Source organism: Streptomyces sp. NPDC040432 (genome assembly GCF_055595445.1).
In genome coordinates this window covers 466,250-523,920 of record NZ_JBVIVP010000003.1, presented here as the reverse complement: position 1 = coordinate 523,920, position 57,671 = coordinate 466,250, and the positions used below count along the sequence as shown (strand labels likewise).

The 57,671-nt window shown below is 72.0% G+C and carries 48 protein-coding genes, 2 tRNA genes and 1 pseudogene (1 of these 51 cut by a window edge); 8 read left to right on the top strand and 43 right to left on the bottom strand.

Going from position 1 to position 57,671, the window contains the following annotated elements; all coding sequences use genetic code 11:
* Positions 1-1,108 carry the 3' portion of an MFS transporter gene (locus tag ACZ58N_RS09465; protein WP_471157321.1) on the top strand. Its footprint begins 182 nt before the window's first position, so 1,108 of the gene's 1,290 nt are visible here — the last part of the coding sequence; its start codon lies beyond the left edge, outside the window; it ends in the stop codon at positions 1,106-1,108.
* A gap of 441 nt (positions 1,109-1,549) precedes the next feature.
* Here ACZ58N_RS09465 and ACZ58N_RS09460 read toward each other — a convergent pair whose 3' ends face one another.
* The 12 genes from ACZ58N_RS09460 to hrcA form a co-directional block, all read right to left on the bottom strand.
* Entirely contained in the window at positions 1,550-1,909 is a 360-nt protein-coding gene (locus ACZ58N_RS09460) for a cytidine deaminase (RefSeq protein WP_471157319.1), read from the bottom strand.
* Positions 1,910-1,969: 60 nt separating this feature from the next.
* Entirely contained in the window at positions 1,970-2,323 is a 354-nt protein-coding gene (locus ACZ58N_RS09455; RefSeq protein WP_471157318.1) for an MmcQ/YjbR family DNA-binding protein, read from the bottom strand.
* Positions 2,320-3,624: a hemolysin family protein gene (locus tag ACZ58N_RS09450; protein ID WP_389711018.1), complete on the bottom strand. Its 1,305-nt coding sequence runs from the start codon at positions 3,622-3,624 to the stop codon at positions 2,320-2,322. The genes ACZ58N_RS09455 and ACZ58N_RS09450 overlap by 4 nt, the downstream gene beginning before the upstream one ends.
* On the bottom strand, positions 3,621-4,118 hold the full coding sequence (ybeY, locus tag ACZ58N_RS09445; protein WP_471157317.1) for an rRNA maturation RNase YbeY: 498 nt from the start codon (positions 4,116-4,118) through the stop codon (positions 3,621-3,623). The genes ACZ58N_RS09450 and ybeY overlap by 4 nt, the downstream gene beginning before the upstream one ends.
* Positions 4,119-4,131: 13 nt before the next feature.
* The gene (locus ACZ58N_RS09440) at positions 4,132-5,169 is read right to left on the bottom strand and encodes a PhoH family protein (protein ID WP_471157316.1); all 1,038 of its coding nucleotides are present in this window, start codon (positions 5,167-5,169) and stop codon (positions 4,132-4,134) included.
* Between the two features lie 139 nt (positions 5,170-5,308).
* Positions 5,309-6,394 carry a carbohydrate kinase family protein gene (locus ACZ58N_RS09435; RefSeq protein ID WP_471157572.1) on the bottom strand — a complete coding sequence of 362 codons (1,086 nt, stop codon included), beginning with the start codon at positions 6,392-6,394 and terminating at the stop codon, positions 5,309-5,311.
* Between the two features lie 273 nt (positions 6,395-6,667).
* Positions 6,668-7,573: a ribonuclease Z gene (locus ACZ58N_RS09430; RefSeq protein WP_471157314.1), complete on the bottom strand. Its 906-nt coding sequence runs from the start codon at positions 7,571-7,573 to the stop codon at positions 6,668-6,670.
* Between the two features lie 3 nt (positions 7,574-7,576).
* Complete coding sequence (locus tag ACZ58N_RS09425; protein WP_471157313.1) at positions 7,577-7,936, bottom strand: histidine triad nucleotide-binding protein; 360 nt, start codon at positions 7,934-7,936, stop codon at positions 7,577-7,579.
* A gap of 132 nt (positions 7,937-8,068) precedes the next feature.
* Complete coding sequence (locus ACZ58N_RS09420; protein ID WP_471157311.1) at positions 8,069-8,812, bottom strand: 16S rRNA (uracil(1498)-N(3))-methyltransferase; 744 nt, start codon at positions 8,810-8,812, stop codon at positions 8,069-8,071.
* Entirely contained in the window at positions 8,809-9,900 is a 1,092-nt protein-coding gene (locus tag ACZ58N_RS09415) for a nitronate monooxygenase (protein WP_471157309.1), read from the bottom strand. The genes ACZ58N_RS09420 and ACZ58N_RS09415 overlap by 4 nt, the downstream gene beginning before the upstream one ends.
* Before the next feature lie 157 nt (positions 9,901-10,057).
* Positions 10,058-11,194 (bottom strand): molecular chaperone DnaJ, encoded by a 1,137-nt coding sequence (gene dnaJ / locus ACZ58N_RS09410; protein WP_471157308.1) that lies wholly within the window; start codon positions 11,192-11,194, stop codon positions 10,058-10,060.
* Positions 11,195-12,211 (bottom strand): heat-inducible transcriptional repressor HrcA, encoded by a 1,017-nt coding sequence (gene hrcA, locus ACZ58N_RS09405; RefSeq protein ID WP_471157307.1) that lies wholly within the window; start codon positions 12,209-12,211, stop codon positions 11,195-11,197.
* Positions 12,212-12,403: 192 nt separating this feature from the next.
* Between hrcA and ACZ58N_RS09400 the strand changes: the two genes are divergently transcribed.
* Both ACZ58N_RS09400 and ACZ58N_RS09395 read left to right on the top strand, forming a co-directional pair.
* Entirely contained in the window at positions 12,404-13,135 is a 732-nt protein-coding gene (locus ACZ58N_RS09400) for an MBL fold metallo-hydrolase (RefSeq protein ID WP_471157306.1), read from the top strand.
* Positions 13,136-13,163: 28 nt separating this feature from the next.
* Positions 13,164-13,964, top strand: coding sequence for a DUF3097 domain-containing protein (locus tag ACZ58N_RS09395; RefSeq protein WP_471157305.1), 801 nt, complete (start codon positions 13,164-13,166; stop codon positions 13,962-13,964).
* Between the two features lie 107 nt (positions 13,965-14,071).
* On the opposite strand, the gene hemW is transcribed toward ACZ58N_RS09395, so the two are convergent.
* The 3 genes from hemW to lepA all read right to left on the bottom strand — a co-directional run bounded on the left by hemW (position 14,072) and on the right by lepA (position 19,470).
* The gene (hemW, locus tag ACZ58N_RS09390) at positions 14,072-15,304 is read right to left on the bottom strand and encodes a radical SAM family heme chaperone HemW (protein ID WP_471157303.1); all 1,233 of its coding nucleotides are present in this window, start codon (positions 15,302-15,304) and stop codon (positions 14,072-14,074) included.
* Between the two features lie 100 nt (positions 15,305-15,404).
* Positions 15,405-17,297, bottom strand: coding sequence for an AMP-dependent synthetase/ligase (locus ACZ58N_RS09385; RefSeq protein ID WP_471157301.1), 1,893 nt, complete (start codon positions 17,295-17,297; stop codon positions 15,405-15,407).
* A 307-nt stretch (positions 17,298-17,604) separates the two neighbouring features.
* A complete protein-coding gene (lepA, locus tag ACZ58N_RS09380) occupies positions 17,605-19,470 on the bottom strand; it encodes a translation elongation factor 4 (RefSeq protein WP_471157299.1) in 1,866 nt (621 codons plus the stop codon).
* A gap of 241 nt (positions 19,471-19,711) precedes the next feature.
* On the opposite strand from lepA, the gene rpsT reads away from it, so the two are divergent.
* On the top strand, positions 19,712-19,978 hold the full coding sequence (rpsT, locus tag ACZ58N_RS09375; protein WP_471157298.1) for a 30S ribosomal protein S20: 267 nt from the start codon (positions 19,712-19,714) through the stop codon (positions 19,976-19,978).
* A 557-nt stretch (positions 19,979-20,535) separates the two neighbouring features.
* On the opposite strand, the gene holA is transcribed toward rpsT, so the two are convergent.
* Positions 20,536-21,528 carry a DNA polymerase III subunit delta gene (gene holA / locus ACZ58N_RS09370; RefSeq protein WP_471157296.1) on the bottom strand — a complete coding sequence of 331 codons (993 nt, stop codon included), beginning with the start codon at positions 21,526-21,528 and terminating at the stop codon, positions 20,536-20,538.
* Between the two features lie 61 nt (positions 21,529-21,589).
* On the opposite strand from holA, the gene ACZ58N_RS09365 reads away from it, so the two are divergent.
* Positions 21,590-21,832: a hypothetical protein gene (locus ACZ58N_RS09365; protein ID WP_389711030.1), complete on the top strand. Its 243-nt coding sequence runs from the start codon at positions 21,590-21,592 to the stop codon at positions 21,830-21,832.
* A 56-nt stretch (positions 21,833-21,888) separates the two neighbouring features.
* On the opposite strand, the gene ACZ58N_RS09360 is transcribed toward ACZ58N_RS09365, so the two are convergent.
* The 14 genes and pseudogenes from ACZ58N_RS09360 to ACZ58N_RS09295 all read right to left on the bottom strand — a co-directional run bounded on the left by ACZ58N_RS09360 (position 21,889) and on the right by ACZ58N_RS09295 (position 36,737).
* On the bottom strand, positions 21,889-22,770 hold the full coding sequence (locus ACZ58N_RS09360; RefSeq protein ID WP_471157294.1) for a YceI family protein: 882 nt from the start codon (positions 22,768-22,770) through the stop codon (positions 21,889-21,891).
* Positions 22,771-22,894: 124 nt separating this feature from the next.
* Positions 22,895-25,318 (bottom strand): annotated as a pseudogene (locus ACZ58N_RS09355) (ComEC/Rec2 family competence protein); the annotation flags it as partial.
* A gap of 197 nt (positions 25,319-25,515) precedes the next feature.
* The gene (locus tag ACZ58N_RS09350) at positions 25,516-26,592 is read right to left on the bottom strand and encodes a ComEA family DNA-binding protein (RefSeq protein WP_471157293.1); all 1,077 of its coding nucleotides are present in this window, start codon (positions 26,590-26,592) and stop codon (positions 25,516-25,518) included.
* Between the two features lie 183 nt (positions 26,593-26,775).
* Positions 26,776-27,621 (bottom strand): DegV family protein, encoded by an 846-nt coding sequence (locus ACZ58N_RS09345; RefSeq protein ID WP_471157291.1) that lies wholly within the window; start codon positions 27,619-27,621, stop codon positions 26,776-26,778.
* 348 nt (positions 27,622-27,969) lie between these two features.
* A complete protein-coding gene (locus ACZ58N_RS09340) occupies positions 27,970-28,752 on the bottom strand; it encodes a hypothetical protein (RefSeq protein ID WP_471157290.1) in 783 nt (260 codons plus the stop codon).
* A 120-nt stretch (positions 28,753-28,872) separates the two neighbouring features.
* A complete protein-coding gene (leuS, locus tag ACZ58N_RS09335; protein ID WP_471157289.1) occupies positions 28,873-31,746 on the bottom strand; it encodes a leucine--tRNA ligase in 2,874 nt (957 codons plus the stop codon).
* A 366-nt stretch (positions 31,747-32,112) separates the two neighbouring features.
* A tRNA-Ala gene (locus ACZ58N_RS09330) sits at positions 32,113-32,185 on the bottom strand.
* Between the two features lie 162 nt (positions 32,186-32,347).
* Positions 32,348-32,581 (bottom strand): hypothetical protein, encoded by a 234-nt coding sequence (locus ACZ58N_RS09325; protein WP_362876780.1) that lies wholly within the window; start codon positions 32,579-32,581, stop codon positions 32,348-32,350.
* 143 nt (positions 32,582-32,724) lie between these two features.
* Positions 32,725-32,797, bottom strand: a tRNA-Ala gene (locus ACZ58N_RS09320).
* Between the two features lie 133 nt (positions 32,798-32,930).
* A complete protein-coding gene (locus ACZ58N_RS09315; RefSeq protein ID WP_471157570.1) occupies positions 32,931-33,587 on the bottom strand; it encodes a histidine phosphatase family protein in 657 nt (218 codons plus the stop codon).
* The gene (gene rsfS, locus ACZ58N_RS09310) at positions 33,584-34,030 is read right to left on the bottom strand and encodes a ribosome silencing factor (protein ID WP_073915048.1); all 447 of its coding nucleotides are present in this window, start codon (positions 34,028-34,030) and stop codon (positions 33,584-33,586) included. Before rsfS ends, ACZ58N_RS09315 begins: the two co-directional genes overlap by 4 nt.
* Before the next feature lie 129 nt (positions 34,031-34,159).
* The gene (locus ACZ58N_RS09305; protein ID WP_471157287.1) at positions 34,160-35,887 is read right to left on the bottom strand and encodes a LytR C-terminal domain-containing protein; all 1,728 of its coding nucleotides are present in this window, start codon (positions 35,885-35,887) and stop codon (positions 34,160-34,162) included.
* Between the two features lie 24 nt (positions 35,888-35,911).
* Complete coding sequence (gene nadD, locus ACZ58N_RS09300; RefSeq protein ID WP_471157286.1) at positions 35,912-36,529, bottom strand: nicotinate-nucleotide adenylyltransferase; 618 nt, start codon at positions 36,527-36,529, stop codon at positions 35,912-35,914.
* A 43-nt stretch (positions 36,530-36,572) separates the two neighbouring features.
* The gene (locus tag ACZ58N_RS09295) at positions 36,573-36,737 is read right to left on the bottom strand and encodes a hypothetical protein (RefSeq protein WP_389711036.1); all 165 of its coding nucleotides are present in this window, start codon (positions 36,735-36,737) and stop codon (positions 36,573-36,575) included.
* 140 nt (positions 36,738-36,877) lie between these two features.
* Between ACZ58N_RS09295 and ACZ58N_RS09290 the strand changes: the two genes are divergently transcribed.
* On the top strand, positions 36,878-37,993 hold the full coding sequence (locus ACZ58N_RS09290; RefSeq protein ID WP_471157284.1) for a M48 family metallopeptidase: 1,116 nt from the start codon (positions 36,878-36,880) through the stop codon (positions 37,991-37,993).
* On the opposite strand, the gene ACZ58N_RS09285 is transcribed toward ACZ58N_RS09290, so the two are convergent.
* The 7 genes from ACZ58N_RS09285 to ACZ58N_RS09255 all read right to left on the bottom strand — a co-directional run bounded on the left by ACZ58N_RS09285 (position 37,965) and on the right by ACZ58N_RS09255 (position 44,553).
* Positions 37,965-39,185 carry an SCO2583 family membrane protein gene (locus ACZ58N_RS09285; protein ID WP_471157282.1) on the bottom strand — a complete coding sequence of 407 codons (1,221 nt, stop codon included), beginning with the start codon at positions 39,183-39,185 and terminating at the stop codon, positions 37,965-37,967. The two genes, ACZ58N_RS09290 and ACZ58N_RS09285, sit on opposite strands and share 29 nt — an antisense overlap.
* A 68-nt stretch (positions 39,186-39,253) precedes the next feature.
* On the bottom strand, positions 39,254-39,808 hold the full coding sequence (locus tag ACZ58N_RS09280; protein WP_471157281.1) for an SCO2584 family spore wall biosynthesis protein: 555 nt from the start codon (positions 39,806-39,808) through the stop codon (positions 39,254-39,256).
* Positions 39,809-39,884: 76 nt separating this feature from the next.
* Positions 39,885-41,168 (bottom strand): glutamate-5-semialdehyde dehydrogenase, encoded by a 1,284-nt coding sequence (locus ACZ58N_RS09275; RefSeq protein ID WP_471157279.1) that lies wholly within the window; start codon positions 41,166-41,168, stop codon positions 39,885-39,887.
* A gap of 242 nt (positions 41,169-41,410) precedes the next feature.
* A complete protein-coding gene (locus tag ACZ58N_RS09270; RefSeq protein WP_471157277.1) occupies positions 41,411-41,845 on the bottom strand; it encodes a hypothetical protein in 435 nt (144 codons plus the stop codon).
* A gap of 84 nt (positions 41,846-41,929) precedes the next feature.
* Positions 41,930-43,057 (bottom strand): glutamate 5-kinase, encoded by a 1,128-nt coding sequence (gene proB, locus ACZ58N_RS09265; RefSeq protein ID WP_471157275.1) that lies wholly within the window; start codon positions 43,055-43,057, stop codon positions 41,930-41,932.
* A 93-nt stretch (positions 43,058-43,150) separates the two neighbouring features.
* On the bottom strand, positions 43,151-43,579 hold the full coding sequence (locus tag ACZ58N_RS09260; RefSeq protein WP_471157273.1) for a GtrA family protein: 429 nt from the start codon (positions 43,577-43,579) through the stop codon (positions 43,151-43,153).
* Positions 43,576-44,553: a glycosyltransferase family 2 protein gene (locus ACZ58N_RS09255; protein ID WP_471157271.1), complete on the bottom strand. Its 978-nt coding sequence runs from the start codon at positions 44,551-44,553 to the stop codon at positions 43,576-43,578. Before ACZ58N_RS09255 ends, ACZ58N_RS09260 begins: the two co-directional genes overlap by 4 nt.
* A 158-nt stretch (positions 44,554-44,711) precedes the next feature.
* On the opposite strand from ACZ58N_RS09255, the gene ACZ58N_RS09250 reads away from it, so the two are divergent.
* On the top strand, positions 44,712-47,582 hold the full coding sequence (locus tag ACZ58N_RS09250) for a bifunctional glycosyltransferase/CDP-glycerol:glycerophosphate glycerophosphotransferase (RefSeq protein WP_471157269.1): 2,871 nt from the start codon (positions 44,712-44,714) through the stop codon (positions 47,580-47,582).
* Positions 47,579-48,760 carry a glycosyltransferase gene (locus ACZ58N_RS09245; RefSeq protein WP_471157267.1) on the top strand — a complete coding sequence of 394 codons (1,182 nt, stop codon included), beginning with the start codon at positions 47,579-47,581 and terminating at the stop codon, positions 48,758-48,760. The genes ACZ58N_RS09250 and ACZ58N_RS09245 overlap by 4 nt, the downstream gene beginning before the upstream one ends.
* A gap of 69 nt (positions 48,761-48,829) precedes the next feature.
* On the opposite strand, the gene galE is transcribed toward ACZ58N_RS09245, so the two are convergent.
* The 6 genes from galE to ACZ58N_RS09215 form a co-directional block, all read right to left on the bottom strand.
* On the bottom strand, positions 48,830-49,846 hold the full coding sequence (gene galE / locus ACZ58N_RS09240) for a UDP-glucose 4-epimerase GalE (protein WP_471157265.1): 1,017 nt from the start codon (positions 49,844-49,846) through the stop codon (positions 48,830-48,832).
* Between the two features lie 16 nt (positions 49,847-49,862).
* A complete protein-coding gene (locus tag ACZ58N_RS09235) occupies positions 49,863-51,500 on the bottom strand; it encodes a glycosyltransferase family 2 protein (protein ID WP_471157263.1) in 1,638 nt (545 codons plus the stop codon).
* 57 nt (positions 51,501-51,557) lie between these two features.
* On the bottom strand, positions 51,558-53,003 hold the full coding sequence (gene obgE, locus ACZ58N_RS09230; RefSeq protein ID WP_471157261.1) for a GTPase ObgE: 1,446 nt from the start codon (positions 53,001-53,003) through the stop codon (positions 51,558-51,560).
* A gap of 168 nt (positions 53,004-53,171) precedes the next feature.
* Positions 53,172-53,426 carry a 50S ribosomal protein L27 gene (gene rpmA / locus ACZ58N_RS09225; RefSeq protein ID WP_362876795.1) on the bottom strand — a complete coding sequence of 85 codons (255 nt, stop codon included), beginning with the start codon at positions 53,424-53,426 and terminating at the stop codon, positions 53,172-53,174.
* A 13-nt stretch (positions 53,427-53,439) separates the two neighbouring features.
* Positions 53,440-53,760, bottom strand: coding sequence for a 50S ribosomal protein L21 (rplU, locus tag ACZ58N_RS09220; RefSeq protein WP_030159347.1), 321 nt, complete (start codon positions 53,758-53,760; stop codon positions 53,440-53,442).
* Between the two features lie 281 nt (positions 53,761-54,041).
* Positions 54,042-57,671, bottom strand: a 3,630-nt coding sequence (locus ACZ58N_RS09215; RefSeq protein ID WP_471157258.1) for an Rne/Rng family ribonuclease, incomplete at its 5' end; no start/stop codon positions are given.

Genomic DNA, 57,671 nt, shown 5'->3' with positions numbered 1-57,671 from the left:
GTCGCGGGGCACCATCGGCTTCGCCGTCTCCGTCAACCTCGCCCTCTACGGGCTCACGGCGCCGTTCGCCGCCGCGCTGATGGATCGTTTCGGCATCCGCAAGGTCGTCGCCCTGGCCCTCACCGTCATCGCCGGCGGCTCGGTGGCCACGGTGTGGATGACACGACCGTGGCAGCTGGTCCTCTACTGGGGCGTCCTCGTCGGCCTCGGCAGCGGCTCGATGGCGCTGGCCTTCGCGGCGACCGTCACCAACCGCTGGTTCACGGCGCGGCGCGGCCTGGTCACCGGGATCCTCACGGCGGCGGGGGCCTCCGGGCAACTGGTGTTCCTGCCGCTGCTGTCATGGATGGTCGAACACCACGGCTGGCGCCCGGCGGCCGTCACCGTCTCCCTCGCGGCGCTGGCCGTCGTGCCGTTCGTATGGCTGCTGCTGCGCGACCACCCCGCCGATGTGGGGCTCGCGCCGTACGGGGGCGACTACGCGGCCAAGCCGGTGCCGGTGCCGGGTGCGGCGCGGCGGGCGGTGACGGTGCTGTTCAAGGCGGCGCGGACGGGGCCGTTCTGGCTGCTTGCCGGCACCTTCGCGATCTGCGGGGCCTCGACGAACGGGCTGGTCAAGACCCATTTCGTGCCGGCCGCGCACGACCACGGCATGCCGGTGACGGCGGCCGCCGGGCTGCTGGCGGTGATCGGCGTGTTCGACGTCGTCGGGACCGTTGCCTCCGGCTGGTTCACGGACCGCTTCGACGCGCGACGGTTGCTGGCGGTGTACTACGCGCTGCGGGGGATCTCGCTGCTCTTCCTCCCGATGCTGCTCGCGCCGTCGGTGCACCCGCCGATGGTGTTCTTCATCGTCTTCTACGGCCTGGACTGGGTCGCCACCGTTCCGCCGACGATCGCCCTGTGCCGGGAGCACTACGGGGAGGACAGTGCGATCGTCTTCGGCTGGGTCCTGGCCTCGCACCAGGTGGGCGCGGCGCTGGTGGCCTTCCTGGGCGGTGTCGCCCGGGACGCCTTCGGCTCGTACGACCTCGTCTGGTACGCGTCCGGGGGGTTGTGCGCGATGGCGGCGCTCATGGCGATGGTGATCCGCCGACGGCAGGCTTGACCTGACCGGTCGGGGCGGGGGTGGGGGCTGCGGGTTCGGGGGCTGCGGGTGGGCCGGTGCCGGGGTGGGGTGTCGTCCGGGACGGGCATGATTTATGGCGCCCTGACAGGGGCTGCGTGGGCGGGGCGGTGGCGTGCGCCAACAAATCACGTTTTAGTCCCGGACGACACCCCACCCCGTCCCCGACCCCGACCAAATCCAGCCCCGCCGGCGATTGAGGCGGACCTTCAGCCCCGCCGGCGCTTGAGGCGAGCCTTTCAGCCTCGCCGGCGTTTGAGGCGCGGGGTCCGGGGCGGAGCCCCGGGAACCTGCACCCAGACCCCGCCGCACCCTCCAGCCCCGCCACAACCCCAGCCCCGCCGGCGTTTGAGGCGCGGGGTACGGGGCGGAGCCCCGGGGGGCCTGCACCGGGACCCCGCCGCACACTCCAGCCCCGCAGGGTCAGGCGGGGCGGGCCGGGGTCGTTGACTTCAGGGTGCCGTCCGGGCCCGCCAGGAGGAGCGGGGTGTCCGGCCCGCCCAGGTCCGCGACGGCCGCGCGATCGGCGTCCGCCGGAGCCCCGGCCTCCGTCACCACGGCCGCCGCCTCCAGGGAGCGCGCCCCGCTCGCCACGGCCATCGCGACCGCCGTCTGCAGCGCGCTCAGCTTCAGGGAGTCCAGCGCCACCGTCCCGGCGACGTACGTCCGGCCGGTCTCGTCGCGCACGGCCGCACCCTCCGGCACCCCGTTGCGGGCGCGGGCGCTGCGGGCCAGCGTGATGATCTTGGTGTCCTCGGGGTCGATGCCCGTGCTCTCCGTCATGGTCGAAAGCATAGGGATGGCGCGGGCGGAGCCGGACGACCGGCCCCGCCCCCGGTCGGCTCAGGGCCGGTCGAGCCGGAGCCGTTCCGCCTTCGGGAGCCCCGCGACGACCAGGTCGTACGAGTCCTCCACCAGCTCGCGCACCAGCGCGTCCGGCAGTCCACCCACGGTCACCGTGTTCCAGTGTCGCTTGTTCATGTGCCGGCCGGGCTCGATCGCCTCGTGTTCCTCGCGTTGGCGCACCGCCAGCTCCGGCTCGCACTTGAGGTTGACCTTCAGCGGTTCCGCGTCCAGGGCGCTGAGCGCGAACACCTTGCCCAGCACCTTGAACACCGAGGTCTCGGGGGTGAACGGGAACTCCTCGACCGCCGCGTTGAAGCCGAGGCAGAACGCGCGCAGTTCGGCGGGGGTCATTCGCCCTCCTCCCCGTCGGCGGCGGCCGGGGGCACCGGCTCGACCAGCACCGTCACGATCTTGTTCCTGCGGCCCGCCGGGGATTCGGCGGTCAGTCGCAGCGGGCGTCCGTCCGGCAGGTCGACCGTGGCCGAGGCGCCGGCGATCGGCACCCGGCCCAGCGCCTTGGCCAGCAGCCCACCGACCGTCTCCACGTCCTCGTCGTCGAAGGCCAGCGCCCCGAACAGCTCGCCGAGGTCGGTGATGTCCAGGCGCGCTGTGACCCGGTAGCGGTCGCCGCCCAGGTCCTCGACGGGCGGCAGCTCGCGGTCGTACTCGTCGGTGATCTCTCCGACGATCTCCTCCAGGATGTCCTCGATGGTGACGATCCCGGCCGTGCCGCCGTACTCGTCGATGACGACGGCCACGTGGTTGCGCACGGACTGCATCTCGCGCAGCAGGTCCCCGGCGTTCTTCGTGTCGGGCACGAACACCGCCTGCCGCATCGCCGTGGAGACCAGGTCGGCCTCCGCCTCCCGACTGATGTGGGTCTTGCGGACGAGGTCCTTCAGGTAGACGATCCCGACGATGTCGTCCTCGTTCTCCCCGGTGACGGGGATCCGCGAGAAGCCGGACCGCAGGGCGAGCGTGGTGGCCTGACGGACCGTCTTGTAGCGCTCTATGCAGACCAGGTCGGTGCGGGGCACCATCACCTCGCGCACGAGGGTGTCACCCAACTCGAAGACCTGGTGCACCATGCGGCGCTCGTCGTCCTCGATCAGCGATTCCTTCTCCGCGAGGTCCACCATCGCGCGCAGCTCCGCCTCGGAGGCGAAGGGCCCCTTGCGGAAGCCCTTGCCGGGCGTGAGCGCGTTGCCGATGAGGATGAGGAGCTGCGGGATCGGCCCCATGATCCGGGCGAGCGGTACGAGGACGTACGCGGCGGCCGTCGCGGTGTTCAGCGGGTGCTGGCGGCCGATGGTGCGCGGGGACACGCCGACCGCGACGTAGGAGACCAGCACCATCACGCCGATGGCGACGAACAGGGCCGTCCAGTTCTCGCCGAACTCGTCGAGGCAGACGTACGTGACGAGCACGCCCGCCGCCATCTCGCAGGTGACGCGCACCAGCAGCGCCACGTTCACGTAGCGGGTGGGATCCCCGGTGACCTGGGCGAGCTTCGCGCTGCCGCGCCGGTTCTCCCGTACGGCCTGCTCGGCGCGGAAGCTGGAGACGCGGGCGATCCCGGACTCGGCGCACGCCGCGAACCAGGCCACCACCACCAGCAGGACCGCTCCCGTGATCAGCTGGGGGGCGTTCACGAGACGGTCGGGGCCGGGGACGGGCCGGTCACGCCGCGTTCACCGCGCCAGCCGTCGACGATGGCCGCCTGGAGGCCGAACATCTCGGCCTTCTCGTCCGGCTCCTCGTGGTCGTAGCCGAGGAGGTGCAGCACCCCGTGGACGGTGAGGAGTTGGAGCTCCTCGTCCATGGAGTGCTGCGTCGGGGCTTCCTCGCCCTGCTTCTTCGCCACCTCGGGGCACAGCACGATGTCGCCGAGGAGCCCCTGCGGGGGCTCCTCGTCGTCCTTCGACGGCGGACGGAGTTCGTCCATCGGGAAGGACATGACGTCGGTCGGGCCGGGCAGATCCATCCACTGGATGTGGAGCTGCTCCATGGCGTCCTCGTCGATGACGATGACGGAGAGCTCGGAGAGCGGGTGGATCCGCATCCGGGTGAGCGCGTAGCGGGCGATGTCGAGGATCGCCTGCTCGTCGACCTCGGTTCCGGACTCGTTGTTGACGTCGATCGACATGGTGCGCTGAGCTCTACTTCCGCTGGTGGCCGTTCGTGGCCTGCTGGCTGTCGTCGTACTTCTCGTACGCGTCGACGATACGGCCGACCAGCTTGTGGCGGACGACATCCTCGGACGTGAGCCGTGAGAAGTGGATGTCGCGCACGCCTTCGAGGATGTCCTGGACCTGTCGCAGACCGCTGCGGGCCCCGCCCGGCAGGTCGACCTGCGTGACGTCACCGGTGATCACGATCTTCGAATCGAAGCCGAGCCGGGTCAGGAACATCTTCATCTGCTCGGTGGTGGTGTTCTGCGCCTCGTCGAGGACGACGAAGGCCTCGTTCAAGGTGCGGCCCCGCATGTACGCCAGGGGTGCCACCTCGATCGTTCCGGCGGCCATCAGGCGGGGGATGGAGTCCGGGTCGATCATGTCGTGCAGGGCGTCGTAGAGCGGCCGCAGGTACGGGTCGATCTTGTCGAACAGGGTGCCCGGGAGGAAGCCGAGGCGCTCGCCGGCCTCGACGGCGGGGCGGGTCAGGATGATCCGGCTGACCTGCTTGGACTGCAGGGCCTGGACCGCCTTCGCCATGGCGAGGTAGGTCTTTCCGGTACCGGCGGGGCCGATGCCGAAGACGATCGTGTTCTTGTCGATCGCGTCGACGTACCGCTTCTGGTTGAGCGTCTTGGGGCGGATCGTGCGGCCGCGGCTGGAGAGGATGTTCTGCGTGAGCACCTCGGCGGGGGTCTCGTCCTCGCCGCCTCCCGAGCCGTTGGCCCGGAGCATGCCGATCGAGCGTTCCACTGCGTCCTCCGTCATCGGCTGCCCGGTGCGGAGCACCAGCATCATCTCGTCGAACAAGCGCTGGATGAGGGCGACTTCCGCCGCTTCACCGACCGCGCTGACCTGATTTCCCCGAACGTGGATGTCGGCCTTCGGGAAAGCCCTCTCGATCACCCGCAACAGGGCGTCGCCGGAGCCGAGCACGGTCACCATGGGGTGGCTGGCCGGAACCGTGAAATGGGCGCGCGCCTGGCCCGGCGCGGGGGTGTGGCCTGTCGGTGTCTGAGTCATGGGCCGGCACTGTGGCCTGCGCATACCTCCCACTGAAGGGTCGCGCGGATCGCCGACCTCCGGAGTACCAAGGGTACGTCCACGACCTCGCTTCCCCGAGGGGTTTTCCGGCTGGGCCGCGCCGGGAACGGGCGTACGGTCACACGGGGTGCTTGAACCCGATCGTCGGGACGGCGCGGCGGCGCGGGGAGGGATCCGCGCCGGGGGGCACCAGGGCGTCGAGGAAGCCGTAGCGGTCCCGCAGCCGGTCCGGGGCCGCGCGCCACCAGTGGGCCACCTCCGGCCAGCCCGGGGCGGACAGGGAGCCGCCGAACTCCTGGACGGAGAGGGCCGCCGTCAGTCCGGCGAAGGCGAGCCGGTCGGCCAGCGGCCAGCCGGCCAGGCTGCCGGTGACGAACCCGGCGACGTACACGTCCCCGGCGCCGGTGGGGTCCAGGGCGTCGACGGTGATCGCGGGCACCTCGGCGGTCTCCCCGGTCCGGGAGTCGACCGCGTACGAGCCCTCGGAACCCATCGTCACCACCGCCACCGGCACTTTCTCCGCGAGCGCCCGGGCGGCCGCGCGCGGACACTCGGTCCGGGTGTAGCGCATCGCCTCGCCCGCGTTGGGGAGGAAGGCCTCGCAGTGCTCCAGGTCGGCGAGGGCGCCCAGGTCCCAGCGCCCCGTCTCGTCCCACCCCACGTCCGCGAAGATCCGCGATCCGCGGCGGGCGGCCTCGGCGATCCATCCCTCGCCGGGCCCGGCGGCCAGCGAGGCCACGGCGGCCCGGGCCTTCGGGGGGCAGCGGGGAACGGCCCCGGGGCCCGCCGGGGGCGGGGCCTCGTGGCCGTGGGAGACCATCGTCCGCTCGCCCTCGTAGGCCATCGAGACGGTGACGGGGCTGTGCCAGCCGGGGATGGTCCGCGACATGGTCAGGTCGATGCCCTCGCCCTGTTCGAGCGCGTCCCAGCAGTACTCGCCGTAGTGGTCGTCGCCGAAGGCGGCGGCGAGGGAGGTCCGCAGGCCGAGCCGGGCCAGGGCGGTGGCCATGTTGGCGACGCCGCCGGGGCTGGAGCCCATGCCGCGCGCCCAGGACTCGGTGCCGCGCACCGGGGCCGAGTCGAGGCCGGTGAAGATGATGTCGAGGAAGACCGTGCCGGTGAGGAAGACGTCGCAGCCCGGTTCGTGGGGATCGCGGAGCGGTTCCAGCGGGTCCAGCTTGTCCAGCTTTTCCTGCGGGCTGATGAGGCTGTCCCGACTGGTCACGGTGTACTCCCCGGTGCGCGAAGGTCTGCGAGGCTGTGTGGAGGTCGATGAAGGTTTGAGAAGGGTCGTTTCTTCCGGTGGGCTCGGAGGTGGAGGACGGCGGCGGACCGCGGATGGCCACGGAGGGCCGTCGGGGCCGGCCCGACCGCCCCGTCCCGCAGAACCGAAACCAGTGTGACCCACCTCACCATTCGATGGCCGCCGTCCGCGGCGCGGGCCCGGAAGGGCGCCGCGGCGGTCCCGGCCGGCCGATCAGGAGCGCTTCGGTACCGCGACCGTGACCAGGTCCGCCGCGATCGTCAGCTCGCCCTCGAACCCCGCCGCCCGTGCCTCCCGCTCGAACGCGGAGGGGTCGGTGTACCGCTGCGAGAAGTGCGTCAGGACCAGGTGCCGGACGCCCGCGTCCCGCGCCACCCGGGCGGCCTGACCGGCGGTGAGGTGTCCGTGGTCGGTGGCGAGCCGCTCGTCGGCCTCCAGGAACGTCGACTCGATCACCAGCATGTCGCAGCCTTCCGCCAGTTCGTCGACCCCGGAGCACAGTCGGGTGTCCATGACGAAGGCGAACCGCTGACCGGCCCGGTGTTCGCTGACGTCGTCGAGACCGACTCCGTCCAGTTGCCCCTCGCGCCGGATGCGCCCGACGTCGGGCCCCTTGATCCCGTGGCGCGCGAGCAGCTCGGGCACCATCCGGCGTCCGTCCGGCTCCGTGATCCGGTAGCCGAAGGACTCCACCGGGTGCGAGAGCAGCCGCGCTTCCAGGACGTACGAGGGCCCCTGCGCGAGCACCCCGTCCCGGGACACCGGCTCCTCGGCGAGCGCCACCGTCTCCCGGTAGGCGGTCGCGTACCGGAGCCGGTCGAAGAACTTCTGCCCGGAGGCCGGGTAGTGCGCGGTGACCGGGTGCGGGACCTGGTCCAGGTTGATGCGCTGGATCACCCCGGCCAGGCCGAGGCTGTGGTCGCCGTGGAAGTGCGTGACGCAGATCCGGTTGATGTCGTGCGCGGCGACCCCGGCCCGCAGCATCTGCCGCTGCGTGCCCTCACCCGGGTCGAAGAGGATGCCCTCGCCGTCCCAGCGCAGCAGGTAGCCGTTGTGGTTGCGGTGGCGGGTGGGAACCTGGCTGGCGGTGCCGAGCACCACGAATTCGCGTACGGACACGATCTATCCCGGGGGCCATTCGAGGCCGCGGCCGCCGAGAACGTGCGCGTGCGCGTGGAAGACGGTCTGGCCGGCGCCGGCGCCCGTGTTGAGGACGATCCGGTAGCCGTGCTCCTCGATCTTCTCGTCGGCGGCGACCCGTCCGGCCTCGGCCAGTACGTCGGCCGCGATGCCCGGCTCGGCTGCCGCGAGGGAGGCCGCGTCGGGGTAGTGCGCCTTGGGGATGACCAGGACGTGGGTCGGCGCCTGCGGGTTGATGTCCCGGAAGGCGATCGTCGTCGCGGTCTCCCGGACGACGGTCGCCGGCACGGCGCCCTCGACGATCTTGCAGAACAGGCAGTCCGCCTGCGGTTCCCCGGCCATTGCTGCGCCTCCCGTGACGTTGATCGGTCCGGGCATCGTAGCCGCCCCGACGACGGAAACGGCCCGGTCCGCCGGAGATCCGCCGGTGCCCGCCCCGGCCCGCGCGGAGCGGGGCCCGCGAGGCCGGGAGGGTCAGGACCAGCGGCCGGTGCGCGCCAGAAGGACCGCGGCCGCGGCCGTGCCGGCGGTGGAGGTGCGCAGGACGCTGCGGCCCAGTCGGTAGGGCCGGGCCCCGGCCTGCGCGAAGGCGGCCAGTTCCTCGGGCGAGACCCCGCCCTCGGGGCCGACGACCAGGACGACGGAGCCGGATGCGGGCAGCGGGGCCGTCGCGAGGGCGTCGGAGGCGGCGTCGCGGTCCTCGTGGAGCACCATGGCCAGGTCGGCCTCGGCGAGCAGCGCGGCGACCTGCTTCGTGGACAGGGCCTCGGCCACCTCGGGGAACCGGACGCGGCGGGACTGCTTGCCGGACTCCCGGGCGGTGGCGCGCCACTTGGCCAGGGACTTGGCGCCGCGGTCGCCGCGCCACTGGGTGATGCAGCGCGAGGCCTGCCAGGGGACGATCGCGTCCACGCCGGTCTCGGTCATCGTCTCGACGGCGACCTCGCCCCGGTCCCCCTTGGGCAGGGCCTGGACCACCGTGATCCGGACGGCCGGTTCGGCCTCCTCGGACACCTCGGCGACGGAGACGACGAGCCGGTCCTTGCCCTCGGCGGACTTCACGACGGCCTCGGCCCAGCGGCCCCGGCCGTCGGTGAGGACGACCTCCTCGCCCGGGTTGAGCCGCTTCACCGACACGGCGTGCCGGCCTTCGGGGCCGTCCAGTACGAACTCGGGCCCCGCGGGGACCTCCTCGACCACGAACACGGGGGCCGTCATGACGCTCTCCTCATCTGCAACACCTTCAACGAGCTCTGTGCCTGGACCAGTTCGGTCGCCAGCACCTCCACCAGGTCCCCGGCCGGCATCACCCGCGCCAGCCGGTGCCCCTGCCCGGCCCACAGCGACATGCCCTGGGGATCGCCCGCGGCGGCGGCGGCCTTGCGCAGCCCCGAGGTCATGTGGTGGATCTGAGGGTAGGCGGCGGGGGCGTACGGTCCGTGCTCGCGCATGAACCGGTTGACGAGGCCCCGGGCCGGGCGGCCCGAGAAGGCCCGGGTGAGTTCCGTGTGGGCGAACAGGGGGTCCGTCAGGGCCTTCTTGTGCAGCGGGTGCGCGCCGGACTCCGGGCAGGCGAGGAAGGCCGTGCCGAGTTGCGCCGCCTCCGCGCCCGCCGCGAGGAGCGCGGCGATCTGCGCGCCGCGCATGAGGCCGCCGGAGGCGATGAGGGGGAGGGTGACCGCCTCGCGCACCTGGGCGACCAGGGCGAGCAGGCCGACGGCGGCGGTGCCGTCGGTCTGCGGGTCGTCGCGGTAGGTGCCCTGGTGGCCGCCGGCCTCGACGCCCTGGACGCAAAGGGCGTCGGCGCCGGCTTCCTGCGCGGCGCGGGCCTCGTCGACGGAGGTGACGGTGACGATGCCGTAGGTGCCGGCCTTGCGCAGCCGGGTGAACACGGCGGGCGCGGGACAGCCGAAGGTGAAGGAGACGACCGCGACGGGGTCGTCGAGGAGGATCGCGAGTTTGGCCTCGTAGCCGTCGTCGCAGGTCCCGATGATGTCCTCCTCGGCGAGGGAGACCTCGTACCAGCTGGCCTCCCCGGCGAGCTGCCCTCGGTACGCCTCGACGGCGGTCGGGTCGACGTAGGCGTTCTGCGGCATGAACAGGTTCACGCCGAAGGGGCGGCGGGTGAGCCCGCGCGTCTGCTTGATCTCCTGGTACATGCCGTCGGCCGTCTTGTAGCCGCCCGCGAGGAAGCCCAGCCCGCCGGCCTCGCACACGGCGGCCGCCAGGGGTGGGCAGGAGGCGCCGCCCGCCATGGGAGCCTGCACGATCGGGTACGGGGAGAGACCGTTCGGTGCGGAGGACATGGACTGCATCGTGCCACGTCCCGACCACCGGGCCGAATCACGGCAATTCGCCTGGCATAGTCCGCTTCCCGGGTGTCCCGAACGGGTCCCCCGGAACGCGCGGGAGCCCGGTCCGGGATGACCCCGGGCCGGGCTCCTGCGTGCTGTCGCGGGCCGCTCAGCGGCCGTTGAACGCGTCCTTCAGACGGCTGAACAGGCCCTGCTGGCCGGGCGCGAACTGCCCCGTGGGCCGCTCCTCGCCGCGGAGCTTCGCCAGCTGGCGCAGCAGTTCCTCCTGCTGCGCGTCGAGCTTGCTCGGGGTGGTCACCTCGACGTGGACGATGAGGTCTCCCCGGCCGCCGCCGCGCAGGTGCGTGACGCCGCGCCCGTGCAGCGGGATCGACTGGCCGGACTGGGTGCCGGGCCGGATGTCGATCTCCTCCATGCCGTCCAGGGTCTCCAGCGGACACTTGGTGCCGAGGGAGGCCGCCGTCATCGGGATCGTGACCGTGCAGTGCAGGTCGTCACCGCGCCGTTGGAAGGTGGCGTGGGGCAGCTCGTGGATCTCCACGTAGAGGTCGCCGGCGGGGCCGCCGCCGGGGCCGACCTCGCCCTCGCCCGCGAGCTGGATCCGGGTGCCGTTCTCGACACCGGCGGGGATCTTCACCGTCAGGTTGCGGCGGGAACGGACCCGGCCGTCGCCCGCGCACTCGGCGCACGGGGTGGGGACCACGGTGCCGAAGCCCTGGCACTGGGGGCAGGGTCGCGAGGTCATGACCTGGCCCAGGAAGGACCGGGTGACCTGCGAGACCTCGCCGCGACCGCGGCACATGTCGCACGTCTGCGCGGAGGTGCCGGGTGCGGCGCCCTCACCGGAGCAGGTGGTGCAGACGATGGCCGTGTCGACCTGGATGGGCTTGGTCGTCCCGAAGGCCGCCTCGTCCAGTTCCAGGTCCAGGCGGATCATGGCGTCCTGGCCCCGGCGGGTCCGCGAGCGCGGTCCGCGCTGCTGGGACTGGCCGAAGAAGGCGTCCATGATGTCGGAGAAGTTGCCGAAGCCACCGGCACCGAAGCCGCCCGCCCCGCCTCCGCCGCCGGCGGAGAGGGGGTCACCGCCCAGGTCGTGGACCTGCTTCTTCTGCGGGTCCGAGAGGACCTCGTAGGCGGCGTTGATCTCCTTGAAGCGCTCTTGCGTCTTGGGATCGGGATTGACATCCGGGTGCAGCTCGCGGGCGAGCCGCCGGAATGCCTTCTTGATCTCGTCCTGGGATGCGTCGCGGCGCACGCCGAGTACGGCGTAGTAGTCCGTGGCCACTTACGACTCCGCCAGGATCTGTCCGACGTAACGTGCCACTGCGCGTACCGCTCCCATCGTTCCGGGGTAGTCCATGCGGGTCGGTCCGACCACGCCGAGTTTGGCGACTGCCTCGCCGCCCGAACCGTAGCCGACGGAGACGACCGACGTGGAGTTGAGCCCCTCGTAGGCGTTCTCGTGACCGATCCGTACCGCCATCCCCGACTCCCCCGCCTCGCCCAGCAGCTTGAGCAGCACGACGTGCTCCTCAAGCGCTTCGAGCACCGGCCTGATCGTCAAGGGAAAATCATGTCCGAAGCGAGTGAGGTTCGCGGTGCCGCCGATCATCAGCCGCTCCTCCGCCTCCTCCTCCAGCGTTTCGAGGAGGGTGTCGAGGACGGCCTTGACCGTCGCCCGGTCCTCGGTCTCGAAGGACTCCGGAAGGTCCTGCACGAGCTGCGGCACGTCGGTGAACCGACGGCCCACGACCCGACTGTTCAGCCGCGCCCGCAGATCGGCCAGGGAGTTCTCCCCGAAGGGCGTCTGGCAGTCCACGAGCCGCTGTTCGACCCGCCCGGTGTCCGTGATCACCACGAGCATCAACCGGGCCGGGGCCAGGGAGAGCAGTTCGACGTGCCGGACGGTGGAACGGGTCAGGGACGGGTACTGGACGACGGCGACCTGGCGGGTGAGCTGCGCGAGGAGGCGCACCGTGCGGCCCACCACGTCGTCGAGGTCGACGGCCCCGTCGAGGAAGTTCTGGATGGCCCGGCGCTCGGGCGTCGACAGCGGCTTGACCCCCGCCAGCTTGTCGACGAAGAGGCGGTAGCCCTTGTCCGTGGGGATCCGGCCGGCGCTGGTGTGGGGCTGGGCGATGTAGCCCTCCTCCTCCAGCACGGCCATGTCGTTGCGCACGGTCGCCGGGGACACACCGAGGCGGTGCCGCTCGGTGAGCGCCTTGGAACCGACCGGTTCCTCCGTCCCGACGTAGTCCTGGACGATGGCGCGCAGCACTTCGAGCCTGCGTTCACTGAGCATCGCGCACACCTCCGGATGCGGTCGTGTCGGTCGGTCCCGGTCGGTCCCGGGTCCGGTTTCGGTCGGTATTCGGTCCGGCCTGGTCGGCCGCTGCCGGCACTCTGCGCGTGCGAGTGCCAGAGATGCCCCGGTCAGTGTACGGCCGGGTGGTACGCGGCGGGCAAGGGCGGCCCGTCAGGGTAGCGTCGCGCCATGGACGTACGTTGGGAAGAGGCGGGCTGGGAACGGCTCACCGGACGGGCCGGCCGGCGCCGCCTTCCGGTGTGGGACTGCACGGTGGGACTGGTGGTGGGGGACGAGTCGGTCCTCCTGATCGACCCGGGTTCCTCCGTGCGGGAGGGCGCCGAGGTGCGCGCCGAGGTGGAGCGCCTGACGGGCCGCCGCGTGACCCATATCGCATTCACGCACGGACATTTCGACCATGTGATGGGCGCACCGGCCTTCCCGGAGGCCGAGGTCTTCGGCGCGGTCGGCCTGGAGCGGTTGCTGGCTCCCGCCAGGGGCCGCGAGGAGCTGCGGGCGAGCGCGGTCCGCAACGGGCTGGCCGAGGCCGATGCCGCCACGGCCGCGGAGCTCCTGCGGGCGCCTCAGCACCTGGTGTCGGGCGAGTGGACGCTGGAGCTGGGCGGGGTGCAGGTGTTGCTGGCCAACCTGGGGCCCGCGCACTCGCAGTACGACCTGACCGTCTTCGTGCCGGGTGAGCGGGAGGTGGTGTTCTGCGGGGACATCGTCGAGGAGTCGGGCGAGCCCCAGGCGGGCCGGGACGCGGTCCCCGGACAGTGGCCCGCCGCCCTGGACCGGCTGCTGTCCCTCGGCGGGGACGACGCCGTGTACGTGCCGGGTCACGGAGCGCTGGTCACGGCCGGCTTCGTACGTGAGCAACGCGCCACACTGGCGGCCCGGTTCGGCGTGTCGGAGGCGTGAGCGGCCGGGCTCTCCTACGCTCGGCCGGATGCGCGAGTACTCCCCCGACCTGACCCCGCAGTGGAAGCGTCCCCGGGCGGTGCCCCAGGTGCCGGCGGACCCCGGCCTCGTGGTCGAGGTGGCGGGCGGTGACTTCTGCGGTGCGGTCGTCGAGTGCGAGGCGGGCACGGTGACCCTGGAGGACCGCTTCGGCAAGCGCCGGGCCTTCCCCCTGGAGCCGGCCGGCTTCCTGCTGGACGGCGCCACCGTGACCCTGGTCCGGGCCTCGCGGGCGCCGGCGGCGCCCGCGCGCACCGCGTCCGGCTCGGTGGCCGTCCCCGGAGCCCGGGCCCGGGTGGCCCGGGCCGGTCGGATCTACGTCGAGGGCCGGCACGACGCGGAGCTCGTGGAGCGGGTCTGGGGCGACGACCTGCGCATCGAGGGCGTGGTCGTGGAGTACCTGGAGGGCGTCGACGACCTGCCCGCCGTGGTGGCGGAGTTCGACCCGGCTCCGGACGCCCGCCTGGGCGTCCTGGTGGACCACCTGGTTCCGGGCTCGAAGGAGTCCCGGATCGCGGCGGCGGTGACCGGCGCGGACGTCCTGGTCGTGGGTCACCCGTACGTGGACGTCTGGCAGGCGGTGAAGCCGTCCGCGCTGGGCATCGCGGCCTGGCCGGTGGTGCCGCGCGGCCAGGACTGGAAGACGGGCGTCTGCCGCGCCCTGGGCTGGCCGGAGAACACCGGGGCGGCCTGGCAGCACATCCTGTCGCGGGTGACCTCGTACCGGGACCTGGAGCCGGCCCTACTGGGACGCGTCGAGGAACTGATCGACTTCGTCACGGCGCCCTGAGGGCCCCGGGCGGGACGGTCGCGTCACACGCCCCGGCCGGCGGCTCCCGGCCGGTCGACCGGGTCGCGACCGGTCGACCGGGTCGCGACCGGTCGACCGGGTCGCGGTTAGTCGACCAGGTCGCGGACCACCGCGTCGGCCAGCAGCCGGCCGCGCAGGGTCAGCACCGCCCGGCCGGCCGCGTACGGGCCCGCCTCCAGCAGGCCGTCCGACAGGGCCCGGCCGGCCGCCGCCAGCCCGGCGGGGGCCAGCAGCGACAGCGGGACGCCGTCCACGAGGCGCAGCTCCAGCAGGATCCGCTCCACCCTGCGGTCCTCCGCCGACAGGAGTTCGCGCCCGGCGCCCGGGGAGCGACCCTCCGCGAGGGCGGCCGCGTAGGCACCGGGGTGCTTGACGTTCCACCAGCGGACCCCGCCGACGTGCGAGTGGGCGCCCGGTCCGGCGCCCCACCAGTCGGCGCCGCGCCAGTACAGCTCGTTGTGCAGGCAGCGGCCCGCGTCCGAGGTGGCCCAGTTCGACACCTCGTACCAGGAGTAGCCCGCGTCGGCCATCACCGAGTCCGCGATCAGGTACCGGTCGGCGTGCACGTCGTCGTCGGTCATGGGGACCTCGCCGCGGCGGATGCGCCGCGCCAGCTGGGTACCCTCCTCGACGATCAGGGCGTAGGCGCTGACGTGGTCGGGTCCGGCGCCCAGCGCGGCCTCCAGGGAGGCCCGCCAGTCGTCGTCGGACTCCCCCGGCGTGCCGTAGATCAGGTCCAGGTTGACGTGCTCGAAGCCGGCTGCGCGGGCTTCCGCCACGCACGCCTCGGGCCGCCCCGGCGTGTGGGTGCGGTCGAGGACCTTCAGGACGTGCTGCTTGGCGCTCTGCATGCCGAAGGAGATCCGGTTGAAGCCGCCGGCCCGCAGTTCGGCGAGGTAGGCGGGGTTCACCGATTCGGGATTGGCCTCGGTGGTGATCTCCGCGTCCTGCGCCAGGCCGAACTCGTCGCGGATCGCCGCGAGCATCCGTACGAGGTCCCCGGCGGGCAGCAGCGTGGGCGTGCCGCCGCCCACGAAGACGGTGCGCACGGCGCGCGGGTCGTCACCGAGCACCTTGCGGGCGAGGCGGACCTCGTCGATCAGGGTGTCCGCGTAGTTCTCCCGGGAGGCGAGCACACCGCCGGTGCCCCGCAGCTCGGTGGCCGTGTAGGTGTTGAAGTCGCAGTACCCGCAGCGGGTGGCGCAGTACGGGACGTGCAGGTAGAACCCGAGCGGCCGGTCCCCGGCACCCGTGAGGGCGTGCGACGGCAGCGAGCCGTCTTCGGGCATGGGTTCACCGTCGGGCAGTGCGGAAGGCATGCCCCCATTGTCCCGCACCCGTGGCCCCGGGCGCCCCGCCCGCGGCGGGACGCCCGGGACCCGGCCGGTCCCGCCCGCGGGCGGGACCGGCCGGGCGGTGTCAGGCTTCGCGCGAGCCCTCGTACATCTCCTCGATGAGGTACTTGAACTCCCGCTCGACCACCGGGCGCTTCAGCTTGAGGCTGGGCGTGAGGTCGCCGTGCTCGACGTCCAGGTCACGGGGCAGCAGCCGGAACTTCTTGACCGTCTGCCACCTCTGGAGGCCCTCGTTCAGGGTCTGGACGTACGTCTCGATGAGGCGGCTGGTCTCCGGCGCGGCCAGGACCTGCCCGTACGACTTACCCTCCAGGCCGTTGTCGGCGGCCCAGGCCAGGATCGAGGGCTCGTCGAGGGCGATCAGCGCGGTGCAGAAGTTCCGGTCGGCGCCGTGCACGACGATGCTGGAGACGTAGGGGCAGATGCCCTTGAACTGGCCCTCGATCTCCGCGGGGGCGACGTACTTGCCGCCCGAGGTCTTGATCAGGTCCTTCTTGCGGTCGGTGATGCGCAGGTAGCCGTCGGGCGAGAGCTCGCCGATGTCACCGGTGTGCAGCCAGCCGTCGGACTCCAGGACCTCGGCGGTCTTGTCCGGCTGCTGGTGGTAGCCCTGCATGATGCCGGGGCCGCGCAGCATGACCTCGCCGTCGTCGGCGATGCGGACCTCGGTGCCGGGGAGCGGCTTGCCGACGGTGCCGGTGCGGTAGGCCTCGCCGGGGTTGACGAAGGAGGCCGCGCTGGACTCCGTCAGGCCGTAGCCCTCCAGGATGTGGATGCCGGCGCCCGAGAAGAAGTAGCCGATCTCGGGGGCGAGGGCGGACGCCCCGGAGACGGCGGCGCGGAGCTTGCCGCCGAAGGCCTCGCGGAGCTTGGAGTAGACGAGCGCGTCGGCGATCTTGTGCTGGGTGTTGAGGCCGAAGGGGGCGCTGGCCCGGCCGGTGCGGCGGAAGTTGTCCTGGGTGACCTTGGCGTACTCGCGGGAGACGCCCGCCGCCCACTGGAAGATCTTGTACTTGGCGCCGCCGCCCGCCCGGGCCTTGGCCGCGACACCGTTGTAGACCTTCTCGAAGATGCGCGGGACGGCCGCCATGTAGGTCGGCTGGACGATCGGCAGGTTCTCGATGATCTTGTCGATGCGTCCGTCGACGGCGGTGACGTGCCCCACCTCGATCTGGCCGGAGGTGAGCACCTTGCCGAAGACGTGCGCCAGCGGCAGCCACAGGTACTGGACGTCGTCCGCGGTGATCAGACCGGTGGCGACGGTGGCCTTGGCCATGTACGACCAGTTGTCGTGCGGCAGTCGGACGCCCTTGGGGCGGCCGGTGGTGCCGGAGGTGTAGATCAGGGTGGCGAGCTGGTCCGCGGTGATGTCCGCGATCCGCTGCTTCACCGCTTCGGGGTGCTTGGCGAGGTACTCCGCGCCGCGCGCCTCCAGGTCGGCGAGGGAGAGCACCCAGCCTTCGGGGTCGCCGTCGGCGGCGACCGCGTCCGCGGCCTCCAGGACGACGACGTGCGCGAGGTGCGGCAGGTCGGCGCGGCGCTCGCGCGCCTTCGCCAGCTGCGCGCCGTCCTCGGCGATCAGCACCAGGCTCTCGGAGTCCGCGAGGATGTACGCCGACTCCTCCGCGTTGGTGCTCGGGTAGATCGTGGTGACGGCGCCACCCGCGCACATCACGCCGAGGTCGGCGAGGATCCACTCGACCCGGGTGTTGGAGGCGAGGGCGACCCGCTGCTCCGGCTGGATGCCCAGGGCGATCAGCCCGGCGGCGATGCCGAAGACGCGTTCCGCGGCCTGCCCCCAGCTGAGCGACTTCCAGTCGTCGGGTCCGCCCTCGGGGCCGGCGGCCGGCACGGGGAAGCGATAGGCCTCCCTGTTCGGCGTTGCGGCGACGCGGTCAAGGAAGAGGGCCGCCACGGAGGGCGGACGGTTCTCGATCATGGTCTGTGTGTCGCTCACGACATCCTCCGGACCGGGTCCACGCGGCAGGGCGTGGGCGTGGGGCGCTTGGGACTGGCGGGGTGCAGCCACCACCCGTGCGGGTGGCGGTTCGACTGGCGCAATAGAACTGGCGAGTAACCATGGAGCAGTGATCAGACTAGAGGCCGCGTGGCCGGCACGTAAGAGCCCGCGAGCCGCCGCTTCATAACGAAACGGGCCCCCATGCGTGTGCATGTGGGCCCGTTTCGTACGACTTGGGCGATGCCGGTTCTTGACCCGCCCTTGGTGTTCCCTTGGCCGCCGCGCGCGGCGGCAGGCGCTACGGCTACTTCTTCTTGCCGCCGGACTCGTCGCTGGAGAGGACGGCGATGAAGGCCTCCTGCGGGACCTCCACGGAGCCGACCATCTTCATCCGCTTCTTGCCCTCCTTCTGCTTCTCCAGCAGCTTCCGCTTACGGGAGATGTCACCGCCGTAGCACTTGGCGAGGACATCCTTGCGGATGGCGCGGATGGTCTCGCGGGCGATGACGCGGGAGCCGACCGCGGCCTGGATCGGCACCTCGAAGGCCTGCCGCGGGATGAGCTCGCGCAGCTTGGCGACCAGGCGCACGCCGTAGGCGTAGGCGGCGTCCTTGTGCGTGACGGCGGAGAAGGCGTCGACCTTGTCGCCGTGCAGCAGGATGTCGACCTTGACCAGGCTGCCGGACTGCTCGCCGGTGGGCTCGTAGTCGAGGGAGGCGTAGCCGCGCGTCTTGGACTTCAGCTGGTCGAAGAAGTCGAAGACGATCTCCGCGAGGGGGAGGGTGTAGCGGATCTCGACCCGGTCCTCGGAGAGGTAGTCCATGCCGAGCAGCGTGCCGCGGCGGGTCTGGCAGAGCTCCATGATCGCGCCGATGAACTCGGTGGGCGCGAGCACGGTGGCCCGCACGACCGGCTCGAACACGTCCGAGATCTTGCCCTCGGGGAACTCGCTCGGGTTGGTGACGCTGACTTCCTTGCCGTCCTCCATGACCACGCGGTAGACCACGTTCGGCGCGGTGGCGATCAGGTCGAGACCGAACTCGCGCTCCAGGCGCTCGCGCACCACGTCCAGGTGCAGCAGGCCGAGGAAGCCGACGCGGAAGCCGAAGCCGAGGGCCGCGGAGGTCTCCGGCTCGTAGACGAGCGCGGCGTCGTTGAGCTGGAGCTTGTCCAGGGCCTCGCGCAGGTCCGGGTAGTCGGAACCGTCGAGCGGGTACAGGCCCGAGAAGACCATCGGACGCGGGTCCTTGTAGCCGCCGAGGGCCTCGGTCGCGCCGTTGTGCAGGCTGGTGATGGTGTCACCGACCTTGGACTGACGGACGTCCTTCACGCCGGTGATGATGTAGCCGACCTCGCCGACGCCGATGCCGTCGGCCGGGGTCATCTCCGGGGAGGAGACGCCGATCTCCAGCAGCTCGTGCGTGGCGCCGGTGGACATCATCCGGATGCGTTCGCGCTTGTTGAGCTGGCCGTCGACGACACGGACGTACGTCACGACACCGCGGTACGAGTCGTAGACCGAGTCGAAGATCATGGCGCGGGCCGGGGAGTCCTTGGGGCCGACCGGGGCCGGCACCGTGGCGACGATCTTGTCCAGCAGCGCGTCCACGCCGAGACCGGTCTTCGCCGAGACGCGCAGCACGTCCTCCGGCTGGCAACCGACCAGGTTCGCGAGCTCCTCCGCGAACTTCTCCGGCTGGGCCGCCGGGAGGTCGATCTTGTTCAGGACCGGGACGATGGCCAGGTCCTTCTCCATCGCCAGGTACAGATTGGCGAGGGTCTGCGCCTCGATGCCCTGGGCGGCGTCCACGAGCAGGACCGTGCCCTCGCAGGCCGCCAGCGAGCGCGAGACCTCGTAGGTGAAGTCGACGTGACCGGGCGTGTCGATCATGTTCAGGATGTGCGTGGTGCCCTTGCCCTCGCCCTCCGTGGGCGACCAGGGCAGACGGACCGCCTGCGACTTGATCGTGATGCCGCGCTCACGCTCGATGTCCATGCGGTCGAGGTACTGGGCGCGCATCTGCCGCTGGTCGACGACACCGGTGAGCTGGAGCATCCGGTCGGCGAGCGTCGACTTGCCGTGGTCGATGTGCGCGATGATGCAGAAGTTGCGGATCAGCGCCGGGTCGGTACGGCTCGGCTCGGGCACGTGGCTGGGGATCGCGGGCACGCAGTGTCCTGATTCTCGGTCGCAGTCGGAAGCGTTGTCTGAAGCGAAGTCTGCTCTCGTCGCCTCGTCGGCGCGATGTGGGATCTGTACGCAGACTCCCATGGTCCCATGGACGGGGCAGTGCGCTCGGTTTGGGCCGGTCGGAACGTGCCTGGTAGCCTGGGCAGCTGTGTCTCGCATGCCCTCTCAGCTGCGGGACGCAATCCGAAGAACAAAACTCTGAACCTGAAAAGGCTCTTTCGTGGCGAACATCAAGTCCCAGATGAAGCGGAACAAGACGAACGAGAAGGCGCGCCTGCGCAACAAGGCCGTCAAGTCCTCGCTCAAGACCGCTATCCGCAAGGCCCGCGAGGCCGTCGTCGCCGGTGACGCCGAGAAGGCCACCGTGGCTTCTCGCGCCGCCGCGCGTGCGCTCGACAAGGCTGTCTCGAAGGGTGTCATCCACAAGAACGCCGCCGCCAACAAGAAGTCGGCGCTGGCCTCCAAGGTTGCCTCCCTCCAGGGCTGAGCTCTCGATGTGAATCGCCGGTAGGGACTCAGCGGGCCCTCTCTCCCGCTCCGTACCGGCACACCGCGCCGCACGCGGCCTGCGTTCGCCACGCGGGTGCGGCGCAACCCATGCAGTGACCGAAGGCCCCGGGCCTCCGCCCTTCCCCAGGACGGAGCCCGGGGCCTTCGCGTTGCCCGGAGATCGTGCCCCTCGCGCAGCGCGCGTCCCCACCGGCAGAACCGCCCCACGCGTGTCGGGCCCGCCGCACGGGCGGCCCGTTCGCACCCATTGCCGCTGGGCGGCTGCGGCTCACCGCGAGGTCGCCCCGGGGCGACGACGCGAGTGATGGCGGGTCCTCAGCCGTCACTCCCGGCTCTTCCTTCCGGCTCTTGCGGATCCTGGCGGGCCCGCCATCGTCCGGCACCGCATCGTCCCGCACCGCACCGCATCTCGCCGTGTGGTCGGAGCGACCGGTCGGAGCGCCCGAGTACGTCCGGTACACGGGCGGCCCTCCGCCTTGCGATGCACGGCACCGGACGACGCGGGCCCGACCGACAAGATCCGGAAGGGGCGATCTAGTGGCGGCCCGGGCGGGCCGCGCGGGCGATCGCCACGACGGCCTTTTCCAGGGCGTACTCGGGGTCGTCGCCCCCGCCCTTCACGCCCGCGTCGGCCGCGGCGACCGCGCGCAGCGCGTCGGAGACGGCGTCCGCCGACCAGCCCCGCATCTGCTGCCGGACCCGGTCGATCTTCCACGGCGGCATGCCGAGGTCGCGGGCGAGGTCGCCGGGGCGGGCCCCTCGGGGCGCGGAGGCCAGCTTGCCGATCGCACGGACCGCCTGGGCCAGCGCGCTGGTGATCAGGACCGGCGCGACCCCTGTGGAAAGGGACCAGCGCAGCGCTTCGAGCGCTTCCGCCGCCCGCCCCTCGACCGCCCGGTCGGCGACGGTGAAGCTGGAGGCCTCGGCCCGGCCGGTGTAGTAGCGGCCGACCACGGCCTCGTCGATGGTGCCCTCGACGTCCGCGCACAGCTGCGCCGCCGCGCTCGCCAGTTCGCGCAGGTCGCTGCCGATGGCGTCGACCAACGTCTGGCAGGCCTCGGGGGTCGCGGAGCGCCCCAGCGTGCGGAACTCTCCCCGCACGAACGACAGCCGGTCCGCCGCCTTGGTCATCTTCGGACAGGCGACCTCCCGGGCGCCCGCCTTCCGTGCCGCGTCGAGCAGGCCCTTGCCCTTGACGCCTCCCGCGTGGAGGAGGACGAGGGTGATCTCCTCGTACGGTGCGCCGAGGTAGGCCTTCACCTCCTTGACGGTGTCGGCCCCCAGGTCCTGCGCGTTGCGCACGATCAGGACCTTGCGCTCGGAGAAGAGCGAGGGGCTGGTCAGCTCGGCCAGCGTGCCGGGCTGGAGCTGGTCGGAGGTGAGGTCCCGCACGTCCGTGTCGGCGTCGGCCGCTCGGGCCGCCGTCACCACGTCCCGTACGACACGGTCGAGCAGCAGGTCCTCCTGCCCCACCGCGAGGGTGAGCGGGGCGAGCAGGTCGTCGGTTGAGTTCTTCCTGGTGGCCATCGGCTCCAGCATCCCACGCCGCACCGACAGTCCTCCTCGTCCGGTAGCCGAGAATGGTCGGGTGAACGAGCGACATGTACTGGTCCTCCCGGACCGCGACGCCGCCGAAGAGGTGGCCCAGGAGGCCGTCGACCGCTTCGGCCTGCCCGAAGAACCCCAACTGGTGCGCGACGCCCTCGCCGGAGAGGACGACGCCGAGGACGCCCAGTGGCTGGTGGTCGTGGAGGACCCGCAGGAACGACTCGACGCCGCTTCCCTGGACGACCTCGCCGCCGAGTACGAGGGCTGGCTCGAAGCCCCCTGAAGCCCTCCCGGGCCCCTCCGGGCCGCGGGGGCGTGGTGTCCCGCGGGGGCGTGGTGTCAGGCCTTGTGGACGATCTGCACGTCCAACGCCACTTCCACGCTCGCGCCGATCGCCGCGACGCCCGCCGCCAGCATCGACTGCCAGTTCAGGGTGAAGTCCTCGCGGTTCAGCTCGGCCGTGGCCCGGCAGGCGGCCCTCGGTTCGCCCTCCAGGCCCGTGCCGTGACCCAGGTACTGGGTGTCCAGGGTGACGGAACGACTGACGCCGTGGAGGGTGAGGGCCCCGGCGACCGCCCAGCGGCTGCCGGAGCGGTGGATGAACCGCTCGCTGTAGAACTCCACCGTCGGGTGCCGGGCGGCGTCGAGGAAGTCCGCGGACCGCAGGTGGTCGTCCCGCAGGCGCAGTCCCGTGTCGATGCTCGCCGCGTCGATGATGACGTGCATGGAGGACTCCTCCATGCGGTCCGCGATCCGGACCGCGCCCGCGAAGGTGTTGAAGCGGCCGTGGATCCGGGCGAAGCCGATGTGCCGGGCGGCGAAACCGATCGACGAGTGCGACGGGTCGAGCTCCCAGTGCCCGGGCTGCGGCAGCCGCGGCGGTTCCACCGCGTCCAGGATGATCTCCGCGGTGCCGAGCTGTGCCGGATCGCCCACGAGCATCGCCCCGTGGAACGGCGCGTACCCCTCGGCGGTCACCGAGAGCCGGTACTCGCCCTCCGGCATGGCCGCGGTGAACCCTCCGTACGGATCGGTCTCGCCGCTGACGACCCGTCTGCCGATCGGATCGGTGACCTCGAACTTGGCTTGCCGGATGGGCTGGTGGACCGTATCGAGGACCCGACAGCTCAACAGCCGCGCCGTCGGCGGCAAGGTGAGCGTCGCGGTTCTCTGCGAGTCGACGCTTCCGGCCGACTCCATCCCCCGTCGGCGACCGAACATGGTTGACGCACCCCCGTGCTGTGTGGACTTGGACCGTTCCGGCGAAGAGGCATTCGATCATGCTGCCGGGTTGTGGGCAAACAGAATGGTCGCGCCCGGTATGCCCGGCCCCGTTCCGACGCCGGCCGGCCGGAAACGCCCTCATCCGGGGACCACTGCCGAAAACCGCGATCGAACCGTCGGTATCGGTGCGCAGGACGGTCGCACCGCGGGCCCTCAGGCGGGCCAGCATGCCCGGCGCGGGATGGCCGTAGCGGTTGCCGGCACCGACGGGAACGATCGCGAGCCGCGGCCGTACCCGGTCGTGGAGAGCGGGGTCCTGGCGTGCCGAACCGTGGTGGGCGACCTTCAGGACGTCCACCGGCCCAAGCTCCGGATGTTCCCTCAAGAGGGCTTCCTGAGAAGGCGGTTCGAGGTCTCCCAGCAGCAGGAACGTCAGCCCGGAGGTGCGGACCAGGAGGGCGACGCTCGCGTCGTTGGCCCCCTCGGGCGGGGGGCCGACCGCCGACGGCCACAGCACCTGCCACTCCGCTCTTCCGGCCTTCCTCCGCTCCCCCGCCACTGCCTGCACGACGGGTACCCCGGCGTCCGCCGCGACCCGCCCGACGAACGCCGCCTGCCCTGCCGGCTCCCGCACGGTGGTGGTTTGAATCACACCCACGGACCGACCCCGCAGCACCCCGCGGAGCCCTCCCACGTGGTCCGCGTGGAAGTGCGTGAGGAGCAGCAGTGGGACGCGATTCACACCCAGGGTCCGCAGGCAGGCGTCCACCGGCCCGGGCTCGGGCCCCGCGTCCACCACGACCGCGGAGCCCGGGGCGACGGCGAGCACGGCGGCGTCGCCCTGGCCCACGGCGCACTGCACGTAGCTCCAGTCGGGCGGCGGCCAGCCGGTGAGCGTACGGATCAGCTGCGGCGGCCGCAGTACGGCCATCAGCAGCACCACGGCGACGGCGGCGCACACCCCCCGCCGCCGGCCGAACCTGACGGCGAGTCCCACCAGGGCCGCCGTCGCGGCGACCAGCAGCAGGGCTCCGCCCGGCCCGCCGGGCCAGGGCAGTTCGGCTCCCGGCAGCCGCGCGCCGGCGCGCGCGACCGCGGCGATCCACCCGGCGGGCACTGCGGCGCACCGGGCGAGCAGCTCCGCCAGCGGCATGCACCACGAGGCGGTGGCGAGGACCGCGAAGCCCAGCACCGTGGCCGGCCCCGCCGCGAGTTCCGCCAGCAGGTTGCACGGCACGGCGACGAGACTGACCCGGGCGGAGAGCACGACCACGACGGGGGCGCACACGGCCTGCGCCGCGGCGGCGGCCCCCAGCGCGTCGGCGAACCGGGGCCGCATCCCCCGCCGCCGCAGGGCTTCGCCCCAGGCGGGCCCGAGGGTGAGCAGCGACCCGGTGGCCAGGACCGACAGCAGGAATCCGGGACTGCGGGCCAGCCACGGGTCGTACAGCACCAGCAACAGGACGGCCCCGGCGAGCGCGGGGATCAGGGACCTGCGCCGCCCGGTGGCGAGGGCCAACAGGGTGATGCCCCCGCAGGCGGCGGCGCGCAGCACGCTCGGCTCTGGGCGACAGACCACCACGAAGGCCAGGGTCAGGGCCGCCCCGCCCACCGCGGTGGCCCTGAGCGACAGCCCCAGGCGGGGCGCCAACCCCCGCCGCTCGGCGTGCTGCGCACGGGCCGGGGGCCCGATGAGCAGATACAGCACGACGGTCAGGTTCGCCCCGGAGACGGCGAGGAGGTGCAGCAGGTCGGTGGCCCGGAACGCGTCGTGCAGGTCGGGCGGGACCCTGGAGGTGTCGCCGACCACCAGGCCCGGCAGCAGGGCCCTGGCATCCGGCGCGAGCCCCTCGGTGGCGTCGCGCAGGCCGACGCGCAGGGTCGCGGCGAGGCGCTGCGCGGTGTTCGGGCCGGCTGTCACCCGGGGCGGCGTGTCGCCCGCCGGGCGGACCAGCGCCACGGCCTGTTCCCCGCTCCGGGCGGGAGCGAGGCGGGCCACCACCGCGACCCGGGTGGAGGGCAGCAGCCGGGCCCATCCGGGGTGCGCGGCGAGCACCCGCACCGGGGTCCGGATCCGGCTCGCCTCGCCGTCGGGGCCCGTCACCCGGGTGGCCACGGCGTCCAGCACCACCACGGGCGGCCCCGTGCCGGTGCGCGCCGCCCGGGGGTCCGAGCCGACGGTGAGCTCCGTCAGGACCCGGGCGTGCGCCCCGGCGAGCCGGGGCAGCGGTCCCGCCCGCGCCTCGGCCCGTTCCAGCCCGGCCACCCCTGCCCCGGCGGCCGCGCAGAGCAGGGTGGCGGCCGCGGTCACGCCGATCCGCCACAGGAGCCGCGTCCCGCGGGCCCCGGCCGACAGCAACACTCCCGCCGCGACCACCGCGAGCCCCACCCCGGCGGCGGTCCACGGGCCCGGGGCGACGAGGGCCGCTGCCGCCGCCGCCCAGGCGCCCAGAGCCGGCACGACGAGCCGGAGGTCCAACGACCCGACCCCCTTGTCACGCCCACCGGGCCCGCGGCGGCCCGCTCCCCTCCCACCGTCCCCCACGGACCGGCCCGGGGGCCCGACCACCGCGGACACCCGGGGCCCCGCCCCCGCGGCCCCGTTGCCACCGACCCGGCGAGCCATACCCCCCGCGACCGGCCCCGGCGCCATCGACCGCCGCACGCGCCCCACGTACCCGGAGCCTTCGCTCGCGCCCCTCTCGGGGCCACCACCGCCGGCGCCGCGCCCGTCCGGGGTGCTCACGGCCGCACCAAGGGGCGCAGGTCGGCGAAGCGACGCTCGCCGATGCCGTTGACCTGCCGAAGTTCCTCCACGGCCCGGATTCCGCCCCGGGCGGTGCGGAAGTCGACGATGTGCCGGGCCAGTACCGGTCCCACCCCGGGCAGACCGTCCAACTGCTCGACGGTCGCGGTGGCGAGGCTCAGCGGCACCACGCCCGAACCCGAACCGGCCCCCGAACCGGCCCCCGAACCCGGAGCACCTCCGATCGGTGCCTGCTGCGCTGGTGTCCCCACCAGCACCTGTTCTCCGTCCACGAGGATCCGGGCCCGGTTGAGCCCGGTGGTGTCGGCGCCCGGCCGCACTCCCCCGGCGGCCGCCAGCGCATCCTCCACCCGTGAGCCGGCGGGCAGCCTCCGCACGCCCGGATCCCGGACCTTGCCCCCGACGTCCACCACGATGCGCCCGCCCGGCCCGGCCGCGGCACCGGGCCCCGGCGCCGGGCCGGGAGCCGGTGCGGGTGCCGGGGTGATCACCGCGGGTGCCGTCACCGGTTGCGGCCGGCCCGACCAGTACTGCCGGCCGGCGAACCCGACCGCCGCGACCAGCACGACGGCCACGGCTGCCACCGTGCGCCGCTCCACCCCACAGCGGGCCTGCACCCACACGGGCAGCCGCTCCCGCACCGCCGGCCACCGCCCGGCCGGTCCGCTCGACCCACCGGCGCCCTCCCCCGACGCGTCGGGTGCACCGGGTGCGCCCGACACCTCGGATGCGGCACGGACACTCCCCACCCCGAGCCCACCGACCGCGTCCCGCACCTCGCGCCCGCCGAACCCGGTCGTACCTCCACGGATGTCGGGCGGCGGCGGATCGGCCGCCCGCCCCTCCCCTCGTTCCCGCACGGGTCCTCGTTCTCGCCGCCCTGCGGCTCCGCCGGCGGACAGCAGCGCCTCGGCCCGACGCCGCAGGCGGTCGGGGTCGGGCCGGGCGCGACGGCGGTCGCGGAGGCGGCCGTCGGAACGGCGGGGCCTGCCGGGGCCTGCGGTGGCGACGGAGGCTTCGAAGTGGCGCGAGGAGTGCGTTCGCAGAGTCATGCCACGACGCTAGGGGTGCCACCCGATCCCCGCTCGGAGCCTTCAATTCCAGTGGATATCAGGCACGTTGTGGATAACTCGACCACCCGTCCCGGTGACAGTCCCCGAATCCGAACGCCTCGCCCCACTCACGGACACCCACCACCACCAACACCCGCACCCGCACCCGCACCCGCACCCGGCTCAGCGTGGCGAAACGACCGCCGCCAACAGACCGGGCCCGGTGTGCGCGCCGATGACCGCACCGACCTCGCTGACGTGCAGCTCGACCAGCCCGGGGATCCGTTCCCGAAGGTGTTGGGCGAGCTTCTCCGCTCGTTCGGGAGCCGCCAGGTGGTGCACGGCGACATCGACGCTGCGCGAACCCGCCCGCTCGACGGCCAGTTCCTCCAGCCGTGCGATGGCCTTGGAGGCCGTACGCACCTTCTCCAGCATCTCGATGCGCCCGCCGTCCAACGTCAGGAGCGGCTTGACCGCCAGGGCCGAGCCGAGGAGCGCCTGCGCGGCCCCGATCCGGCCGCCGCGGCGGAGGTAGTCGAGGGTGTCCACGTAGAAGTACGCCGACATCTCCGCGGCGCGCTTCTCCGCGGCGGCGACGGCCTCGTCCGCGGAACCGCCGGCCTCGGCCGTTTCGGCGGCGGCGAGGGCGCAGAACCCGAGGGCCATCGCGACCATGCCCGTGTCGACGACCCGCACCGGTACGGGCGCCGTCCTCGCCGCCACCACGGCGGCGTCGTAGGTACCGGAGAACTCCGCGGAGAGGTGGAGGCTGACGATGCCGGTCGCACCGGCGTCAGCGGCGGCCCGGTAGGCGCGCACGAACTCCTCCGGGCCCGGCCTGGAGGTCGTGACGGAGCGGCGCTTCTGCAAGGCGACGGCGAGGCTGCGCGCCGAGATCTCGGTGCCCTCCTCCAGTGCCTCGCCTCCCAGGACCACGGTCAGGGGGACGGAGCTGATCCCGTGCCGCGCCATCGCCGGTGGGGGCAGATAGGCCGTGGAATCGGTGATGATCGCGACATGGCGGGACATGAGCCGGAGGTTACCGCCACCGGGGGCGATCCGGCAGCCCGGCCCCTCGGCTCACGAAGAACGTCAAGTCCGAACCCCACGAAATCGGCAGGCCCGGCGCACCGCAACGGCGGGCCGAACCCTACGAAACGCCCGTCCCGACCCCCACGGACCGCCCCGGCTGCACGGTCCAACAGGGGCCCACGGACCACCGCAGCCCCACGGACCTTCGCAACCTCGCGAACAGCCCGCGCCCCACGAACCGACCAAGCCTCGCGAACAGCCCGCGCCCCACGAACCGACCAAGCCTCGCGAACAGCCCGCGCCCCGCCAACCGACCAAGCCCCGCGAAATGCCCCGCCCCACCCCTCAGGTGGTCGCCTCGGGCCGCGGAGTCTTCTGCCACGGGTACCGCATCTCCGGCGCCGGCGGATTCAGCGCGGCGGGCTGCGGCCCGGCCTCACGAGCCGTCCACCCGGAGGGTGCCTGCGAACCCGGCGCCGTCTGCGCGCCCACCCCGGAACCGGCTCCTGCCCCTGTCCCGGACCCCGCCTGCTGCGCGTCCCACGCGGCTGCGGCGGCCGCCAGTTCGTCGACGGATTCCGGGGACCAGTCGCGCAGGGCGTCCGATTCGACCCCGATCTGGGCCGACAGCAGGTCCAGGTCGTCCTCGGCGAACCGGCGGGCACGGTCGCGTGCGGCCCACCGCAGCGAGTCCGCGGCCTGCGTGATCTTGGCGGTGCGTTCCCGGAGGTCCGGGAGGCGCTCCTCGATGCGCTTGCGGTCCGGGTCGCGCTCCAGCCGCTTCAATTCGTCGTCCAGCTCGTACCCGTGGGAGCTGAGCCGCTCGAAGAGGCCGATCGACTCCCTGAGCGAGCTGTCCACCTGTACGCCCTGGTACAGCGCCTGCTGCGTGGCCCGCATGGAGTTGCGCAGGTCCAGCCGCAGCTGCGCCAGTGCCCCCGTGACCCCGACCTGACCGAAGCTCTTCGCCTTCAGGGTCGTGTCCTCGACCGTCCTGCGGGCCTGCGTGATCGTGCGGTCCACGCCGCGCTTCGCCGCGCCCACCACCTTCACGGTGGCCCAGGCACCCAGCCCCAAGAAGGCGAACAGCGCCAACAGGGCAAAGATGATCAAAGCGCCCGCCTCCATGAGGTTCCCTTCCTCCGCCGGATCCGTCCCCTCCACCGTAAACGCCAAGGGCAGGTCGGGGGTTCCCGCGGAACCCCCAACCTGCCCTTACGGGATGTCCCCCACGTCGGGGGGCCGTCCTCAGATGACGATGTTCACCAGCTTCGGCGCCCGCACGATCACCTTGCGGATCTCCGCGCCGCCCAGCGCCGCGACCACGCCCGCGTCGGTGACGGCCAGCTGCTCCAGGTCCGCCTCGGAGATCGCGGGCGGCACCTCCAGGCGCGCCTTGACCTTGCCCTTGACCTGGACGACGCAGGTGACGGTGTCGTCCACGACGTACGCCGGGTCCGCGACCGGGAAGTCCTGGTGGACCACCGAGTCGCTGTGGCCCAGCCGGTGCCACAGCTCCTCCGCGATGTGCGGGGCCAGCGGGGCGACCAGCAGCACCAGCCGCTCGGCGACGGAGCGCTCCAGCGGGCGGCCCGCCTTCGTCAGCGCGTTGTTCAGCTCGGTGATCTTGGCGATGGCGGTGTTGAAGCGCAGCGCCGCCATGTCCGCGCCGGCCCCGTCGATCGCCTTGTGCAGCGCCCGCAGGGTGTCCTCGCCCGGCTCCGCGTCGACGACGGTGACCTCACCGGTCTCCTCGTCCACCACGTTGCGCCACAGGCGCTGCAGCAGCCGGTACTGGCCGACGACGGCGCGGGTGTCCCACGGGCGCGAGACGTCCAGGGGGCCCATGGCCATCTCGTACAGGCGCAGGGTGTCCGCGCCGTACTCCTCGCACATCTCGTCCGGGGTGACGGCGTTCTTCAGGGACTTGCCCATCTTGCCGTGCTCGCGCTTGACGGGCTCGCCCTGGTGGAACCAGCCGCCGTCGCGCTCCTCCACCTCGGCCGCCGGGACGTACACACCGCGCGCGTCGGTGTACGCGTACGCCTGGATCATGCCCTGGTTGAACAGCTTGTGGAACGGCTCCACGGAGGAGACGTGGCCCAGGTCGAACAGGACCTTCGACCAGAAGCGGGCGTACAGCAGGTGCAGCACGGCGTGCTCGGCGCCGCCGACGTACAGGTCGACGCCGCCGTGCGGCGCGCCGTCGCGCGGGCCCATCCAGTACTGCTCGATCTCCGGGTCGACCAGCGCGTCCGCGTTGTGCGGGTCCAGGTAGCGCAGCTCGTACCAGCAGGAGCCGGCCCAGTTCGGCATGGTGTTGGTCTCGCGGCGGTAGCGCTTGACGCCCGCCCCGTCGCCCAGGTCCAGCTCGACGTTGACCCATTCCTCGTTGCGCGACAGCGGCGTCTCGGGCTTGGAGGCGGCGTCGTCGGGCTCGAAGGTGCGCGGCGAGTAGTCCTCGACCTCGGGCAGTTCCAGCGGCAGCATCGACGCGGGCAGCGCGTGGGCGACGCCGTCCTCGTCGTAGACGATCGGGAAGGGCTCGCCCCAGTAGCGCTGACGGCTGAACAGCCAGTCGCGCAGCCGGAAGTTGACGGTGCCCTCGCCGATGCCGCGCTCGGTCAGCCAGTCGGTGATGGCGGCCTTGGCCTCGACGACGCCCAGGCCGTCCAGGGAGATGCCCTCGCCGGCGGAGTTGACCAGCGTGGCCTCGTACGCGACGAACGCGTCGTCCCACTCGGCCGGGTCGGTGCCCCGGCCGTCCGTCGGCTGCACGACGCAGCGCATCGGCAGTTCGAAGGCGCGCGCGAACTCGAAGTCGCGGCTGTCGTGGGCGGGTACGGCCATGATCGCGCCGGTGCCGTAGCCCATCAGCACGTAGTCGGCGATGAAGACGGGGACCTGCTCGCCGCTGACCGGGTTGGTCGCGTACGCGCCGGTGAAGACACCGGTCTTGTCCTTGGCCTCGGCCTGTCGCTCGACGTCGGACTTCGACGCGGCCTGCTTGCGGTACGCGTCCACGGCATCGCCGGGGGTCGCGGCGCCGCCGGTCCACACCGGGTGGGTGCCCTCGGGCCAGGCGGCCGGGACGATCGCGGACACCAGCTCGTGTTCGGGCGCCAGGACCATGTAGGTCGCGCCGAACAGGGTGTCCGGGCGGGTGGTGAAGACGGTGATGGCACCGGCGTCGCCGACGGCGAAGTCGACGCGCGCGCCCTCGCTGCGGCCGATCCAGTTCCGCTGCTGCAGCTTGATGGCCTCGGGCCAGTCCAGCGCGTCCAGGTCGTCCAGCAGGCGGTCCGCGTACGCGGTGATCCGCATGTTCCACTGGCTCAGCTTGGCCTTGAAGACGGGGAAGTTGCCGCGCTCGGAGCGGCCGTCCGCGGTGACCTCCTCGTTGGCCAGTACGGTGCCCAGCCCGGGGCACCAGTTGACGGGCGCGTCGGAGGCGTAGGCCAGCCGGAAGCCGTTCAGCACGTCGGCCCGCTCGGCCGCGGTCAGCTCGGCCCAGGCGCGACCGCCGGGCACCTCACGGCTGCCGTCCTCGAAACCGGCGACCAGCTCGGTGATCGGGCGGGCCTTGCGCGCCTCGGTGTCGTAGAAGGAGTTGTAGATCTGCAGGAAGATCCACTGCGTCCACTTGTAGTAGTCGGGGTCGATCGTCGCGAACGAGCGGCGCTTGTCGTGCCCCAGGCCCAGGCGGCGCAGCTGGACCTTCATGTTCTCGATGTTCGCCTCGGTGGACACGCGCGGGTGCGTGCCGGTCTGCACGGCGTACTGCTCGGCCGGCAGGCCGAAGGCGTCGAAGCCCAGGGTGTGCAGGACGTTGTGGCCGGTCATCCGCTGGTGCCGGGCGAAGACGTCGGTGGCGATGTACCCGAGGGGGTGGCCGACGTGCAGGCCCGCACCGGACGGGTACGGGAACATGTCCATGATGAACTTCTTGGGCCGCGCGACCACGGCGGGGTCGCCGGCCAGGTCACCGGTCGGGTTGGGGGCCTCGTACGTGCCCTCCGCGTCCCATACGTCCTGCCAGCGTGCCTCGATGTCGGCGGCCATGGCAGCCGTGTAACGGTGCCCCTCGGCCGCCTCGGGGGCCGGGGTGTTCGTCTCGCTCATGATTTCTGAAGCTCCATCGATCGTCTCTGCCGTCTCTGCTGCCCAAACGAAAAAACCCCTCGCACAGGAGGGGACGCCGCGCCGATGCCGACCGCATCCGTGGTGCTCGATGGGTCGGTACTGATCAGCGCGGCTCGGTAAGCAGAAGGCGTACGGCACGCATGGCGTCAGGGTACCGCAGCGACTCCCGCGGGCGCTCTGCCGTTCCGAGCGGCGGGCACGCGACGGGCGGCGGACACATCCGGGAGCGGGCACCACCGGGGAGCAGGCACCACCGGAGGACAGTCACCACCGGACGAGAGGCACTTCAGGTGCGGGCACAACGAGAAGCGGGCCACCCGATCCGGGTGGCCCGCTTCTTCACTGTGGAGCTATGGAGAATTGAACTCCAGACCTCCTGCATGCCATGCAGGCGCTCTACCAACTGAGCTATAGCCCCTTGCCCTGCCTGCCGCTTCGGTTCCCCTTGCCGGTTTCCCTTGGCGACGTCCCAAACATTACACGGTCATGGCCCTGGTCCAAAAATCGGTTTCCGCCGACTCCGGGCCATGTCCGCTTTGAGGTGTATCGCCGCCTTCTCGCTACCTTCCGGTCGGGCCCGTCAGGCTCTCGCGAACTGGTAGAACCGCTTCAACGTGCAGTGCTCGTCGAGCAGCCGCCCGTAGATCGGTTCGCCTTCGAGCTCCCGGTACGTCTCGATCGGGTCGCCTTTTATGATCAGCGCCCGCGCGCATTCCTCGCACCAGTACTGGTAGTCGTGGTTGACCGGTTCCATGTCCCGCACGATCGGCGTGCCGTTGTCGCACCAGTCGCACCGCCGCCGGTGTGCACCCATCCGTCAGCGACTCCCTCCCGCGTCGGGCCGTCGTGACCCCCTCCGGCCGTCCGATTCTGCCATGCCGGTGCTGGCGGGGGCAGCCGTCGCAAAAGGAACAAACGCAAGGATCCCGCCCCCTGTTGGGGACGGGATCCTGATTGTGGAGCTATGGAGAATTGAACTCCAGACCTCCTGCATGCCATGCAGGCGCTCTACCAACTGAGCTATAGCCCCGCTCTTCGCCGCGTTCTTCCCGTTTCCGGTGTTCTTCGCTGCGAACAAGAAGAACTCTAGCCTGTGACCAGCCGGAAAGTGAAATCCGGGTGGGAGGCCCGTTCCGACGTGTCAGGCCGGGCTCCGCGCGGGCTCAGTCGTCGTCGCCGAGCACCGGTTCCGGCAGCGTGCCGGCGTTGTGCTCCAGCAGTCGCCAGCCCCGCGCGCCTTCGCCGAGGACGGACCAACAGCAGTTGGAGAGCCCGCCGAGGCCCTCCCAGTCGTACGCGTCCAGGCCGAGGAGGCGACCGATCGTCGTACGGATGGTGCCGCCGTGACTGACGACCACGAGCGTGCCGCCCTCGGGCAGCGCCTCGGTGTGGCGCAGCACCACGGGCGCGGCGCGGTCGGCGACCTCGGTCTCCAGTTCACCGCCGCCGCGGCGGACGGGCTCGCCGCGCTTCCAGGCGGCGTACTGCTCGCCGTACTTCGCGAGGATCTCGTCGTGGGTGAGGCCCTGCCACTCGCCGGCGAAGGTCTCGCGCAGCGCCTCGTCGTGCTGGACGGACAGGCCCGTGACGGCGGCCAGCTCGGCGGCCGTGTCCGCGGCCCGCCTGAGGTCGGAGGCCACGATGGCGTCCGGCCGCAGCGAGGCGAGCAGCCGGGCGGCGCGGCGCGCCTGCGCCACACCCGTCTCGGTCAGCTCTATGTCCGTGGAGCCCTGGAAGCGTCGTTCCAGGTTCCACGAGGTCTGGCCGTGCCGCCAGAGGACGATCTTCCTGCTGGTCGTGCCCGTCTTGCTGGTGCTCAGAACAGATCACCGTCCAGTTCGTCGTCGCCGGCCGCCTCGCGCAGCTTGGCGTGCTCCTCGGCCTTGCCGATGGTGAGCTTGGCGTCCTCGGGGAGCTCGATCTCGGGGCAGTCCTTCCACAGGCGCTCCAGCGCGTAGAAGACGCGCTCCTCGCTGTGCTGGACGTGGACGACGATGTCGACGTAGTCGAGCAGGATCCAGCGGGCGTCGCGGTCGCCCTCGCGGCGCACCGGCTTGGCACCGAGCTTCTTGAGGAGCTGCTCCTCGATCTCGTCCACGATCGACTTGACCTGGCGGTCGTTCGGCGCGGAGGCGAGGAGGAAGGCGTCGGTGATCGACAGCACGTCGCTGACGTCGTACGCGATGATGTCGTGCGCGAGCCGGTCGGCCGCGGCCTGGGCGGCGGCGGTGATGAGCTCGATGGAGCGGTCCGTGGCGGTCACGTGGCCATGCTTTCGGGTTGACGGGCAGATCCTTACAAGGGTCTCATGTACCGCCGACCTCGCCCGCGCAGAACGTTCCGCGCGGGCGGAAGCCCAGTTCAGGGGTGGTTCGCGGGGGTCCCGAAGCCCTCAGGACGCCTTGTAGTCCTTGCCCAGGGTCACCACGACGTCCGCGTTCACCGCGTTCTCCGCCTTCTTCACGGCCGTTTCCGGCAGTCCGAGCGTCTTGGCGACCTCGATCGCCCGGTCCCGCTGCGCGTCGTCCTGGTAGGTGATCCGCGAGGTGGTGTCCGTCCTGTCGGCCTTCCCGCCGTCCACGAACGCGTAGCCGCCGTTGAGCAGGGCCGCCTTCGCCGCGGTGCCCGCCCGTTCGTCGCCCGTGGCGTCCCTGAGGCCGACCCGAGGGGCCGTGCCCGGTTGGGCCGCGGTGAAGGAACCACCGAGGACCTCCTTGACGACCTTCTTGTTCGCCTCGTCGGTGAGGCCGCCGTCGGGCTTCACCGCGAGGACCTCGGTTCGGTAGGCGCCCACCTTGGCGTGCTCGCCGATCCGTGCCAGGAGCGCTCCGAGGTTCTGCGCGTCGAGTCCGGGGTCGAGGATCTGGCCCATGCTCTCCACGGTCGTCGCAGCCGACTTCGGGTCGCCGGGGATCTTGCGGAGGACGGCGTGGAGCACCCGGCCGGTCCGCTCCAACTGCTTGGCCTCCGGTTCCCCGGGGCCGCGGTACGTGGCGTACGCGACGGCCATCGCCCCGGTGAGGCTCTGCTTCGGGCCCTGCGCGACGGCCGGGGTCCTGGCCTGTTCGTCGGCCGGGACCGCGGTGTCGGTGTCCGCCTCGATGCCGCCGACCAGCTCGACGAGGCGCTCCAGGAAGGGCGTGTCGAGGCGCCAGGTCCCACCGATGCGGGTGCCGAGCACCGTGTCGAGGGATTCGCGGGTGCCGAGGGCGCCCTCCTCGACGGTCTTGCCGAGGGCGGCCGGGGTGCCGTCCTGCTTCGTGACGCCGAGGGTGTTGGGCAGCAGGACGGTGGCGCCCCGGCGGGTGGTGACGTTGTCCACGAGGAGGGCGGTGGAGGTGCCGCCGCGCTTGGTGTTGTGCACGTGGACGACGATGATGTCGCGCTTCTGCTCCCCGGTGGCCGCCGCGGTGTTCCGTTTCCCGTCGGGGCCGCCGAGGAAGGGCAGCCGGTCCGCGTACCAGAGGTAGCCGGCGCCTCCGACGACGAACAGGGACAGGACGACGATCAGCGCGACCCCGCGGTTGCGGCCCCTGCGGCGGGCCTCCTCGCGGCGCTCGGTGCGGCTCTCGGTGAAGGCGAGCCAGTCGATGACGTCCTCGGAGTCCTCGTCGGGCCGGTCGACGAAGGCGAACCGGTCGACGTCCCGGTCCGCGCCGGGCTCGGGGGCGCCGGCGGGCTCGCGGCGCGGTTCGGGGACCTGCGGGGGCGGTTGCGGGGGCCCTTCGTACCGCGGCTGCGGCTGTTCCTGGTCCGGGTAGGGGGTCCGGTACGGCTGCTCGGGGGCGGCCTGCTGCGGAATCCACTGCTGCGCCTGCCGGATGTCGTACCCGGGGTCGTGGGGCTGCTCGTACCGGGGCTGCTGGTACTGCTGCCCGCCGTACGGCTGTTCCTGCTCGTACTGCTCGTGCTGCTGGTGTTGCTCGTACTGCTGGTGTTGCTCGTACTGCTGGTACTGCTGGTACTGCTGCTGTTCGTACCCGTACGGAGGAGGGGCGGCGGGCGGTGGGGCGGGCCGCGCGGCGACCGGGCCGTACACGGGCCTGCCGTACGGGTCGTAGCCGATGAGCTGCTGCTCCTGGGCGGCGTACGGGTCGTACGGATCCTGTGGGTCGTTCACCGCGGGCCCCTCTCTTCCGGAAGCTCAGGCTCCCCGGTACAGCTCACGCTTGTCGATGTAGCGCACCACACCGTCGGGAACGAGATACCAGACCGGATCGCCCTGGGCGACCCGGGTTCGGCAGTCCGTGGAGGAGATGGCCAGCGCGGGGACCTCGACGAGGGAGACGCCGCCTTCGGGCAGTCCGTCGTCGGTGAGCACGTGGCCGGGGCGGGTCACTCCGATGAAGTGCGCGAGGGAGAAGAGTTCCTCGGCGTTCCGCCAGGTCAGGATCTGGGCGAGGGCATCGGCGCCGGTGATGAAGAACAGGTCGGCGTCGTCGTTGAGCGCGCTCAGGTCCCGCAGGGTGTCGATGGTGTACGTCGGACCGCCGCGGTCGATGTCGATGCGGCTCACCGAGAACTGGGGGTTCGAGGCCGTCGCGATCACCGTCATGAGGTAACGGTCCTCGGCGGGGGACACGGCCCGCTGCGACTTCTGCCACGGCTCACCGGTCGGTACGAACATCACCTCGTCGAGGTGGAACAGCGCGGCGACTTCGCTGGCGGCCACGAGGTGGCCGTGGTGGATCGGGTCGAATGTCCCGCCCATCACGCCGAGCCGGCGCTTGACCGGGCCCGTAGGCATTTCCTGCTCTCCCATGAGCGCAGAGCCTACTGGCCCGGTGCCGCGTCCACGGAGGGGCTTAGCGGTCGCGGTTCAGGCGCGTGGTCACCCAGAGCATCAGCATCAGGATGACGAACGCAGCGCCACCGGTGAGGTAGGGGTTCAGGCTGTCGTGGTTGCCGCCGTGCTCGGCGCCCCCCGATGCGAGAACGACCATGTTGTGGGCGGTGGTGGAGAGGCTCATCAGGCAGATACCTATCGAGTCGGGGAGCGAGCGGAGACTTCGCTCACATCGTATGCGGGGCCCCCGGGCACGCTCACGCCGACTCAGTCGTTGGGGAGGATGGACGCCAGACGACACAGGCCGATCAAGGGGGAGGCGCTATGACGGACACCGGTTTCGAGAAGGCACCGGCACGCAATCGCAGGAGGTTCCCCGGAATCTCCTCACGGGCGTACGAGCACCCCGCGGACCGTTCCGCGCTGGTGGCGCTGCGCAAGCTGAGCGGCTTCGACACGGTGTTCAAGACCCTGAGCGGGCTCCTGCCGGAGCGCAGCCTGCGGCTGCTCTTCCTGTCGGACTCGGTGCGGGTCGGCGAGACGCAGTTCCCGCACCTGCACGGGATGCTGCGCGACGCCTGTTACATCCTGGACCTGGAGAAGGTCCCGCAGATGTACGTCCAGCAGGACCCGAAGCCCAACGCGATGTGCATCGGGCTGGACGAGCCGATCATCGTGGTGACGACGGGCCTCGTGGAGCTGCTCGACGAGGAGGAGATGCGGGCGGTGGTGGGCCACGAGGTGGGCCACGCGCTGTCCGGGCACTCCGTGTACCGCACGATCCTGCTGTTCCTGACGGGTCTGGCGCTGAAGGTCGCGTGGATCCCGCTGGGCAATGTGGCGATCATGGCTCTGGTCACCGCGCTGCGCGAGTGGTTCCGCAAGTCGGAGCTGTCCGCCGACCGGGCCGGTCTGCTGGTGGGCCAGGACCTGAACGCCTCGATGCGCGGTCTGATGAAGATCGCCGGCGGCAACCACCTCCACGAGATGAACGTCGACGCGTTCCTGGAGCAGGCCGACGAGTACGAGAAGAGCGGGGACCTGCGCGACTCCGTGCTGAAGATCCTCAACGTCCTGCCGCGCACCCACCCCTTCACGACCGTGCGGGCGGCCGAGCTGAAGAAGTGGTCCCAGCACCGGGACTACCAGCGGATCATGGACGGCCACTACCCGAAGCGCGAGGAGGACAAGGACACCTCGGTGACCGACTCCTTCCGCCAGTCGGCGTCGCACTACGCGGACACGGTGCGCACCAGCAAGGACCCGCTGATGAAGCTCGTCGGCGACATCGCGGGCGGCGCGGGCGACCTGGGCGGCAAGCTCCGGGACCGGTTCACCGGCGCGGGTGCGGGAGCGGGCGCCGGATCGGGTACGGGGGCCGCCGGTGACGGCGGCTCCGACGGCAAGGGCACTACCCGGCCGGGGCCGGAGCAGGGCTGACGGGGGCCGAGCTCCCCGGTGTGGCGGCGGAGGGCTCCGGTGTCCGTTCCCCGGGCGGCGGCTGCGCCGTGGGCGTGCCGCTGGGGGTGAGGACGCCGCACAGCCCGGCCGTGCGCCGGGGGCGGCCGTCGGTGTACGGATCGGTCGCGGGCGGGCCCACGGTGGTGGGGTCCGACCCGGCCGTCAGCGGGCGGAAGCCCGCCGCGGGGTCGCTGGCGCAGTCCTGCGGGCCCGCCATCACGTAGGCGGAGGTCACCTCGGTCCGGCGGGCCGTGAGGTCCTCCCGGTCGAAGCGCATCCGCAGTTCGCGCCGGACGGTGAAGAGCGATGCCCCGTCGACGGTGGCCGCCGGGCCGCCCACAGGGCGGACGGCGTACACGAAAGTGTGGTCGGTGGTCACTTCCAGGACTTCCGGGGTCAGCTCCCGGAAGGCGAGGGTGCCGCTGACCCGGACCCTGGTGTCCGCGACCAGCACGACGGCGGGGTCGAAGCGGACGAGCCAGCCGGTGGCGGCGTGCCTGCCGTCCCCGGAGGGCGCGGTCATGCTCTGGTCGAACTGGGTGAGCTGGCCGGGGTCGAGCAGGACCCGGACGGGCCGTGAGGCGGTCCCGGACAGCACGTCCGGGTCCAGCGAGGACTGCACCAGGTAGTCCTTGGCGATGGACAGCGCGGTGACGACCTGGGCTTCGGTGAAGTGGTGGGTGCGGCGCAGGGCCGGAAGGGTGATCCCGGCCGCACCGACCCGGTAGTCGGCCGCCCGGCTCTTCTCGTACAGGTCGGCGGGTTTCCCACCGGGCACGGTCTCGGCCGGGGCGAGGGGGACGACGACGCTGCTGAGCGGCTCGGCGGTGCCGCCGGGCGGCGGGACGTACGGGTTGCGCAGGCCCATGTAGACGGCGACCGCGAAGGCGGTCGCGATGAGCAGCACGAGGAGCATGCCCTGGCGGGCTCCGCGCCCCGGGGTGCTCGTCCTGTGCGCGGAGGTGGGTCCGCCGGACGACCAGAGGGAGCGGCTGCGGACGGCTCGGGCGTGTTCGCCCATGCGTTCTTCCGCGGAGAACTCCTGGAGCCGGGCAGCGCGGACGAAGTCCTCGTCGAACACCACCGACCGGTACTCGTCCGGACGCAGTTCGTCATCGCCCCCGCCGATGCCGTCGGGGGTGCCGCCTGGTGGATCTCCTGGAACGGCCATCGCTTCTCCCCGCTGTCCCCGCTTCAGAGAAGCCCCCGTCTCCGGTTCGCGCAAGCGGGGTCGTACCTTCAGGGTTGGCGGACTACGGGGTAGGTAAACGCGCCGACGTCACCGACTTCGCGGAGCGGGGTGCTGGCGGGCGCCGGGGCGGGTTCCGCTTCCCCGGAGGCGTTGCGGTAAACGGCGCTGAACGCGAGGGCGACCATGCCGAGCCCCATGACGAAGGCGAGCACCCAGGCGACCGGGCGCAGCCACGGCGACCGGCCGCGGTAGGGCCGCAGGCTCCCCCCGTAGGCGCCGTAGGGGCCCTCGGCGTATCCGTGGCCGTGGTGGTCGGGATCCCAGCCGGGGTCGTCGAGCCCGGAGCCGTCGGGGTGGCCGTAGCCGTAGTCGTCGTCGCCGTTCCAGCCTCCGGCTACGCGGGCGGCCTCGGCCTCGGCTCTGGCCCGGTCCGCGGCTCGCTGGCGCTCGGCGGCGCTCGGTTCGTGGATCTCGGCACCCCGGACGAAGGCCTCGTCGAACACCACGGAGGCGAAGTCCTGGTCCGCGCCTCCGCGGTCGTCTGCATCGTCTTCGGGGGTCCCGTCGTCCGGGAACGGCTTGCCCCCCACGTCGTCCGGCACAGCAACAGCGTAGACCTGGGGGGCGGCTTTGGGCAGGCGTACGCCGGGATCCGGCCACACCGTGTCCGTCGGGCGGTTACCTGGTGTGACCGTCGCCGGTGACGATGTACTTGGTGGAGGTGAGCTCGGGAAGGCCCATGGGGCCCCGGGCGTGCAGCTTCTGGGTGGAGATGCCGATCTCGGCACCGAAGCCGAACTGGCCACCGTCCGTGAAGCGGGTGGAGGCGTTCACGGCGACGGTGGTCGAGTCGACCAGCTGGGTGAACCGGCGAGCGGCGGCCTGGGAGGTGGTGACGATCGCCTCGGTGTGGCCGGAGGTCCAGCGGCGGATGTGGGTGACGGCGTCGTCGAGGGAGTCCACGACGGCGGCGGCGATGTCGTAGGACAGGTACTCGGCGGCCCAGTCCTCGTCGGTGGCGGGGAGGGCGGTGGCCTTGGTGCCCTCGGCGGCTGCCAGGACCCGCTCGTCGCCGTGGACGGTGACGCCGGCATCGGCGAGGGCGTCGAGGGCGAGCGGGAGGAAGGCTGCCGCGATGTCGCGGTGCACGAGGAGAGTTTCCGCGGAGTTGCAGACGGAGGGCCGCTGCGCCTTGGAGTTGATGAGGATGTCGACCGCCATGCCGAGGTCGGCCTCAGCGTCGACGTAGACGTGGCAGTTGCCGGTACCGGTCTCGATGACCGGGACGGTGGACTCCTCGACGACGGTCCTGATGAGGGAGGCGCCGCCGCGCGGGATGAGGACGTCGACGAGGCCGCGGGCGCGCATCAGCTCGCGGACGGAGTCGCGGGACTCACCGGGGACGAGCTGGATCGCGTCGGCGGGCAGGCCCGCGCCCTCGATGGCGTCGCGGAGGATGCCGACGAGCGCGGTGTTGGAGGCGTAGGCCGACGAACTGCCGCGCAGGAGAACGGCGTTGCCCGACTTCAGGCAGAGGGCGGCGGCGTCGACGGTGACGTTGGGGCGGGCCTCGTAGATGATGCCGACGACGCCGAGCGGTACCCGGATCTGGCGGAGGTCGATGCCGTTGGGGAGGGTCCAGCCGCGGACGACCTCGCCGACGGGGTCGGGGAGGGCGGCGACGTCGCGCACGTCGGAGGCGATGGCCCCGACCCGCTCCGGGGTGAGGGTGAGGCGGTCGATGACCGTTTCGCTCGTGCCGGCCTCGCGCGCCTTGGCCGTGTCCACGGCGTTGGCGGCGACGATCTCCGCCGTTCGGGCCTCCAGGGCGTCCGCGACGGCCAGCAGGGCCGCGTCCTTGGCGGCGCGCGGGAGTGGCGCGATGGCGGCGGCGGCCGTGCGGGACCGCTGCGCGGTGGCGAGGACGGGGGAGGTGGCGGTGGCGTCGTCGAGCGTGGTCATGCGGCCAGGGTAGTCCCCGGCCCCACCGGGCCCGAAGGGGTTCCATCCCCCGAGACGCGGGACGGGCCGGCCGCCCCCGGGGCTCCTCCCCCGGTTCCGCCGGCCGGTGCCCCCGGGGCCGCTGCGCGGGGCCGTCTCCCCGCCCCGCCCCTTCTCCGCTTCCCGGGCTCCGCCCGGACCCCTTACGGGGCTCCGCCCCGGACCCCGCGCCTCAAACGCCGGCGGGGCTGGATGGGGCCGGGCTAGTACGGGTGCACGCCCACCGGGTGGGCCGGGGGCGGGCCGTAGCCCTCCGCCACGCGTTGGTGGTACGTCGCGCGGTCGATGACCTCCAGGCCGACGATCTCCCAGGGTGGCAGCCGCGCCGAGGACCGGTGTTCGCCCCACAGTCGCAGGGCGACGGCCGCCGCGTCGTGGAGGTCGCGGGCCTCCTCCCAGTACCGGATCTCCGCGTGGTCGTCGGCGTACCGGCTGGTCAGCAGGAAGGGGTGGTCGTGGGCGAGCTGTTCCAGCCCGCGCCGGACCTCCGAGAGGGGCGCGGGCTTGCCGGAGACGCTCAGGGTGATGTGCCACAGGCGGGACTCGTCCCGGTCCCCGTGGCCGTGGTCCCCGTTTCCGTGCCCGGTCCCCTGTCCGTGGCCGTCCCCGGTGCCGACGCTGGTCAGCGCTCGTCTCACCAGCCGCCTCCTGTCTGCGCTACGCGTGTCCGCCCCTCACAGTTGACCAGTCCCCGGCCCCCCGCGCGGCGGTTTTGCCGAACCTCAGCCCTGGAGCAGCACCAGATCGTCACGGTGTACGACCTCCCGCTCGTACGCGGGTCCGAGCTCCCTGGCGAGCTCGCGGGTGGAGCGGCCGAGGAGTTGCGGGAGCTCCTTGGCGTCGAAGTTGACGAGGCCCCGCGCGACGGCGCGACCGTCCGTGGACCGCAGCTCCACGGGGTCCCCGGCGACGAAATCGCCCTCGACGGCGGCGATCCCGGCGGGCAGCAGGGAGCTGCCGCGTTCGGTGACGGCGCGCACGGCGCCGTCGTCCAGGACGAGGTGGCCCTGCGGGGTCGAGGCGTGTTGGAGCCACAGGAGCCGGTCGGCGGAGCGGCGGCCGGTGGCGTGGAAGTGGGTGCCGGTCGGGCGGCCGGAGAGCGCGTCGGCGGCCTGGCTGGCGGAGGTGAGGACGACGGGGATGCCTGCGGCGGCGGCGATCCGGGCGGCCTCGACCTTGGTGACCATGCCGCCGGTCCCGACGCCCGCCTTGCCGGCGCTGCCGATGGTGACGTGGGCGATGTCCTGGGGGCCGCGCACCTCGTCGATGCGGGTGGTGCCGGGCTGCGACGGGTCGCCGTCGTAGAGGCCGTCGACGTCGGAGAGGAGGACGAGGAGGTCGGCGCGGACCAGGTGGGCGACGAGGGCTGCGAGCCGGTCGTTGTCGCCGAAGCGGATCTCGTCGGTGGCGACGGTGTCGTTCTCGTTGACGACGGGCAGGGCGCCCATGGCCAGGAGCTGGTCGAGCGTCCGGTAGGCGTTGCGGTAGTGCGCGCGCCGGCTGGTGTCGTCGGTGGTGAGCAGGACCTGGCCGACGCGGATCCCGTAGCGGGCGAAGGAAGCGGTGTACCGGGCGACGAGCAGGCCCTGCCCTACGCTGGCGGCCGCCTGCTGGCGGGCGAGGTCCTTGGGACGGCGGTGCAGGCCGAGCGGGGAGAGTCCGGCGGCGATGGCGCCGGAGGAGACCAGGACGATCTCCTTCTCCCCGCCGCCGCGTGCCTTGGCCAGTACGTCGACCAGGGCGTCCACCCGGTCGGCGTCGAGTCCGCCCTCCGCCGTGGTCAGGGAGGAGGAACCGACCTTGACCACGATCCTGCGGGCGTCCAGCACGCCTTGCCTTGCCCCTGACACGTCTGTCCCCTTGCCCCTTGCCGGACGGCCGGACGGAAGGTCCGGCCGACCTGCCCAATCTACGGGGTGGCCGTGAGCGCGCGCTCGGCGGTTTCAGACCGTGGACGAGGACGACGGACGCGGCGCGGGTTCCGCCGCGCGGGCCGCTCCGGGAACCAGGATCCTGCGGGACAGCAGGAAGGTGAAGGGGATGGCGACGACGGCCGCGACGAGCGGCGCGATCCGGGTGTCCATGCCGGCCCAGGTGACCAGGGCGTAGAGACCGACGGACTGGATGACGTAGTTGGTGACGTTGGTCAGCGGGAAGAACAGGAACTTCTTCCAGGTGGGCCGGGTGCGGTAGGTGAAGTAGGTGTTCATGAAGAACGACCCGATCATCGACAGCAGGAAGGCCAGGGTGTAGGCGGCGAAGTACGGCATCCACGGGTGGAGCAGCAGGTAGAACCCGAAGAAGGTGCCGGTGTTGACGCCGCCCACGAGGGCGAACCGGAAGATCTGGCCGAGCTGGTCCTTCTTCGTCATCGGCGGCTGCGCTCCGCGATCACGGCTTCGGAGATCCCGGGCATGCGTTCGGCGCCGTGGGCTTCCTTGACGAGGAAGTGGGGGCGGCGCTTGGTCTCGTAGTAGATGCGACCGATGTACTCGCCGATCAGACCCAGCATGATCATCTGGACGCCGCCGATTCCGGCGATCATCGCGACGAGGGTGACGTAGCCCGGCGAGTCGATGCCGTTGGTGATCGCCATGATGGTGATCCACAGGGCGTACAGGCCGGTCAGACCGACCAGCGACACGCCGAGCCAGATCCCGATGCGCAGCGGTCGGTTGTTGAACGAGATCAGCCCGTCCATGCCGTAGTTCAGCAGGCTGCCGAACTTCCACTTCGTCTCGCCGGCCTCGCGCTGGGCGTTGCGGTAGTCGAAGTGAACGGTGTCGAAGCCGATCCAGGAGAACAGTCCCTTGGAGAAGCGGTTGTACTCGGGCAGCGCGAGCAGGGCGTCCACGGCCGGCCGGGACAGCATGCGGAAGTCCCCGACGCCGTCGGCGAGTTCGACGTCGACCCAGCGGTTGACGCCCCGGTAGTAGAGGCGGCTCAGGGCCGAGCGGAGCTTCTTGTCGCCCTCGCGGGTGCGGCGGGCGATGATCTGGTCGTGGCCCTGCCGGTAGTGCTCCAGCATGGTGGCGATCAGCTCCGGCGGGTGCTGGAGGTCGGCGTCCATGATGACGACGGCGTCGCCGGTGGCCTCGCGCAGGCCGGCGAGCATGCCGGCCTCCTTGCCGAAGTTGCGGCTGAAGGACACGTACCGGGTCCGGTCGGGGTACTCGGAGGCGATCTTGCGGAGCTTTTCGAGAGTTCCGTCACGGCTGCCGTCGTCGACGTAGCACACCTCGTACTCGACGGGCAGGTCGTCCAGTACCCGCCTGATCTCCGCGTCGAAACTGTCGATCACGGCTTCTTCGTTGTAACAGGGGACAACTACCGACAGCTTGGTCATGAGCACTTCCTGCTGGGTCCGAACGGGTGATTGTCGGCGACCGGACCCGCCACTCACCTCTTCCTTAGAAGTATGCACGCCGGTGGCCGGCCTGCCGGAGTCGCGTGCGGCACACGGTAGCTTTGACGGGATAAGCGGAATGGAACGAAGGGATCGAGGTGCACGTGCCTGACGTCTCCGTGGTCGTCATCGTCTACAACGACGCAGAGCGTCTGCAGACAGCCGTCCAGTCGGTTTTGGACCAGACCCTGCGCGGGGTCGAAGTCGTGATCGTCGACGACTGCAGCAAGGACGGGTCCTATTCGGTCGCGAAGGAGCTGGAAGCGGCGCATCCGGGACGGGTGCGCGCCTTCCGGCTGCCCGAGAACAGCGGCGGGTGCGGCGCGCCCCGCAATCACGGCATCCAGCAGGCCACGGGCACGTACGTCATGTTCCTGGACAGTGACGACGTACTGGAGCGCAACGCCTGCCGGAACATGCTGGCCGCCGCCGAGCGCACCGGGTCCGACCTGGTGTCGGGCATGTGCGTGCGCGTGCACCTCGACAACCGGTGGAACAAGACCACCGAGTGGTACCCGTGGATCTACGCGCACACCCGCACGCTGGAGTCGATCACCGAGTACCCGGACCTGCTGGTCTACGACACCCTGTCGACGAACAAGTGCTACCGGCGCGAGTTCCTGCTGGAGCAGGGCCTGGAGTTCCCGGTCGGCATCCACTACGAGGACCTGCTGTTCTCCGCGCAGGCCTACGTGGCCGCCCGACGGATCACCCTGATCCCGAACCACGTCTACTACTGGAACGTCGTCGAGAAGGCCGCGGCGAAGTCGATCAGCAACCGGCGCCACGAGATCGCGAACTTCGTCCACCGGATGGAGATCCACCGCCGCGTCGACGAGTTGCTCGCCGCCAAGGGCCACACCGCGATCAAGTCGGCGAAGGACGCCAAGTTCCTCAAGCACGACCTGGTGCTGCACCTGCGCGACCTGCCGCTCCTCGGTGACGACTACCGGCAGCAGTTCGCCCGGCTGGCGAACGGATACCTCGCGGACCTCGACCCCGCCGCGTACGACAACGTCAGCCACCTCCAGGCCATCTGTGCCTACCTGCTCGGCAAGGAGGACTGGGACAACCTCCTCGCCGCGGCCGACGCGATGACCAACAAGGGGCGCCTGTCCTCCCCGCTCGCGGAGCGCGACGGCCGCGTCTACTGGTGCGACGGCCACCTCGACGACGCCGAGGGCCGCCGGATACTGGACGTCACCGAGCAGGGCTTCCACACCGCCCCGCTCTCCTCCCTGTGCCCGGGCAACCGGCTGACCTCCTACGAGGACGACGGGCGCGGCACCGTCACCCTGGCCGGTTCCATCGTGAACCCGCTGGGCCGCATCAGGCCCGGAACCGAGCTGAAGGCCTCCCTCGAATTCCGGGCCCGGCGGCAGATCGGGGTCCGCTCGTTCAGCTTCCCGGTGGCAACCGTGCGTCACGCCGGTGACTCGATCGAGTGGTCCACCACGGCCGACGTCGGCAGCACCGTCCGCCCGCTCGGCATCATCGACGCCGTCTGGGACGTCCGGGTGAAGCTGACGGCGGGCGCCGACCGGGTGACGACCCGCGTCTCCGTCGGTGCCGTCGACCTCGACTCGGCCTCCCGGCTCCGGGTCCGCCCGCGTCTGACCAGGCTCGTCTCCGACCGCTTCGAGCCGGAGATGACCAAGAAGGGCAACCTCTCCTACGTCCTGACCGCCGAGGGTGCCGCGGCCGTCCGCACCCAGACCCTGATCAACAGCGCGATGCACGGCAGGGCCGCCGGAGTGGTCAAGCGCGGCCTGCGCCGCGCGCTGCGGGCCCGCCGCAACATCGGCTCGGGCGAGCAGAAGGTGAAGGTCTACCACGAGGTCTTCTCGAAGTTGCCCCTCAAGAAGGGCACGATCGTCTTCGAGAGCCACATGGGCAAGCAGTACAGCGACAGCCCCAAGGCCATCTACGAGGAGCTCGTCCGCCAGGGCGCGCCCTTCGAGGCGATCTGGTCGTACGCGGGCGGCAAGCCCACCGGCTTCCCCAAGGAGGCCACCTTGGTGCGGCGCTGGAGCTGGCCGTACCTGCGGGCGCTGGCGCAGGCCGAGTACTGGGTCGACAACCAGGGCTTCCCGCTGGCCCTGACCAAGCGCCCGGGGACCACGTACATCCAGACCTGGCACGGGTCCGCCCTCAAGCGGATGGGCTTCCACGAGCCCCGCACCAAGGCGCAGGGGAAGGCCGGGCAGGACCGCTTCCAGGCGGCCGTCGACCGCTTCGACCACTTCCTGGTCCGATCCGAGCACGACGTCCGCACCCTCGCCAAGGGCTTCCGGCTCCGCGACGAGGTGCTGCTGCGCACCGGCTACCCGCGCAACGACGCCCTGGTCGAGGCGCACCGCGCCGAGGCGGACAGCGGGGAGCGGCTGCGCGGACCGCTCGCCGCGGAACTGGGCATCGACCCCGAGAAGAAGGTGCTGCTGTACGCGCCGACGTTCCGGGCGAACGCGGACGGCACCGTGGAGAACTTCGAGTTCCCCTTCGACGTGGAGGAGTTCGCCGACCGGCTCGGCGACCGCTTCACCCTGCTGGTGCGCACGCACTACCTCAACAGCGTGTCGCTGCCGCCGTCGGTCGCGGGCCGCGTCCTCGACGTGTCCCGGCACCACGACATCACCCCGCTGTTGGCCCTCGCCGACGGGCTGATCACCGACTACTCGTCCGTGATGTTCGACTACGCGGTGCTGGACCGGCCGATGCTGTTCTTCGCGTACGACTACGACGCCTACGCGACGGACATCCGCGGCACCTACTTCGACCTGAAGGAGAAGGCGCCGGGCCCGGTCGTGTCCACGGCCGACGAGCTGATGCAGGCGGTCGCGGCCTTCGACGAGGCGGACGCCAAGTACGCCGAGGCCCGTCAGCGTTTCCTCACCGAGTTCGGCGAGTACGACCGGGGCGACGCGGCCCGCCGGATCGTCGAGAAGTTCTTCACCAGGAGCGGCAAGTGAGCCAGCAGCCCCACGAGTCCACTGCGCCGGGCGGCCGCGACGTCTTCCTCGTCTCCAACAGTGTGGACGAGCTCGGCGGGGTGACCACCTGGTCGCACCAGATGGCCCGGCTGTTGACCGACCGCGGCCACCGGGTGCACGTCGTCGGCATCGCACCCGTCGCCGACGAGATCCGTCAGACGCTGCCCGCCGACCTGCCGTACGCGACGACGACGCTCTACGACACGCATCCGCCGAAGGCGCGCCGGCTGCACGGCCTCAAGGGCCGGCTCAATGCCCCCGAACGCCGCCGGCAGGCGGCCCGGCGGGCCGGGATGCGGGACCGGGCGGAGACCCTGAGCGGTCTCTTCCGGGCGGCCCGGCCCGGCGGCGTGGTCATCGTCACGCAGGTCTGGGCGATGGAGTGGGTGGCCCTCGCCGACACCAAGGGGCTGTCGGTCATCGGGATGAGCCACGAGTCGTTCGAGGCCAGCCACAAGTCCACGCGGGGCGATCGGGTCCGGCGGCACTACTCCCAGGTCGACCGGCTGCTGGTGCTGACCCCGGAGGACGCCGACCTGTGGATCCGGGCCGGCATGGAGAACGTCGACAGCATGCCGAACCCGCTGCCGTTCATGCCCGATTCCCCCGCCCCGCGCACCTCGAAGGTCGTCGCGAGCGTCGGCAGGCTCGCCTTCGAGAAGGGCATGGACCTGCTCCTCGACGCGTGGGCGGACGCCTCCCCGCACCACCCGGACTGGGTCCTGCGGATCCACGGCGCCGGCGTCGAGGAGGAGGCCCTGCGGGCGCACTGCACCTCGCTCGGGCTCGACGACTCCGTGGAGTGGATGGGCAGCACCGACGACGTGTTGGGCGCCCTGCGCGGGGCGTCGGTCTTCGCTCAGGCCTCCCGTGCCGAGGGCTTCCCCATCACCCTGTTGGAGGCGATGGCGGCGGGCCTTCCGGTGACCGCCTTCGACTGCGCGCCGGGCGTGCGGGAGATCGTGGAGCACGGCGAGGACGGGCTGCTGGCCCGCCTCGGCAACACCATGGAACTCGCCGGGCACCTGGACGCCCTGATGTCGGACGCGGCCCTGCGCGACCGGCTCGGTGACGCCGGCTTCCGCAACGTGCGGCGCTTCGCCGGCGACGAGATCACCGACCGCTGGGAAGCACTGTTCGCGTTCCTGGACCGCTGAACCCCGACCACCGACGAAGCCGCCCGCCCCGGACGTTCCCGGGGCGGGCGGCTTCGTCGGTGTGACGGGTCAGACCGCGTGGACGTCCTTGTGGGGGTCCCGGCGGGTGCCCACCTTGTTGGCCTCCCAGCCGGCCCACGCCGAGGTGATCATCTCCCGGACGTCGTGCCGGGCCTTCCAGCCGAGCTCGGCGGCGATCCGCTCGGCCGAGGCCACGACCTTCGCCGGGTCACCGGGACGGCGCGGGGTGACGACCGGCGCGTGGGTGTGGCCGGTGCCTTCGTTCAGCAGCTCGACCATCTCCTTGACGGAGACGCCCTCGCCCCGGCCGATGTTGACGGTGAGGTCCTTGTGGTCCCCCGCCGCACCCCATTCGGCGAGCCGGCGCGCGGCCACCACGTGGGCTTCGGCGAGGTCCTCGACGTGGATGTAGTCGCGGATGCAGGTGCCGTCCGGGGTCGGGTAGTCGTCGCCGAAGATGCGCGCGCCCTCACCGGCGTCGTAGCGCTCGAAGACCATCGGGACCAGGTTGAAGACACCGGTGTCCGCGAGCTCGGGGGTGGCCGCGCCCGCCACGTTGAAGTAGCGCAGGCAGGCGGTGGAGATGCCGTGCGCCTTGCCGGCGGCGCGGACCAGCCACTCGCCGGCCAGCTTCGTCTCGCCGTACGGGCTCAGCGGCAGGCAGGGGGTCTCCTCGGTGACCAGGTCCACGTCGGGCATCCCGTACACGGAGGCCGAGGAGGAGAACAGGAAGTTGCGGATGCCCGCGGCGGCCACGGCCTGGAGCAGCACCGTGAGGCCCTGCACGTTCTCGTGGTAGTAGTACATCGGCTTCTCGACGGACTCGCCGACCTGCTTCTTGCCCGCCAGGTGCACGACGCCCGTGATCCGGTGGCGCCGGATCGTGTCGTCGAGCAGCAGCCGGTCCAGGACCGATCCGACCACCAGCGGGACGCCCTCCGGAACCCGGTCCTCGTTGCCCGTGGAGAGGTCGTCGAGGACGACGACCTCCTCCCCGGCGAGCAGCATCGCGCGAACGACGTGCGCGCCGATGTAGCCGGCGCCACCGGTGATCAGAAATGTCATGCGTGTCTCCCGAGCTCTAGCGCGACCGGCGCGTGCGGGCGCGGTCGAGGCGGTTGCGTACGAAGGTCAGGGCGCCCCCGGCGCCGGGGGCCAGGCGCAGGGCCAGTGCTCCCGCCGCCGTCCGGTAGGGCTGCGCCAGCAGAACACCGTACCGGCTGCTGGGCAGTGCGCGGCGACGGAGCAGACCGCCCAGGGGGCGCAGGGAGGTGATCAGGGAGCTCCCGTCGCCGCAGTGCACGCCTACCCGGACGTCCCAGGCCTGCATGCCGCGCAGGCCGCGGCTGCGGCCGAGGGCGGCCAGCGCGGCAGGGCGCAACGGCACATCGGCGGTCCAGCCGTCGCCGTCGGCGGCGGGGCGCAGTGCCACGGGGCGGGCGGGTACGGGTTCCGTTCCGGTCCGGGGGTGGAAGGTCAGCGCGACGGTCTCCGGCCGGGCCTGCGCGAGGCGGCCGTACAGGTCGCGGACGCGGAGCCGGACGGCGCCGCCCCCGGCGGGTTCGGCGTCGACGGTGACGGGCAGTTCCGCGACGGGCAGCGCGGCGAGGCCGTCGAGGGCGACGGGAAGTTCCTCGCTCCACACCGGCAGCCCGGCCGGGTCCGTGGCGTACGGCGGCTGGAGCCGGGCCGGCTCGGCGGCGAGCCGGGTCAGCCGCTCCACGTCGGCGGGCGGGGCCGGGGCGGCCAGCAGGACGCGCGCCGTCCACCGGGCGCGGGCGGGAGCGGCCTCGATGTCGGCGTCGGAGAAGCCCTCCAGGTAGGCCCGGGTGAGATCCCACCAGGCGGCCCGGTGGTCGGGGTCCTGGCCGAGCTCGCGCAGGTACATCCGAAGGTCGTAGTCGAGGAACTTGACCCGGCAGGCGCGGCCGAGCTCCGGGGAGGCCTCGGCGAGGGTGGTGGCGGCGGCGCGGTGGGCCCCGACGCGGGACCGCCAGTTGCCGACGTCGGCGCGGTCGAGGGAGATCGACTTGCGGGCGGCGCTGCGGCGCACGTGCCAGACGTAGACGAGATCACCGATGACGGCGATGCGGGGGGCGGCGGCGAGGACGCGCGCGGTGAACAGGAAGTCCTCGTAGACGAAGCGGCCGTCGGGGAACCGGATGCCGTGCTCGTCGAGGAAGGCGCGTTCGTACAGCTTGTTGACGCAGAGGGTGTCGCGGACCAGTTCGGGCCGGTCGGTGGGCCGTTCGATGACCTCGCCCGGTGTGTGCAGGCCGGGCATCCACGGCACGTCGCGGCCCTCGGGCAGTTCGCGGCGCACGCAGGAGCCGACGGTGACGGGGGTTCGGTGTTCCACGGCGGCCGCGAGCAGCGCGGCCGCGGCGCCGGGGGGCAGGACGTCGTCGCTGTCCAGGAACAGGACGTACGGGGAGGTCGCGGCGGCGATCCCGTCGTTGCGGGGGGTGCCGCAGCCGCCGCTGTTGTCCGTGCGGTGGACGACCTTCAGCCGGGGGTGGGCGGCGGCCAGCTCGTCCAGTACCCGGCCGGTCCCGTCCGAGGAGGCGTCGTCGACCGCGATGACCTCGGCGACCACCGGGCCCTGGGCGAGGGCCGAGGAAACGGCCTCGCCCACGAGCCCGGCGTCGTTGTAAGCGATCACCACCACGGAGACGGCGGGGGCCGCGGCGGCGTCAGTGCCGGAATTGCTGCTGTTCACCCGGAGGATCCTAGGCGAACGGTGTAAAGCCGGCTTCAAGCCCCCGCGACCACGGGATCAGAACGGGCGGAACTCGTCGTACTCCTGCTGGGAGGAGTCGCCGCGCTTGGCTTCCTTGTCCTTGCGGCGCGTGCTGGCCGGGCGCGGTGCGTCCAGGCGGTGGTCCTCGCCGCGGCGGCCCAGCATCTCGGCGCCGGCCATCATGGTCGGCTCCCAGTCGAAGACGACGGAGTTCTCGTCGGAGCCGATGGCCACGCCGTCGCCGGCACGGGCACCGGCCTTCTTCAGGGCGTCCTCGACACCGAGGCGGTTGAGCCGGTCGGCGAGGTAGCCGACGGCCTCGTCGTTGTTGAAGTCGGTCTGGCGGACCCAGCGTTCGGGCTTCTCGCCACGCACCTGGTAGACGTCCTCGACCTCGTCGTAGGTGACGGTGAAACCGGAGTCGTCGACGGCCTTCGGACGGATGACGATGCGGGTCGCCTCCTCCTTCGGCTTGCGGGCGCGGGCCTTGGCGACGACCTCGGCGAGGAAGTAGGACAGCTCCTTCAGGCCGGTGCGGGCGACCGCGGAGACCTCGAAGACCTTGTAGCCGCGGGCCTCCAGGTCGGGGCGGACCATGTCGGCGAGGTCCTGGCCGTCGGGGATGTCGACCTTGTTGAGGACGACGAGGCGGGGCCGCTTCTCCAGGCCGCCGCCGTAGATCCGCAGCTCCTCCTCGATGACGTCGAGGTCGGCGAGCGGGTCGCGGTCCGACTCCAGGGTGGCGGTGTCGAGGACGTGCACCAGCACCGAGCAGCGCTCGACGTGGCGCAGGAACTCCAGGCCGAGGCCCTTGCCCTGGCTGGCGCCCGGGATGAGGCCCGGGACGTCGGCGATGGTGTAGACGGTCGAACCGGCGGTGACGACGCCCAGGTTCGGGACCAGGGTGGTGAAGGGGTAGTCCGCGATCTTCGGCTTGGCGGCGGAGAGCACCGAGATCAGCGAGGACTTGCCCGCGCTCGGGAAACCGACCAGCGCGACGTCGGCGACGGTCTTGAGCTCCAGGATGATGTCGCCGGTGGTACCGGGGACGCCCAGGAGCGCGAAGCCGGGCGCCTTGCGGCGGGCCGAGGAGAGCGCGGCGTTGCCGAGGCCGCCGCGGCCGCCCTCACCCGCGACGTAGGTGGTGCCCTGGCCGACGAGGTCGGCGAGGACGTTGCCCTCCTTGTCGAGGACGACGGTGCCGTCCGGGACGGGCAGGATCAGGTCCTGGCCGTCCTTGCCGGAGCGGTTGTCGCCGGCACCGGGCTGACCGTTGGTCGCCTTGCGGTGCGGGCTGTGGTGGTAGTCCAGCAGGGTGGTGATCGCCTGCTCCACCACCAGGATGACGTCGCCGCCACGGCCGCCGTTGCCGCCGTCGGGGCCGCCGAGCGGCTTGAACTTCTCCCGGTGAACGGAGGCGCAGCCGTGGCCCCCGTTACCCGCGGCGACGTGCAGCTCGACGCGGTCCACGAAGGTGGTCATGGTTGTTCCTCCAGATACATGCGGGAATGTCCCGGGTAGGCCTTGCTACCCATTAAACGTGTCGATATGACAACGCGCCGAGGGCGGACCTCTCTTCCCGGCATGCGCCGGGAAGAGTTGAGATCCGCCCTCGGGGAGTTCAGTACGCCGTGATCAGCAGGAGCTGGATCAGGCGGCCGGAACGATGTTGACGACCTTGCGACCGCGGTGGGTGCCGAACTCGACGGCACCGGGGAGCAGCGCGAACAGCGTGTCGTCGCCGCCACGGCCCACACCCGAACCCGGGTGGAAGTGGGTGCCGCGCTGGCGGACGAGGATCTCACCAGCGGAAACGACCTGACCGCCGAAGCGCTTCACGCCGAGCCGCTGAGCATTGGAATCGCGCCCGTTCCGGGTGGACGATGCGCCCTTCTTGTGTGCCATGTCTCAGTCCCTCTTACTTCGCAGCCGTGGGGATACCGGTGACCTTGATCGCCGTGTACTGCTGGCGGTGACCCTGGCGACGGCGGTAGCCGGTCTTGTTCTTGTAGCGCAGGATGTCGATCTTGGCGCCCTTGTGGTGGTCCACGATCTCGGCCTGAACCTTGATCCCGGCCAGCACCCACGGGTCGCTGGTCACGGCGTCGCCGTCGACAACGAGCAGGGTCGAGAGCTCGACCGTGTCGCCAACCTTGGCAGTGGAAATCTTGTCAACCTCAACGATGTCGCCGACAGCAACCTTGTGCTGGCGACCACCGCTGCGCACGATGGCGTACACGCGGATCTCTCTCTCACTCGGGACGGATGCTCCTGAAGCCAGCCACTCACGCGGGCCGGGGCCCACGGTGATCCGGATTGGACGAGCGGCCTCTCCCGTGATCCGTCCGCTCGCGCGGACGACGTGGGGAGGAAGGTGCTCAGGAGCGCGACGCACGTTGAACGGTAATCGTCCAAGACACGCCGACGGTCTAGGTTACGGGGCCGGTTCCGGAGGGTCAAACCGGGCCCCGCAAGGCCGTGGGCCCCGCCTTCCGGCGGGGCCCACGGTCATGGAGCGGATCAGGCTTCGTCGGTCGGAGCCGAGACGGACGGGAGCGTCTGCTCCGCCGCCGCGGTCTTCTTCGAAGCCCGCTTCGCCACGGTCTTCTTGGCCGTCGTCTTCTTCGCGACGGTCTTCTTCGCGGCCGCCGCCTTCTTGGCCGGGGCCTTCTTCGCAGCCGTGGTCGTCGCCTTCTTGGCCGGCGCCTTACGGGCCTTCTTCACCGGGGCCGGCTCGGCCTCGGCGGCCTCGGCAGCCGGGGCGTCGGCCTCGGTCACCGGCTCGGCGACGTCGGCAGCGGCGCTCTCGACCACCACGACGGCCGCCTCCGCCGCACCCGCGGGTGCGGTGGCCTTGCGGACGGCGCGGCGCCGCGGACGGGCCGGAGCGGCCTCCACGAGGGCCGGGGCGACCGGCTCGGGCTCGACGGCGGCCGGGGCCTCGACGACCGGCTCGGCCTCCGCCACGACCGGGGCGACGGGCTCCGGCTCGACGGCGGCCGGGGCTTCCGGCGCGGCGGGTGCCGCCGGTGCGACGGCCTCGCCGGCCGGGGCGCCCGCAGGAGCGGTCGCCTTGCGGGTGGCGCGGCGACGGGTCCGGCCCTTGGGCGCGGCCTCCTCGACGGCGACCTCCGGGGCCTCGGTGACCGTCTCCGCGGCCTCGACGGCCTCGGGGGCGGGCTCCAGGACCGTGTCGGCGGGCTCCACGACCGGCTCGTCCTCGACCACGGGGGTCACCGGGGCCGCGGCGGCGGGACGCACCGCACCGCGCGGGGCACCCGCGGGAGCGGTCGCCTTGCGGGTGGCCCGGCGACGGTTGCGACGGCCGCTGACGCCGCCGGCTGCGGCTTCCGCCTCGGCGGCGCTGCCGTACAGCTCCTCGTCGGCGACGAACTCCGGCTCCGGCAGCGCCCGCGGCGCGGCGACCTCGGCGGCCACCTCGGCCTCGGTCTCGATCTCGATCTCCGAGTCGGCCTCGTACCCGTCCGTGCCGGTGGTCTCCACCGTCTCGGTGTCGTGGTCGTGGTCGTGCTCCGGACCACGGCCGCCACGGCGCTTGGAACGCTTGCCGTTGCCACCGCCGCCCACCGCGGTCGGGGTCTCCATGTGGACGATGACACCGCGACCGTTGCAGTGGACGCAGGTCTCGGAGAAGGACTCCAGCAGACCCTGGCCCACCCGCTTGCGGGTCATCTGCACCAGGCCCAGCGAGGTGACCTCGGCCACCTGGTGCTTGGTGCGGTCGCGGCCCAGGCACTCCAGCATGCGCCGCAGGACCAGGTCGCGGTTGGACTCCAGGACCATGTCGATGAAGTCGATGACGACGATGCCGCCCAGGTCGCGCAGCCGCAGCTGACGCACGATCTCCTCGGCCGCCTCCAGGTTGTTCCTGGTGACGGTCTCCTCAAGGTTGCCGCCCTGACCGGTGAACTTGCCGGTGTTGACGTCGATGACGATCATCGCCTCGGTCTTGTCGATTACGAGGGAACCGCCCGAGGGCAGCCACACCTTGCGGTCGAGCGCCTTGGCGAGCTGCTCGTCGATCCGGTACGTCGCGAAGACGTCGACCTCGGAGGTCCAGCGCGACAGCCGGTCGGCGAGGTCCGGGGCCACGTGGTTCACGTAGCCGTGGATGGTCTCCCAGGCGCTGTCACCGCTGACGATGACCTTCGAGAAGTCCTCGTTGAAGATGTCGCGGACGACGCGGACGGTCATGTCCGGCTCGCCGTACAGGAGGCTCGGCGAAGAGGTCGAGATCTGCTTCGACTTCTTCTGGATGTCCTCCCACTGGGCCTGCAGGCGCTCGACGTCGCGACGCAGCTCGTCCTCGCTCGCACCCTCGGCGGCGGTGCGCACGATGACGCCCGCGTCCTCGGGGACGATCTTCTTGAGGATGGTCTTCAGGCGTGCGCGCTCGGTGTCGGGCAGCTTCCGGCTGATGCCGGTCATCGAGCCCTCGGGCACGTAGACCAGGTAGCGGCCGGGCAGCGAGACCTGGCTGGTCAGGCGGGCGCCCTTGTGGCCGATCGGGTCCTTGGTGACCTGCACGAGGACCGACTGGCCGGACTTGAGGGCGGACTCGATGCGGCGCGGCCCGTTGGCCATGCCGAGCGCCTCGAAGTTGACCTCACCGGCGTACAGGACGGCGTTGCGCCCCTTGCCGATGTCGATGAAGGCGGCCTCCATGGACGGCAGCACGTTCTGGACCTTGCCCAGGTAGACGTTGCCGACGTAGGAGGTGGCCTCCTCCTTGTTGACGTAGTGCTCGACGAGGACGTTGTCCTCCAGCACGCCGATCTGGGTGCGCTCGCCGGACTGACGGACGACCATCACGCGCTCGACGGCCTCGCGGCGGGCCAGGAACTCGGCCTCGGTGATGATCGGGACGCGACGGCGGCCCTGCTCGCGGCCTTCGCGGCGGCGCTGCTTCTTGGCCTCCAGGCGGGTCGAGCCCTTGATGGACTGGACCTCGTCGGAGGACGTGGACTCGCTGCGCTCGCGCGCCGGGCGCGGCTCGCGGACCTTGACGACGGTGCGAACGCCGTCGTCCTCGGCGACCTCGGTGTCGGCGCCGGAGTCACCGCTGCGACGGCGACGGCGACGACGGCGACGGCTGGACGAGGAACCGAGCTCGGCGTCGTCCGCGTCGTCGGCGTCCTCCTCCTCGGCGTCCTCGGCGGCGCCGGTCTCCTCCTCGGCGGACTCGTCGAGGTCGGCGGCCTCACCGCGACGGCGGCGACGGCCACCGCGGCGACGACGACGCGAGGGGCGCTCGCCCGACTCGTCGGCCTCGTCCTCGTCGAGCTCGGCGGCCTCGACCTCGGCGTCCTGCTCCTCGTCGAGGAGCTCGACGTCGGCCAGCGACACGGGTGCACCGAGCGCGGGCGCGGGGGCGGCGGGTGCGGCGACGGGTTCGGCGGGGGCGCCACGGCGGCGGCGACGACGACCGGTCGGCTGCTCGACGGGGGCCGGGGCCTGCGCCTCGACCTCGGTCTCGTCCTCTTCCTCCTCGGCCTCCTCCGCCCGGGACGCGGCGGCGGCTGCCGCAGCGGCCATGGCGGCGGTCTCCGGGGTCTGGAACATCGGCTCGGCGAAGACCGGGGCCTGGAAGACGGCCACGGCGGGACGCGCGGCGCGGCGGGCGGCACGGTTCGGGGCCGGGGCGGTGGCCTCGGGCTCGACGGCGGCCACGGGCTGCGCCGGAGCGGCCGCCGAGGTGGAACGGGTGGCGCGGCGACGGCCGCCGCGCTTCGGGGAGTCGACGGCGTCGGCGACGGTGACGGCGCGGGCGGCGGCCTTCGGGGCCTCCTGCACGGCGGCCGGCGTCTCGACGGCGATCTCGGCGGCGGGCGCCTCGGCGGCTGCCGGGGCGGCCACGGCGCGGGTGGCGCGGCGACGGGCACGCGGCGCGGAGGCCGGAGCGGCCGGCGCCTCCTCCTCGGCCACCGGGGCGACCGGGGCGGGGGCGGCCCCCACGACGGGCTCGGCGGCGGGCGCCTCGGGGGCGGTCACCGCACGGGTGGCCCGACGACGGGCACGCGGCGCGGCAACCGGAGCCGCGACCGGCTCCTCGACCACGGGAGCAGCCGCGGGAGCGGCCTCCACCACGGCCTCGGCAGCCGCCTCGACGGCGGCCGGAGCGGCCACGGC

Excerpts from the sequence above, each read along its gene's own strand:
- ACZ58N_RS09440 (WP_471157316.1), bottom strand. The coding sequence starts at position 5,169 with ATGACTCAGACACCGACAGGCCACACCCCCGCGCCGGGCCAGGCGCGC.
- ACZ58N_RS09455 (WP_471157318.1), bottom strand. The coding sequence starts at position 2,323 with ATGACCCCCGCCGAACTGCGCGCGTTCTGCCTCGGCTTCAACGCGGCG.
- ACZ58N_RS09460 (WP_471157319.1), bottom strand. The coding sequence starts at position 1,909 with ATGACGGAGAGCACGGGCATCGACCCCGAGGACACCAAGATCATCACG.
- nadD (WP_471157286.1), bottom strand. The coding sequence starts at position 36,529 with ATGGGAGAGCAGGAAATGCCTACGGGCCCGGTCAAGCGCCGGCTCGGC.
- obgE (WP_471157261.1), bottom strand. The coding sequence starts at position 53,003 with ATGACCACCTTCGTGGACCGCGTCGAGCTGCACGTCGCCGCGGGTAAC.
- hemW (WP_471157303.1), bottom strand. The coding sequence starts at position 15,304 with ATGCCTTCCGCACTGCCCGACGGTGAACCCATGCCCGAAGACGGCTCG.
- ybeY (WP_471157317.1), bottom strand. The coding sequence starts at position 4,118 with ATGTCGATCGACGTCAACAACGAGTCCGGAACCGAGGTCGACGAGCAG.
- ACZ58N_RS09255 (WP_471157271.1), bottom strand. The coding sequence starts at position 44,553 with ATGACCAAGCTGTCGGTAGTTGTCCCCTGTTACAACGAAGAAGCCGTG.
- ACZ58N_RS09325 (WP_362876780.1), bottom strand. The coding sequence starts at position 32,581 with ATGGGTGCACACCGGCGGCGGTGCGACTGGTGCGACAACGGCACGCCG.
- ACZ58N_RS09420 (WP_471157311.1), bottom strand. The coding sequence starts at position 8,812 with ATGACGGCCCCCGTGTTCGTGGTCGAGGAGGTCCCCGCGGGGCCCGAG.
- ACZ58N_RS09360 (WP_471157294.1), bottom strand. The coding sequence starts at position 22,770 with ATGTTCGGTCGCCGACGGGGGATGGAGTCGGCCGGAAGCGTCGACTCG.
- ACZ58N_RS09340 (WP_471157290.1), bottom strand. The coding sequence starts at position 28,752 with ATGGAGGCGGGCGCTTTGATCATCTTTGCCCTGTTGGCGCTGTTCGCC.
- ACZ58N_RS09400 (WP_471157306.1), top strand. The coding sequence starts at position 12,404 with ATGGACGTACGTTGGGAAGAGGCGGGCTGGGAACGGCTCACCGGACGG.
- ACZ58N_RS09295 (WP_389711036.1), bottom strand. The coding sequence starts at position 36,737 with ATGAGCCTCTCCACCACCGCCCACAACATGGTCGTTCTCGCATCGGGG.
- ACZ58N_RS09415 (WP_471157309.1), bottom strand. The coding sequence starts at position 9,900 with ATGTCCTCCGCACCGAACGGTCTCTCCCCGTACCCGATCGTGCAGGCT.
- ACZ58N_RS09290 (WP_471157284.1), top strand. The coding sequence starts at position 36,878 with ATGACGGACACCGGTTTCGAGAAGGCACCGGCACGCAATCGCAGGAGG.
- galE (WP_471157265.1), bottom strand. The coding sequence starts at position 49,846 with ATGACATTTCTGATCACCGGTGGCGCCGGCTACATCGGCGCGCACGTC.
- holA (WP_471157296.1), bottom strand. The coding sequence starts at position 21,528 with ATGGCCACCAGGAAGAACTCAACCGACGACCTGCTCGCCCCGCTCACC.
- ACZ58N_RS09260 (WP_471157273.1), bottom strand. The coding sequence starts at position 43,579 with ATGACGAAGAAGGACCAGCTCGGCCAGATCTTCCGGTTCGCCCTCGTG.
- ACZ58N_RS09350 (WP_471157293.1), bottom strand. The coding sequence starts at position 26,592 with ATGACTCTGCGAACGCACTCCTCGCGCCACTTCGAAGCCTCCGTCGCC.
- rpmA (WP_362876795.1), bottom strand. The coding sequence starts at position 53,426 with ATGGCACACAAGAAGGGCGCATCGTCCACCCGGAACGGGCGCGATTCC.
- ACZ58N_RS09275 (WP_471157279.1), bottom strand. The coding sequence starts at position 41,168 with ATGACCACGCTCGACGACGCCACCGCCACCTCCCCCGTCCTCGCCACC.
- ACZ58N_RS09285 (WP_471157282.1), bottom strand. The coding sequence starts at position 39,185 with ATGGCCGTTCCAGGAGATCCACCAGGCGGCACCCCCGACGGCATCGGC.
- hrcA (WP_471157307.1), bottom strand. The coding sequence starts at position 12,211 with ATGCTCAGTGAACGCAGGCTCGAAGTGCTGCGCGCCATCGTCCAGGAC.
- ACZ58N_RS09425 (WP_471157313.1), bottom strand. The coding sequence starts at position 7,936 with ATGGCCGGGGAACCGCAGGCGGACTGCCTGTTCTGCAAGATCGTCGAG.
- ACZ58N_RS09395 (WP_471157305.1), top strand. The coding sequence starts at position 13,164 with ATGCGCGAGTACTCCCCCGACCTGACCCCGCAGTGGAAGCGTCCCCGG.
- leuS (WP_471157289.1), bottom strand. The coding sequence starts at position 31,746 with ATGAGCGAGACGAACACCCCGGCCCCCGAGGCGGCCGAGGGGCACCGT.
- ACZ58N_RS09345 (WP_471157291.1), bottom strand. The coding sequence starts at position 27,621 with ATGTCCCGCCATGTCGCGATCATCACCGATTCCACGGCCTATCTGCCC.